Origin of the sequence: Paucibacter sp. PLA-PC-4, assembly GCF_026241155.1 — a bacterium.
Classification (GTDB): Bacteria; Pseudomonadota; Gammaproteobacteria; order Burkholderiales; family Burkholderiaceae_C; genus Roseateles_E.
This window is the reverse complement of the sequence record NZ_JAPFGP010000023.1, coordinates 1-54,429: the sequence shown is the minus strand read 5'-3', so window position 1 is coordinate 54,429 and position 54,429 is coordinate 1. Positions and strand designations below refer to the sequence as shown.

The window sequence follows — 54,429 nt, the reverse complement described above, 5'->3', positions numbered from 1 at the left end:
CCGAGACTCTGCTATCACTGACCCTGTGGACCGTCGTGGCTTCCATCGTTGCCCATGGGGTGACGGCCCAGCCGTTGATGCAAACCTATCTGGCCTGGCGTCAGTGCCGACGACGCAACCCAGCCCCGGTCTCGGCTCCCGATGACTGAGTCAAGCGCCGTCATGCGGCCTTACGGGCGAACGGTGATCTCGTTCTTGACCGCCTTGACGCCGTTGACCTTCCAGGCGAGTGCTTCGGCGGTGCTCTTCTCGGTGCTGCTCTTCGCAAAGCCCGACAGCATCACGGTGCCCTTCATCGTCTCGACGCTGATGGCCGAGGCCGCGACATTGGTGTTGTCGACGAAGCGGGCCTTGACGGCCGTGGTGATGGCCGCGTCGTCGACGTAGGCGCCGACTGATTCCTGCCCGCGCGTGACAGCGCAGCCGGTCGTGGCGAGCAAGGCCAGCGTGGTCAGGACGATGGCGAAGTTGTGGCGAATGGTCATGAGAATCTCCTTGGAGTGGTGAGGGCGGTGGACTGCGCAGCGCTGCGACAAGCCATGGCTGCACTGTAAAAACTTCGTCGATATCGGCCCATAGGCGCACAGCGCCAGACCATGTAGGACGCCGACTACGACAAGCCGAGGCCTCCTCCGCTAGGCCTCAGCCCAAGGTGATTTGCATACTGCGTTCACTCCATTAACCAAAGAGGACGCCCCGATGAACACCACCTTCAAGATCAAATCTGCACTGTTGATTTCCGCCCTTCTGGCACTGCCGGTGGCCCAGGCCGCCACCATCAGCAAGGACGAGTACAAGGCCGGCAAGACCCGCATCAGCGCTGAGTACAAGGCCGCGAAGGCCAGCTGTGATGCGATGTCGGGCAATGCCAAGGATGTCTGCGAAGAGCAGGCCAAGGGCAAGGAGAAAGTGGCCCTGGCCGAACTCGAGTACGCTCATAGCGGCAAGCCTGCCGACCAGACCAAGGTGTTGACCACCAAGGCTAAGGCCGAGTACGAAGTGGCCAAGGAAAAGTGCGACGACAAGTCCGGCAACGACAAGGATGTTTGCGTCAAGGAGGCCAAGGCCGCCGAGACCAAGGCCATGGCGGACGCCAAGCTGGGCAAGCAGGTCGGCGAGGCGCGCAAGGACGCTGCCGAGGACAAGCGCGATGCCGACTACAAGGTAGCCGTCGAAAAGTGCGACGCTTTGGCAGGTGATGCCAAGAGCGCCTGCATCACCGGCGCCAAGGCTCAGTTCGGCAAGAGCTGACCCTCCCATCCTTACCCTCGCCCTCGGGCGAGGCGGAGCCCGTGATCAGCCGATCACGGGTTTTTTTACTTCTGTCGCTGCTCCGGCCGCAGATCGAACTCGCGCAGCATCACCGGCTCCAGCGCGCCCTGGGCAACGCGGCGTTGCACGGCGAGCGCCAGCTCGGCCGAGAAGGCCTCGAAGGTCTCCAGCGGATCCTCGTCCTGCGAGCCGGGGCGAAAACAATGATGCAGGGTCGCACGGCTGACGCTGGCGCCCACCTGTCCGGTACCGACCGGAACATAGAAGCGGACGGTTTCCGAGGGCTGGTGAAAAAAAGCGGCGTGGGACATGGTGGGGCCTGCGGTTGACTGCGTGCGGCGCTTGGCCGAGCGTGGTGTTGCCCGTCTATGCCGGCTCTTTGCTTGCGAGGCTAACCCTTATTCGTCCGCAGCGTGGGATTGTTTTGCTCTGTTGCCGGCGCGGCCGCTCGTGGGTCTTGTTATTTATTCTGTATTTCTATTAAGATGGAAACATGGAAGAGCAGCAGATCATCAAATCACTGGCCGCATTGGCACAGGCCGCGCGGCTGCAAGTGTTTCGGGCCTTGGTCGTGGCCGGGCCGGCCGGCCTGACGCCCAGTGCATTGACCGAGCAGTTGGCGCTGCCCGCCTCGACGCTGTCTTTCCATCTCAAGGAGCTGCTGCATGCCGGCCTGGTCTCCCAAGAGCGCGATGGCCGCCATCTGATCTACCGCGCCGCCTATGAGCAGATGAACGCCTTGCTGGCCTATCTGGCCGCCAACTGCTGCCAGGGCGCGCCCTGCCTGGACGAGACGGATGCCAGCGGCTGTGCCAACTGCTGAATCCCGCCCGCTGTATCCCTTTCTTCCCCCCACGTACTTTCGCCGAGGTTTTACATGTCCGACGAGAAGATCTACCAGGTGCTGTTCCTGTGCACCGGCAACTCTGCCCGCTCCATCCTGGCCGAGGGCCTGATGAACCATCTGGGCCGAGGGCGATTCGTGGCCCATTCGGCCGGCAGCCATCCGGCCGGCGCGGTCAATCCACTTGCGCTGCAGACCTTGTCGCAGTTGCAGATTGCCACCGGCAACTTCCGTAGCAAGAGCTGGGACGAGTTCGCTCAGCCGGGCGCGTCCGAGCTCGACTTCGTCTTCACCGTCTGCGACAAGGCCGCCGGCGAGGTCTGCCCGTTGTGGCCGGGCCAGCCGATGACCGCGCACTGGGGGGTGGAAGACCCATCGGCCGTCGAAGGCTCGCAGGAGACCAGGCTTCGCGCCTTCATGGACACGGCCGTGATCCTGAAGCGGCGCATCGAGCTGATGTTGGCCCTGCCGCTGGCAACGCTGGACAAGCTCTCGCTGCAGCGCGAACTCGGCACAGTCGGCAAGGCCTGAACCCACAAAGTAGGAAAAGCAATGACCGTCCATGTCCTGATTCTCTGCACTCATAACTCAGCCCGCAGCGTACTGTCCGAGGGCATGCTGAACCACCTCGCGAAACGCCTAGGCCGGGATGTTCGCGCGCACAGCGCTGGCAGCGCGCCCAGCGGGCGTCTGAACCCTTTTGCCATCGAAGCGCTCAATAACGCCGGCATAGAGACTGCCGCCTACCGCAGCAAAAGCTGGGACGAATTCACCGGCCCCGAAGCGCCGCCGTTGTCCATCGTGATTACCGTTTGCGACAGTGCCGCAGCCGAGCAGTGCCCGGTGTTCTTCGCAGGCCAGGGCCAGCCGGTCAAGGTGCACTGGGGCTATGCCGACCCGTCGAACGCCGAAGGTGGCGATGAGGGCAAGCGCCGTGCCTTCGAGCTGACCCGGCAGGCCATCGGCTATCGCATGCTGCAGTTGCTGCTGTTGCCGCTGGAGTCGCTGAGCAAGCCGGAGCTGCTGGCAGCGCTGAACGCTATCGCAAAGAGCTGAGGCGCCGGCCATGGATTCAAGCACCTCCCAGAAGCTGCTGGCCGAGGGCCTGGGCACAGCGCTGCTGCTGGCCGTGGTCATCGGCTCGGGCCTGATGGCAGAGCGCCTGTCGGGCGGCAATGTGGCGATCGCGCTGCTGGCCAATACCTTGGCGACGGTGGGCGGCCTGTACATCCTGATCGAGGTCTTCGGCCCCGTCAGCGGCGCACATTTCAACCCGGCCGTCAGCGCGGTGATGGCCTGGCGCGGCGAGTTACCCCCAGCCGCCTTGCTGCCTTATGTCGGCGCCCAGTTGCTGGGCGCCATGCTGGGCGCTTGGCTAGCCCATGCGATGTTCGATCTGAGCATCCTGCAGTTCTCCAGCAAGCTCAGAAGCGGCAACGGGCAGTGGATCGCCGAGGGTGTCGCCACGTTCGGCCTGCTACTGGTGATACTGAGGGCCCCGGCTTCGCGGGTGGCGGCCATGGTCGCGGCCTATATCGGCGCGGCCTACTGGTTCACCGCCTCCACCTCCTTTGCTAACCCTGCCGCCGTGTTCGGCCGCATGTTCAGCGACAGCTTCGCCGGCATTGCGCCGGCCAGCGCACCGGGATTTGTGCTCGCCGAGCTGCTGGGCGCGGCGCTGGCGCTGGGCGTGCACCGGTTGCTGCGGCCGGCGACCGCCCGCCGGTCTTCCAATTCATCTGCCTCCGATCGCCATGACTGATCCCCTGTTCCCACAAGCCAGCTTGCCGGCTCTGCAACCGGCCTTGTTTGAGCCGCCGACCCAGGAGCGGCTGAACGTGGCCGCGCCGTCCCGACACCGGCCGAGATTTTTGCTGCTGTACGGCTCGCTGCGCGAGCGCTCCTACAGCAAGCTGGCCGTGCTGGAGGCCGGCCGGCTGCTGGAGGCCATGGGGGCTGAGGTGCGCGTCTTCGACCCGGCTGGCCTGCCGCTGGTGGATGGTGCGCCGGACACCCACCCCAAGGTGCAGGAGCTGCGTGCGCTGGCCCAGTGGTGTGAGGGCATGGTCTGGTGCTCACCCGAGCGCCATGGCGCGATGACCGGGTTGATGAAGACCCAGATCGACTGGATTCCGCTGAGCAGCGGCGCGGTGCGCCCGACCCAGGGCAAGACCTTGGCGGTCATGCAGGTCTCGGGCGGCAGCCAGTCCTTCAATGCGGTCAACCAGATGCGCATCCTCGGCCGCTGGATGCGCATGCTGACCATCCCGAACCAGAGCTCGGTGGCCAAGGCCTTCCAGGAGTTCGATGAGGCCGGCCGCATGAAGCCCTCCAGCTATTACGACCGTATCGTGGATGTGATGGAGGAGCTGATGAAGTTCACCCTGCTGACCCGTGATGTATCGCCCTATCTGGTGGACCGCTACAGCGAGCGCAAGGAAGACGCCCAAGCGCTGAGCCAGCGCGTCAACCAGGCCAAAATCTAGAGCGTCCGGTGAACAGCCCCGACGTGCTCATCATCGGCGGGGGTCAGGCCGCGCTGTCGCTGGGCTATTTCCTGCGCCGCAGCCAGCGCAGTTTCCTGATCCTTGATGCCGAAGACGGCCCCGGTGGCGCCTGGCGCCATGCCTGGCGATCGCTGCGCCTGTTCTCGCCGGCGCAGTGGAGTTCGCTGGCTGGCTGGCCGCTGCCGCCCGAGCCGGGCCAGACCTATCCCTCTCGCGAGCATCTGCTGGACTACCTGGCCCGTTACGAGCAGCGCTATGAACTGACCATCGAGCGGCCGGTGCATGTCGACACCGTCGAAGCCTCGCCCCAGGGTCTCGTCGCCCGGGCTGGCGCGCGCCAGTGGGTGGCCCGCAGCGTCGTCAGCGCGACCGGCAGTTGGCGTCATCCGGTCGTGCCGGCCTATCCGGGCCAGGCCGCTTACCGTGGGCGCCAGCTGCATTCGGCTCACTATCAAGACCCGACCCTGTTTGCCGGCCAGCGCGTGCTGGTCGTGGGCGGCGGCAACTCCGGTGCGCAGATCCTGGCCGAGCTGTCGGAACATGCGGCACAGACCGTCTGGGTCACCGAGCGACCGCCGCAGTTCCTGCCGGACGAGGTCGACGGCCGTGTGCTGTTCGAGCGCGCCACGGCGCGTTGGCTGGCCCAGCAGCGAGGCGAGCCGCTCGATGAGCTGGCTGGCGGTTTGGGTGACATCGTGATGGTGCCTGCGGTACGCGCTGCCCGCGAGCGCGGCGTGCTGTCGGCGCGTCCGCCTTTCGAGCGCTTCACACCCGAGGGCGTGGCCTGGTCCGATGGCCAGGCGCAGGCCTTCGACGCGGTGATCTGGTGCACCGGCTTCAAGCCCGCGCTGGACCATCTGGCCCCGCTGGGACTGCTGGATCCGGGCACCGAGCGCATCGCGGTGAACGGCACGCACAGCATCGCCGAGCCGCGGCTGTGGTTGCTGGGCTACGGCGACTGGGTTGGTGCGGCCTCGGCCACGCTGGTCGGCGTGATGCGCAGCGCGCGCAGCACGGCGCAGGAGATTGACGTCTACTTGAACCAGTTGGATTCGCTGGCCGGGCCGACGCCCTGAGGCGGCAGCCCATCGCCGCGCTGACCTGATTTTTGGCTAGATAGATGCTATTGACAACCAAATCAGCGAGGGCTACTGTGCCGGCAACTAGTTGCTATTCACAACCTTATGGGTACCTCCTCCACCTCTGCCGGCGAGTTGTTGCGCGAAGTGGCGCGGCTCTACACCCGGGCCCAGCGCGTCGTGGCCGACTGCTGCATGACCACGCCGACCCAGTGCCACATCCTGACCGAGCTGGCTCGGGCTGGTGCCGCGCTGCCCATGTCGGAGCTGGGCACGCGGCTGCTGCTGGAAAAGAGCTGGGTCAGCCGCGCCGTCGAGGGCCTGGCGGCCAAGGACCTGGTCCTCAAGACCGACAACCCCGCCGATGCGCGCAGCTGGCTGGTGGGTCTGAGCCCGGCTGGCGAGGCACGGGTTAGTGAGCTCAATCGCCTGCTGGACGGCCATGCGGAGCAATTGCTGGCCACGCTCCAAGCCACGCAGCGCGAAGCGGTGCACACCGCGCTGCTGCTGCTACTCAAGACCCTGCGGGCGGATCACAGCGCGATGTGCTGCCTGCCCGCCAGCGAACGGAACAAGGACGGATAAACCATGACGACGCTTCATGTCCGCCTGCGCCAGGCCGGCCCGGCCGACTGGCCCGCGATCAGCGCACTGCTTGGCGCCCATCGGCTGCCGCTGGACGGTGCTCGCGAGCATCTCGCGCACTTTGTGCTGGCCCAACAGGGCGGCGAACTGGTCGGCTGCGCTGGCATCGAGCGCTATGGCGATATCGGCCTGCTGCGCTCGGTGGCGGTCGCGCCCGGGCTGCAGCAGCAAGGCATCGGCGCCCGCTTGCTGGCCACGCTCCTGGGGGAGGCCCGGCGGCGCGGCCTGCGCCGGCTCTTCCTGTTGACGACGACGGCCGCCGGCTATTTCGAGCGTCTGGGCTTTGAGCGCGTCGAACGTGCTGCGCTACCCGTCGCATTGCAGGCCTCGGTCGAGTTGCGCGGCGCCTGCCCGGCCTCGGCCTCCGCGATGGCGCTGCTGCTGGTTGAGGACGGTGCCCCGACCCAGGCAGACTCCGCCGGCGATCTGCCGGTGGCCGTGCTGGGCGCCGGCCCGGTGGGGCTGGCTGCCGCCGCCCACTTGCTGGAGCGTGGCATCCCGCCGCTGATCCTGGAGGCAGGCACCTCCGTCGGCGCGCACCTGCTGGACTACGGCCACGTGCGCCTGTTTTCGCCCTGGCGCTACAACCTCGACGCCGCGATCGCTCGCCAGTTGCGCACCGGCGGCGTCTGGCAGGCGCCGCCCGAGGACGAGCTGCCGCTGGCGCGCGAAGTCGTCGAGCTGGTGCTCCAGCCTTATGCCGCGCTGCCGACGGTGGCGGCCGCGCTGCGGCTCGGCACCCGCGTGACGGCGCTCAGCCGCGAGGGCTTTGACAAGGTCAAGACTGCCGGCCGCGAGCAGGCGGCTTTCGTGATCCGGGCCACGCAAAGCGATGGCCGAACCATTGAGCTGCGCGCCCGCGCGGTGATCGACGCCACCGGCACCTGGGGCCAACCGAACCCGGCCGGCGCCAACGGGCTGCCGGCGCTGGGCGAGTCGGAGCTGGCGATGCGCATCGCCTACGGCATTCCCGATGTGCTGGGCGCGGCGCGCTCGCGCCATGCCGGCCGCCGCACCCTGGTGCTCGGTGCAGGTCACTCGGCCGCCAATGCGCTGCTGGCCCTGGCCGAGCTGGCGCAGCAGGTGCCCGGCACCCGCTTGGCCTGGGCCACTCGCACGGCTGCGCCAGCGCGTGCTTTCGGGGGCGGCGCGCTGGACGCGCTGCCGGCCCGCGGCCAGCTCGGCAGTGCGCTGCGGACGCTGCGCGATGAAGGCCGCTTGGAGTTCTTCGGTGGGCTGCGCATTGGCGCGCTGAGCAAGGCGGAAGACGGCAGTCTGACCGTGCAGGGGCAGAACCTGACCTTGACGGGCTTCGACGAACTGATCGTCGCCACCGGCCAGCGCCCTGATCTGAGCCTGGGCAGCGAGCTGCGCCTGAAACTCGACCCCTGGCTGGAATCGACCGAGGCCCTAGGCCCGCTGATCGATCCCAACCTTCACAGCTGCGGCACGGTGCGCCCGCATGGGCACCGTGAGCTTGCCCATCCGGAGCCTGGCTTCTACACCCTGGGCGTCAAGAGCTATGGCCGCGCGCCGACCTTCTTGATGGCCACCGGTTTCGAGCAAGCGCGCTCGGTTGCGGCGGCGCTGGCCGGCGATCTTGCGGCGGCCGATCGGGTTGAACTTGAGCTGCCTCAGACCGGCGTCTGCAGCAGCGGCCCGGCCGTGCGCCGTGGCTGCGGCAGCAAGGCCAGTGTGGCCAACACAGCCTGTTGCGGTTGAAGCGCATGGTGGCCTTGCAGCGCAGCGGCACGGTGGCGGCCTTGGGCACGGCCCAGACCCTGGCCTGGGCCTCGTCCTACTATCTGCCTGCGATGCTGGCCGGGCCGATGGCTGGCGATCTGGGGGTGAGCACGCCCACGGTGTTCGCGGCTTTCTCGATGTCCCTGATCGCCAGTGCGCTGCTGGGTCCCTATGCCGGCCGTGCCATCGACCGCTGGGGCGGCCGGCCGGTGTTGATGTGCAGCAGCCTGCTGTTTGCGTTGGGGCTGGCCGCGCTGGGTCTGGCGCGCGACGGGGTCGAGCTGTTCGGGGCCTGGCTGCTACTCGGTCTGGCGATGGGTGGCGGGCTGTATGAAGCGGCCTTCTCGACCCTGGTGCGGCTCTATGGACACGAGGCGCGCAACAGCATCACCGGCATCACTTTGATCGCCGGTTTTGCCAGCACCGTGGGCTGGCCCTTGTCGAGTCTGATGGAGTTGCAGTTCGGCTGGCGTGGTGCCTGCTTCGCCTGGGCCGGCTTGCATCTGCTGCTCGGCCTGCCGCTGAACTGGCGCTTGCCCGAGGTCGACAAGCCTGCAGCCGAGCCGACCCCTGCTGGCATGGCGGCCAGCCCGACACCGGCCGCCGTGCCAGCGGGGGCTGGATCGCGCCATGCGGCCGCGCTGCTGGCGATGGTGTTCGCCATCACGATGTTCATCAGCACCGCGATGGCCGCTCATCTGCCGGGCCTGCTGCAGGCTGGCGGCGCCAGCCTGGCGGCGGCCGTAGCGTTCGGGGCCCTGGTCGGACCGGCGCAGGTGGCCGGCCGGCTGCTGGAGTTTGGCTTGCTGCGGCGGCTGCATCCGCTGCTGTCGGCGCGGCTGGCGGCGCTGATGCACCCGATCGGCGCGGTCCTGCTGGCCGGCTTCGGCGCACCGCTGGCCGCGGTGTTTGCGCTGCTGCATGGCGGCGGCAATGGCGTGCTGACGATAGCCCGGGGGACCTTGCCGCTGGCGATGTTCGGGCCGCAAGGTTACGGCCACCGGCAGGGACTGCTGGCGGTGCCGGCGCGCTTTGCCCAGGCGCTAGCGCCCTGGCTGTTCGGTCTGCTGCTGGCGCGCTGGGGGGCGCAGGTCATGTGGTTCTCGGCCGGGCTGGGGCTGATGGCCTTTGCCGCGCTGGCCGCGCTGAGCGCGAACCCGCGGGACCAGAAGCCGTGACTTATGCCAGCTTTGCGCAGCCGGCGTACCTGGAAATTGCCGCGACTTGCTTCCATAGTCTGAACAAGGCGTCCGCGCAGTGTCGGCGGCGTCCGACACCGATCGGCGCTGCCAGCCGACGGCGCAGGATCGCCGCCATGCCTACGATGGGGGCGTCTTGGGCAAGGAGTGCGGACATGACGGGCTCAGCAGCTTCTCTCACGGTGGGCAACCGCCGCTGCTTGGCGGGCTGTTTTTGCGCGGCGGCTCTGGCGCTGCCGGTGCAGGCTCAGCCGCAGCCAATGGCGCAGCGCGTTGCGCTCGACGGCTTGGTGCCCAGGCTCAGCGTGAGTCAGAGCGAGCCCTTGGCGACCGGCGGCGCGCTGCCGGCGCTGGGCCCCGGGGCCGAGGTCTCGCCGAACGCCCTCCAGACCATGTTATGGATGCGGCCCCGCTCGGGAGTGCTGGGCCTGGGCCTGGGCCTGGGCGTGGAGCAGCGCGAGGCTTTGCGGCCCGGGAGCGCTGCCGCGCGCCAGGCCGGTCTGCTCTTGGGTGTCTCGCTCGCCACTGGCCAGCGCTCCGAGCTGGTCTTGCAGACCCCCTTGCTGAACGCCTCTCGAGTGCTGCCCGAGCCGGGCCTGACGTCGGCGGACGAGGCCCGACAGCTGCGCATGGGCCTGGTGTTCGACAGCCGCAAGCCCTACGAGGATCTGCGTCGCGGCGTGCGTGTCGAACTCAGCGGCCAGACCACTGTGTCCTTCAAGCCGCGCGGTGGCCGTATCGGCGTCACGGTGCAAAGCCGCTGGTGACGCGGCGGGCCGGAGTCGCAATGGTCGGCCTTGTCCTACAGCAGGAAGCGGCGAGCCGATATAGCCGGCCCGGCCGGGCTCGACCAAGATGAGTGCATGAGCCGTCGCGGTGGTGGCTCTGGCAGTCATCAAGGAGCAGTCCCATGATCAGCAAACGCATTGGCATCGTCTCGGCCCTGCTGGCCGGCATCGCACTGTGGCGCCGGCAGGCGCGCCGCCAGGAGCAGCACGCTGCGGCGGCCGCAAGCCCCGCCAAGCCGCAGGAGGTCAATACCTGGGAAGGCGAGGGTGGCGCCTTGCGCGGCAGCGGTAGCCAGCTCGGCCCCGCTCCCTCGCGATGAGCCCCGAACGTCCGCTTCACAGGGACGTGAACGCGCTGTTCGCCGAGCTGCGCGCCGCCAATGAAGAATGCTTCGATGCGCTGCGGCAAACGCCGTCCGAGAGGGTCGCCCAGGCTCAGCGTCAACTGCTGCTGGCGCTGGAACTGAGCTGGCGGCTGGAGGAGCTGGTGCTGCTGCCGGCGCTGCGCCGCAGCGGCCTCAATACCGCCGAGATCGAGCAGGAGATGGTGGTGCTGCGCGAGGCGGCCGACATGCTGGCCACCGATACGCTCGACGCCTCGGCCGCCCATGTCGTGCTCGGCGCGATTGAGGGCATCGCGATGCTGCGCGCCAAGCGCATCGGCACGGCGCTGGCGTCGGCGACCCAGGCCGGGCCGCTGGACAATGCTCGTCTCGCAGACGAATTCCACCAGATGCTGGAGCGCTGGCGGGGCGAGCTGCGAGGCGATCAGCAAGGCCCGCCGGCCTCGCGACCGCACTGAAACCCGGGACTTAGCTCGCGCCAGGCCCCCCCGGCCGCCGAGCCAGCAGTAGTGCCAGCCAGTGCGGCCGCCAGCTCAGCGTGAAGGCGATCAACAAGGCGGCGCCTGCCAGGGCCATCACCCAGACCAGCGCGGCCATCGAGACATGGTCGACCTGCAGGCACAGTACCAGAGAGCCCAGCAGACCGGCGGCGCCGAGCAGGCGCAGGCCGCCCATGGTGGTCGGCGTGAGCGGCCTGGCGCCGCACACCTGCTGCCAGTGCACCTCCATGGCCAAGGCCAACCAGCCCAGGCCGGCGACAGTGGCAGCCAGCGCCGCCAGCAACATCACAGGCTCATGCATGGGCGGCCTTCGCTACAGGGCTGTTGATCGCCAGGCGAGAGCGCCGGCCTAGCCGGCGCGCTGCCAGCACGGCCAGCACGGCGCTGGTCAGCAGTGCGACATCGACGCCGGCCACTGGCCAGTAGGCTCGGCCCAAGGTACTTAGCAAATGATCTCCGGTGCTGGCCCAGTTCATCAGCACGGCGGTGATCGCCAGGGCCGCAACTGCCCAGCATTGCTCACCCCAGGCCGGCGCGATGCGGCCCTCGGACACCGGCGCCGTGCGCCACAAGGCATGGAAAAACGCCAGTAGCCAGGCGCCCCAGAAGCCGTACTGCTCCCAGTCGCCGCGGGCCGGCAGATCGCCGGGCAGCAAGCGGTTGGCGATCAGCACGGCCATGGTGGCGATCAGCATGCCGGTCACCGTGGTGACGGCCAGCGCATCCACCCAGCGCGCGCCGCTGAGCCCTTGCTTGGCATGCTGGCGTTTGCGCTTCTCGACGAAAAAGATGAAGCCCGTGGCGATGCAGACGCAGCCCGACAGCCCGCCCAGCACATAGAGCCAGCGCAGCAGCCAATGGCGGAAGTGCTGCAGATGCAGGCCAGTCAGGAAGTTGTTGATGCCGGCCACGACGGTGACCGGCGGATCCTCGCGGATCAGCTCGCCGCTGCTGCCCTTGAAATGCATGCCCTCGCCGGTCAGCGTGACCCGGTCGGTGCCGGCGCGGTAGACGCTGACATAGGCATTGGCATCGCCGACATGCTGCACATTCAGAAAGCCGACCTCGCCGGCCATGCCCTTGGCGGCCCAGCGGCGCTGGGCCTCGGCGACCATCGCGTCGACCGAGGCCAGCGCAGCCGGCTGGCCGGCGCGCTGGGCCGGCAAACCGGTCTCCATCGCCTCATGCTGCTCATGCAGCTCGTGCAGGGGCTCCAGCTGGGTGTGGGTGACCGGGAAGTAGATGCCGCCAAATATCACCAGCCCCGACAGCGCGAAGATGAAGTGAAAGGGCAGCGCGACGACGCCGGTCAGGTTGTGCAGGTCCAGCGCGCTGCGCTGGGTGTGTTTCTTGGGCCGGAAGGTGAACAGCTCGCGGAAGATTTTGCGGTGCATCACGACGCCGCTGACCAGGGCTACCAGCATGATCAGCGCCGCGAAGCCGACGATCCAGGTGCCGAGGTTCTTCCAGTGCAGGTTCAGGCTGTAGTGCAGCGGGTAGAAGAACTGGCTGCCGATCTTCAGATGGTCTTGCGGCAGTGGGCGGCCGTCGCGCGGATCGATGGTCAAGCTGCCCCAGACCAGGTCGTCGGCCTGCTTGGCATTGGGCAGCACAAAGCTGGTGAAGACGCTGAGCACCGGATCGCGGTGCGTGGTGTACGCGCCCCAGCTGTTGACGACCGGGAAGCTGTCGGCCATCGGACCGTTGACCCGCTCGCGGGCGGCCTCGATATTGGCTGCGTCGGGTTTGGTCATGGCCTTGAACACCGGCTGCAGCACCCGGTCGAACGAAGGCATCGCTTGCGGCGCAAAGCGCGATTCAGGGATCGCCCAGCGGTCGATCTCGCGATCAAACACCGACAGCGAGCCGAAGAAGAACACCACCATCAGCACAAAGCCCAGCACCAGGCCGAACCAGGTGTGCAGCCAGGCCATGGTGAGCCGGAAATTCTGGAACACGGGTCTTACTCCTTGGGTCGTGGGCTCAGAGCAGGGTGCGCTGGATCAGCCAGGCGGCGGCGCTCATCAGGGCACCGCCACCGGCCAGCACACCCCAGACGCGGGCCAGACTGCGGGCCGCGAAGGCCCACAGAAACAGCCCGAGAAAAAGGAGGAAAGCCAGCATATAGCTGAGCGACTCGGCGTCGTGGAAAGGCATGCCGGCAGCGAACATCGACGCGATGAACAGCGCGACAAAGCCCCAGCACAAGGCATAGCCGCCCAGCATCGCCGCCGCGATGCGGGCGACGATGTGCAGGCGGGTTGGGGGGGGGAATGGTGTTGTGCTCATCGCGTGTTGCCGTCGTTTACCAGCGGTAGGCCAGCGAGCCGACCAGCTTTCGCTGGCTGCCGAACCAGCAGTCGCCGCGCTCCAGGCAGGAGGCGATATAGGTCTTGTCGGTGGCGTTGCTGATATTGAGCGCGGCATGCCAGGGGCCCTGGTCCCAGGACACCATCAGATCCAGCAGGTTGGTCGAGGGCACGCTGGTGATGTCGGCGCCGTCCGAGGTCTTGCCCACATGGCGCAGCCCGACGCCGGCCTTGAAACCGGCCAGGCCGTATGCGTCGAGCCGGTGCGTGGCCCAGACCGAGGCGCTGTGTTTGGGAATGCTGCTGAGCTGCTTGCCCAGGTAGACCCGGTCGCTGCCCTGGACCTTGGACTGATAGGCGTCCATATAGGTGTAGCTGGCCAGCAGATCCCACTGACGCAGGCTGGCGTTGAGCTCCAGTTCCAGGCCCTTGACCGTGACCTCGCCGCGCTGCACCGAGTAGCCGACATGGTCCGGGTCCGGATCGTTGGTCAGGCGGTTGGTTTCGCGCAGCTCATAGACGGCCGCGGCGGCCGTGATGTTGCGGTTCACCGGCGCCCACTTGAGCCCCAGCTCGATCTGCTTGCCCTGCTTGGGCCTGAAGGCCTTGCCCTCGAAGTCCTTGCCGGCCACCGGCTCGAAGGACTCGGCGTAGCTGGCATAGGGCGACCAGCCGCCATCCATCAGATGCACCAGGCCCAGGTTCTTCGAGGTGGCGGAGTCGCGGGCATCGCCGCTCTTCACCTTGTCGTGGCGAAGGCCGGCTACCAGCACCCACTGCGGGCCGAACTTGATCTGGTCCTGGGCGAGCAGCCCGGTCTGGCTGACACGGCTGATGTCGGCATTCACGACGGCCAGCGCCGGCAGCGGGAAGCTGCCATAGACAGGCTTGTAGACATTCAGCGCCGTGGCATCGCCATTCCAGGACTTGTGGCCGCTGCGCGAGCGCATCGCGTCGACGCCCAGCAGCAGCGTGTGCTGGGTGGCGCCGAACTGCAGCCGGCCTTCCAGCAGCAGGTCGGCGTTGGTGATGCGGTTGCTGTCGTCGTTGGCGGACCAAGTGCGCTTGAGGTACTGGCCGTTCGGGTTGGCTGTGCCATCGGCATCGACGTAGCCCTCCCACCAGTTCGCATACATCGTGCGCATCCGGCCGTCGATGCGGTCATGGCGCAGCTTGTGTGTCAGCTTCCATTGCTCATTCAGGCGCTGCTCCCACTCGTAGCCCAAGCGCTTGCGTTCACCGCCGTAGCGGTCCCAGTCGGGCTCGCCGATGAAGACCGAGGGCGACAGGTAGCCTTGTGGCCCCGGGCGCAGCGTGCCTGCGATCGGGAAGAAGGCATTGGTGTTGCCGGTCTTGTCCTTCTGGTACTCGCCGTAGACGCTCAACTTGGCGCCGGCGAACGGTGTCCAGCTCAACGAGGGCGCGAAATACTGACGCTCGTCGTAGGCATGGTCGACCTGGGTGCCGCTGTCCTTGACCAGGCCGACGACGCGGTAGAGGAGGCTGGCGTCGCTGTTCAGCGCGCCGCCCAGATCGGCCTGGATCTGCTTGTGGCCGTTGTCGCCAAACTGGATGCCGAGCTCGCGCAGGCTCTCGGCCTGCGGTCGCTTGGACACCAGATTGACGACGCCGCCGGGGCCGTTCTGGCCGGCGATCACCGAGGCCGGGCCGCGCAGCACCTCGATGCGCTCGAAGGCATAAGGCTCGTTGCGCACCACGCCCCACCAGCCGCTCAGCGGCAGGCGCAGGCCATCCAGCAGGGTCGAGCCCTCGCTGCCACCGCGCAGCGAGAACCAGTCGCCGCGGTTGTCCAGGCCGTACATCTCGGAGCGCACGCCGGCGCTGTAGCGCAGCACGTCCTGCATGGTCTGCGAGCTCTGGTCGCGGATCTGGTCGGCGCTGATCACCGAGATCGACTGCGGCACCTCGTTGAGCGGGGTGTCGGTCTTGGTTGCGGTGGCGCTGCGCTTGGCTACATAGCCGTTGACCGGCCCGCCGGCGCTTTCCTTGTCGGCCGTGGCTTTAACGCGCACGGTTGGCAAGGCGCTCTCGGACGGTTCAGTGCTCGGGCTGTTCTGCGCCCACAGCGCAGACGGCAGCACGAACAGCAGCGCGGTGGCGCGGGCGATGGCGTGGGGACGCCAGGACTTCTGGGGGCTCATCAGCGGACAACTCCAGCGGTGAAACGGGGCAGACAACGAAGGTGAGTGCGCTGCCGGGTAGGGGCAGGCGAATCCGCTGTCGGGGGATTTCCGTTGCTGGCGATGGCTGGCGCGTCGGGCGGGCGGTCGCGTGCAGCGAGACCGCAAGAGGCGCAATCTTAATTGAGAATGATTCCTGTTATTGGGCCAGTCAGCCCATCCGGTGGTGCTGATGCAACGGCCGTGCGCTCTGCAAACGCTTGCCAGCTCAGCTCAATACTGTATATTTACACAGTATTGAACAAAGGCCATCCCGCCAACAAACCCCAGCGAGTGAGAGCATCACCATGAATCTCAATCTGAACGACCCGGACAGCATCATCGCCTGGTGGCGCGAGTTTCCCGAGCGGCACTGGGACTATTTGGATGTGTTTGCCAAGCAGCCGCAGTTCATGGCCGCCGTGCGCCAGGCCCGCTTGCGCATCCGCAGCGACCCGCAGCTCGCGCCCATCCTCGACCGGGCGGTGAGCTCGGGCGCGGATCGCCGGCGCGCGATGGCGGCCTTGCTGACGCGCTCGCGCGAGCTCGACGAGGACGAGTTCGATCCCGGCGCCTACGGTTCCCACTGAGCGCAGCGTCTCACTTTTTTACCTTGCAGTTGCCGGGCGTTTGTTCTTCACGACCCGCGCGTTTGGCCCGACGGCCCTCTGAGGCCGTCGGGCCCTTTTTGCAGCATCGGAGGGGATCGCTACTGCGGGTTTTCGGCGAGAGCGCCTGCCGGGGAGACTGGGAGACACTTGCGTCCTCTAGGTCTTCAACAGCAAAGGATGCCCCATGGCCGACCACGCTCCCGAGTGGTTTGACACGCAGTACGACAACCGGGCCCGCGTGGCCGACAGCGCGCAGATTCTGGAGCGCTGGACGCGGGCGGCCCAGCTGTCGCGTGAGAAGTCGGTCTGCCGGCTGGACCTGGCTTATGGCCCGCATGCCAGCGAGCGTCTGGACCTGTTCCCCGCCCAGACCGAGCATTCGGCGCTGGCCCCGGTGTTGGTGTTCATCCACGGCGGCTACTGGCGGGCGCTGGACAAGGCCGACCACTCCTTCCTCGCCCCGGTCTTCACCGATGAAGGGGCGATGGTGGTGATCCCGAATTACGCGCTGTGCCCCGGCGTCAGCATGGAGCACATCCCGCTGCAACTGGTGCAGGCCCTGGCTTGGGTCTGGCGGCACGCAGCCGAGCATGGCGGTGATCCGAATCAGATCGTGCTCGTCGGCCACTCGGCCGGCGGCCATCTGGCGGCGATGCTGGCCTGCTGCGACTGGAAGGCGGTGGCACCGGATCTGCCACGCCATCTGGTCAAGGGCGTGCTGTCGATCTCGGGCCTGCATGATCTGGAGCCGCTGCGCCATGCACCGTCCTTGCAGCGCGATCTACGCCTGGATGCCGATGCGGTGCGGCGCCTGAGCCCGGTCAACTTTCCGGCGCCCGATGAGACACCTGTGTACTGCGTGGTCGGTGCCAAGGAGAGCGAGGAGTTCAAGCGTCAGAACGGCCTGCTGCGCCAAGCCTGGGGGGCGCGCAGCGTGCCGATCTGCGAGGATGTGCCTGGTCTTGACCACTTCAGCATCCTGCACGACTTGGCCAACCCGGAAGGCCGCAGCCATCAATTGGCGCGCAAGCTGCTCGAACTGCGCTGGTACAGCGGGCTGCTGTAGCCCTCAGGTCGCCATATAACGCCCGGGGCGATGATTGACCGCCAGGGCCGCATTGATGGCCGCCATGCCCAGCAGCGACAGGCCGATGCGGTCGGCCGCCACAAACGCGGTCGAAGCCAGCAAGATGACCGCGTCCAGCCCGGCCTGTACATAGCCGGCGCGCCAGCCGTAGCGCTCCTGCAGATAGAGCACCAGTACGTTGAGTCCGCCCAGGCTGGCGCGGTGGCGAAACAGGATCAGCATGCCCGCGCCGATCAGCAGGCCGCCGGCGACCGCCGCGAACCAGGGGTTCAGATCGGCAAAGCGCAGCCAGCGCGGCAGCAGCTCGGACAGCAGCGACATCAGGCTCACCGCCAGCACGGTCTTGACGGTGAAGGCCAGTCCCAGCCGGCGATAGGCCAGCCAGTAAAAGGGCAGGTTCAGCGCGAAGAACAGCGCGCCGAAAGGCAGGCCGCTGCCGTAATGGATCAAAAAGGCGATACCCACCGTGCCGCCGGTGAGCATGCCGGCCTGCTTGAACAGGGCCACGCCCAGCGCGACGAACAAGGTGCCGGTGATCAGCGCCTGCGCGTCCTCGAACAGGCTGTGACGGAAGCTGCGGCTGCTCAGCTTGGCATTTGTCATTCGACGATGCCGCTGAGGAAGAACTTGATCACGCCTTTGGCCGCGAAGCCCACCAGGCCAAAGCCCAGGCCCAGCAGCAGGATGAAGGTGCCCAGCTTTCCGGCCTTAGACTCGCGGGCCAGCTGCAGGATGATGAAGACCATATAGAGCATGAAGGCAGCCACGCCGAAGCTCAGGCCGAAGGTCGCGATCTGCTCCTCGCTATAGCCGAACATTGCCGTCAGTCCTTGCCGCTTACCAGATCGCGGTAGGCATGCCAGCTGGCATGGCCCAGCAGCGGCAAGATCACGATCAGGCCCAGCATCAGCGTGAGCATGCCGATGAGGGTCAGCCCCATGATCAGCAGGGCCCACAGCGCTACCGGCGCCGGGTGCTCGAGCACGACACGCCAACTGGTGAAGACCGCGGCCAGCACCGAGACGCGCCGGTCCAGCAGCATCGGGATCGCAACCACGCTGGACGCGAACACCGGCGCGGCCAGCAGCGCACCCAGCCCAAGCCATGCCTCGAACAGCAGTGACTGTTCGCTCAGCACCACCTGGCGCACAAAGTCCAGCGGCTTGGTGATGGCGCCGGGCGCGAACACCGTGATCAGCGAGGCCGAGGTCAGCACCCAGCCGCTGCCGGCCAGGGCCAGCAGCAGGCCGAACAGGATCAGCCGCCCGTCATGCGGCCGCCAGGCCCGCAACACGGTGCTCCAGCCGGGCCGCTCGCCACGCTCCAGCGCCCGGCTGATCGCATACAGCCCTGTGGCAAGGATGGGGGCGACCAGCAAGAAGCCGCTGAATGCACCGGCCAGCAACCAGAAACGTTCGCGCGCCAGCCAGAAGATCAAGCTCCCGCCGGCGGCCATCACGAGACCATGAGCCAGCGAGGGGCCGGGGCAGCGGCGCAGATCGGCAAGACCGCGCGCCAGCCAGCCCAGCGGGCGCAGCAAGGGGATGGGCTTGACGCCGAAGCGGCGCGATTCCTGCAGGGCTTGTTGGGTTCGCATCGAGGATCCGATAGTGCCAGTGCGAGTGTGCACCAGTCTTGATCTGGATCAGGTCAGCAGCTGTCGTGCCAGGTCTTGCAGTGCCGCCGGCTCGGCGCTGGCCAGCTCAAGCCGGCGTGCCTGGGCAAGCTGCGGAAAATGGCCTTGCAGCGAGCGCTCGTAGCCGGGGTCGTAATGCTCGCGCATCATCGCAGCGAACAAGGTGGCCCAGTCGCCGGCGCGTGCCTGGGTCTGCCAGCCGCGCACCGTGTCGCGGCCGCGCAGCGTGATCAGGCCGTCGATCAGCGCGCAGAACCCCTCGGGGTCGGCGCGCAGATGCGCATAGTCCTGCAGCAAGAGCTCGACGCGCGCGGCCTCGGGCATTTCCAGCCACAGGCAAGGGCTGGCGCGCATGCGCTCATGCAAGGCCTCGGGCACGCGCAGCTGGCCGATCTTGCGGCTCTCGCTCTCGATGTAGATGGGCCTGGATTTGTCGAGCGCGCGCAGGCGCAGCCACAACAGGCTGTCGAAGCGCTTCTGGCTGGGCTGGGGCTTGCCGGGCAGGCCCCCAAGCACCGAGCCGCGATGGGCGGCGTAGGCCTCCAGATCCAGTACTTGGGCGCCCTCGGCGTCCAGGGCCTGCAGCAAGCGCGTCTTGCCACTGCCGGTGCGGCCGCACAGCAGCCGCAACTCCAGGTCCGCCGGCCATTGCGCCAGGTCCTCGCGCACCTGGGCCCGGTAGGCCTTGTAGCCGCCCTGCAACTGGCGTGCCTTGAAGCCGATCTGCCCGAGGAACCAGGTCATCGCGCCGGACCGCTGGCCGCCTCGCCAGCAATAGACCAGCGGGCGCCAGCTCTTGGGCAGCGGCGCAGAGTGCGCATCCAGATGGGCGGCGATATTGCGCGCCACCATGGCCGCGCCGATCTTGCGGGCCTCGAAGGGCGAGCTCTTGTAGAGCGTGCCGACGACGATGCGCTCCTCGTTGCTAAGTACGGGCCAGTTCAGTGCGCCGGGAAGATGGTCCTCGGCGAACTCGGCCGGTGTGCGCACGTCGATGATGGCGTCGAAGCGGTCCAGCTCGGCCAGCGCCTCGGGTGCCGCAACGACGTGGGAGGGCAGGGTGCTCATGAGGGCAGCGACACGGCGTCCAGCAGCTCGGTTTCGATCTGCAGCTGGGCCTTGTTCTGCTGCAGCGCGGCGCCGTCGACCAAAAACGTGTCCTCGACGCGCTCGCCAAGGGTGGAGATCTTGGCCAACTGCAGATTGATGCCGTGGCGGGCCAGCACGCGGGCGATCGCATAGAGCAGGCCGGCGCGGTCGCTGGTGCTGATCGACAGCAGCCAGCGCTGCGCGCGCTCGTCAGGCCGCAGCGCGATACGCGGCGTGAAGGGGAAGGACTTGACTCGGCGCGACAAGCGGCCGCGCTTGGGTTCAGGCAGCGGCCCTTCGGCGTTCAGCGCCTCGCTGAGCTTGGCCTCGACCAGGGGCACCAGATCGCGGTGATGTGATTCCAGGTCAGAGCTGGTGACCTGGAAGGTGTCCAGCGCGTAGCCTTTGCGGGTGGTGTGGACCTTGGCGTCCAGGATGTTGAATCCCGCGCCGTCGAAATAGCCGCAGATGCGTGCGAACAGGTCCTGGCGATCCGGCGCATAGACCAGCACCTGCAGGCCTTCGCCGATCGGCGAAGGGCGGGCGCGCACGATCGGAATGGCGGCCTGCACATGGCGCCACAGCGAGCGCGCATGCCAAGCGAGGTCGCCGGCTTCGTGGCGGGCGAAGTAACTCAGCTCCAAGGTGGCCCACAGCGGTGCCTCGGTATCGGGAAGCATCGAATGCAGGGCCAACTTCTCGCGCGCCTCCTGCTTGCGCGCCTCGATATCAGCCGCTAGATTGGGCTTGGCGCCGCCCAGGGCGCGCAGCGCCAGCCGGTAAAGGTCCTCCAGCAGCTTGCCCTTCCAGGCGTTCCAGACCTTGGGGCTGGTGCCGCGGATATCGGCCACAGTCAGCAAATACAGCGCGGTCAGGCGACGCGCATTGCCCATCTTCTTGGCAAAGGCGGCGATCACCTCTGGATCGGACAGGTCCTCCTTCTGCGCCACCCGGGACAGGGTCAGGTGATGCTCGACCAGGAACACGACCAGCGCACTGTCCTCGCGCGACAGGCCATGGTCGCGACAGAAGCGCCGGGCCTCGACCGCGCCGAGGTCGGAGTGGTCGCCGCCGCGGCCCTTGGCCACATCGTGGAACAGAGCGGCGATATAGAGCAGATAGGGCTTGTCGAATTGTGCGGCCAGCTGCGAGCAGAAGGTGTACTCGTGCGCATGCTCGGGGATGAAGAAGCGCCGCACATTGCGTAGCACCATCAGGATGTGCTGGTCGACCGTGTAGACATGGAACAGGTCGTGCTGCATCTGGCCGACGATGCGCCGGAACACCCACAGATAGCGGCCCAGCACCGAGGTCTGGTTCATCAGCCGAAAGGCATGGGTCTGCCCTTCCGGCTGCTGCAGAATCTGCATGAACATCGCCCGGTTGGCCGGGTCGCGGCGGAAGGCGCCGTTCATCTGCTCGCGGGCGTTGTAGAGCGCGCGCAAGGTGCGGGCCGACAGGCCCTTGATGCCGGGCGTCTGCTGATAGACCAGAAATGTCTCGAGAATCGCGTGGGGCTCGCGCTCGTAGAGATCGTCGCTGACGACTTCCAGCATACCGGCCCGCTCCATGAAGTGCGCGTTGATCGTGCGGCGCAGGTCTTGCTGCGAGCCGTTGATCTGCTCCTCCAGGTTCAGCATCAGCACCTGATTGAGCTGGCTGACGGCCTTGGCGGCCCAGTAGTAGCGCCGCATCAGCACCTCGGAGGCGCGCTGGCCCGGGCTGTTCTCGTAACCAAAGCTCAGCGCGACGGCGGTCTGCAGATCGAACACCAGCCGGTCCTCGCGGCGGCCGGCCACCGCGTGCAGGCGGCAGCGGATCAGGTTCAGTAAGCCCTCATTGCGCTGCAGCTGGCGGCTCTCGAAGGGCGTGATCAGGCCGCGTGCGCTGAGCGCACGCCAGGTCTTGCCCAGGCCGGCGGCGCGGGCGATCCAGATCAGCAACTGCAGGTCGCGCAGTCCGCCGGGGCTTTCCTTGCAGTTGGGCTCCAGCGAGTAAGGCGTGTCGTCGTATTTGGTGTGGCGCTGGCGCATCTCCAGCGTCTTGGCGCGCAAGAATGCACGCGCATCCATGGCCTGGCCGAGCGCCTTCTCAAAGCGCTTGAACAGCGGCCGGGCGCCAGCCAGGGGGCGAGCCTCCAGCATCGCGGTCTGCACTGTGACGTCGCCGGCCGCTTCCTGCAGGCATTCGCCCAGCGTGCGCACCGAGGAGCCGATCTCCAGCCCGGTGTCCCAGCAGGCGGTGATGAAGGCCTCAATGCTGCTCTTGACGGCGCCGGGCTGGTGGGCCTCGCAGCCGTCGGGCAGCAGCAGCAGCACGTCGACATCGGAGTAGGGGAAGAGCTCGCCGCGGCCATAGCCGCCAACGGCGGCCAGACAGGCGCCGGCCGGCATGCCGGCCTGGGCCCACAGCGCCTGCAACAGCCCGTCGACCTGGCGCGCCAGCTGGCGCATCAGCGTGTGGGCTGCTGTGACGCTGGCCTTGTGTTGCAGGAAGTCGGCGATCAACGCCTGCTTGCCCTGCTTGAGCTGGCGGCGCAGCTCGGCGATGTCCAGGGTCGTGCCGCCGCCGGGCGTAGCGAGCATGGGCTCAGCCGGCGGTGATGAAGGCGGGGGGCGGCGGGCTGCCTTCGGAGAGCGTGAAGATCTCGTAGCCGGTCTCGGTCACGAGCACCGTGTGTTCCCATTGGGCCGAGAGCGAGCGGTCCTTGGTGACGATGGTCCAGCCGTCGCCGGTTTCGCGGATCTCGCGGCGGCCGGCATTGATCATCGGCTCGATCGTGAACACCATGCCGGGCACCAGCTCGTCGAGCGTACCGGGGCGGCCGTAGTGCAGCACTTGAGGTTCTTCATGGAAGACCTGGCCGATACCGTGGCCGCAGAACTCGCGCACCACCGAGAAGCCGGCGTTTTCGGCAAAGGTCTGGATCGCGTGGCCGATATCGCCCAGTCGCGCGCCCGGCTTGACCTTGGCGATGCCCTTCCACATGGCCTCGTAGGTGAAGGCGCACAGACGTTTGGCCGCGATCGAGCCTTCGCCGACGACGAACATGCGGCTGGTGTCGCCATGCCAGCCGTCCTTGATCACGGTAACGTCGATATTGACGATGTCGCCGTTCTTCAGCGGCCGGTCGTTCGGGATGCCGTGGCAGACCTGATGGTTGATCGAGGTGCAAACCGACTTGGGGTAGGGCGTGTAGCCCGGCGGGCAGTAGTTCAGCGGCGCGGGGATGGCCTTCTGGACATGGACGATATGGTCGTGGGCCAGTTTGTCGAGCTGCTCGGTCGTGACTCCGGGCTTGACATGCGGGGTCAGCATGTCAAGCACCTCGGAGGCCAGGCGTCCGGCAATGCGCATGGCTTCGATATCGGCGCCGGATTTGATCGTGATCGTCATGTTCGGATTATCTCAGACGGCTTTTAACTCTCACGCCGTCCAGGCAATCAGGCCGCTCCAGGCCGTGGCGAGGATCACGATGCCGAACACGATGCGGTACCAGGCAAACACCTCGAAGCTGTGGCTGGCGATATAGCGCAGCAGCCAGCGCACGCAGACCCAGGCACTGATGAATGAGAACAGCAGGCCCACGCCGAACATCGGTGCATCGCTGAGCGCCAGCAGCGCACGGTCCTTGTAGAGGCTGTAGGCGCCGGCGCCAATCAGGGTCGGAATGGCCAGGAAGAAGGAATAGTCGGTCGCGGCCTTGCGCGACAGGCCGAACAGCATGCCGCCGATGATGGTGGCGCCGGAGCGGCTGGTGCCCGGAATCATCGCCACGCACTGGGCCAAGCCTACTTTGAGGGCGTCCATCGGCGTCATATCGTCAACATGCTCGATGCGCACGACGGCTTGCTTGCGCCGCTCGGCCCACAGGATCACGAAGCCGCCGACGATCAGCGCAACGGCCACCACGGTTGGGGTGAACAAATGGGCCTTGATCGCCTTGCCCAGCAGCAGGCCCAGGATCACGGCCGGCGCGAAGCCGACCGCCACATTGATCAAGAAGCGCCGCGAACGCTCCTCGCTACCGAGCCCGGCGACCACCTCGCGCAGGCGCTGCCAGTAGACCAGGATGACCGCGAAGATCGCGCCGGTCTGGATCGCGATATCGAAGACCTTGCTCTTGGCGTCGTCAAAACCGAGCAGCGCGCCGGCCAGTATCAGGTGGCCGGTCGAAGAAATCGGCAAAAACTCGGTGAGGCCTTCCACCACACCCATGATGGCGGCCTTGATCAACAGCACTGCGTCCAACACTCACTCCCTGCTTGATTGGGCCCGCATGATAACGGCGCCCCATGACAGCACAGCGCGCAAGAAAGGGGCCCGGTCAAGCCGCGATTGACCGGCGCTTAGGTGCTGCGTACATTACTGACCAGTCAGTCAGTACAAGTTGCATGCCGCCGTCCCCCACCCCGACCCCCTCCGCCAGCCCCCGCCAGCGCCGCAAGGAAGCGCGGCCGCAGGAGCTGCTGGAGGCCGCGCTGGCTCTTTTCATCGAGAAGGGCTTTGCCGCCACCCGCTCCGAAGAGGTGGCCGCGCGCGCTGGCGTGTCCAAGGGCACGCTGTATCTGTACTACCCCAGCAAGGAAGAGCTGTTCAAGGCGGTGGTGCGGGCCAATCTGGCCAGCCATATCGCCGAAGGCATGCAGATCGCCGCTCAGCACCAGGGCAGCATGGCCGAGCTGCTGGCTCTGGTGCTGCGCGAATGGTGGCAGCGGGTCGGCCTGGGGCCGGCAGGCGGCATCAGCAAGATCATGATGGCCGAGGCGCGCAACTTCCCGGAGCTGGCGCAGTTCTACCTGGACGAGGTCATCGTACCGACCCATGAGCTGCTGGGCGGCCTGGTGGCGCGCGGCATCGCCAGCGGCGAGTTCCGACCGGTGCCGGTGATCGAGACCGTGCAGGTGCTGATCGCGCCGATGTTGCAAATGGTCTTGTTCGAGCACTCCTTCGGGGCCTGCCAGATGCTGAGCCCACCGATACAGCCCGAGGCCGTGTTGGCCGTGCAGCTGGACCTGATGCTGCGCGGGCTGCTGAGCCAGCCGCTTGACAGCCAAGCCAAGGAAGGCGACTGATGACAGTGAGCCGCAAGTTCAAGATTCTGCTGCTCGGTCTTGCGCTCGCGGCGCTGGCCGTGGCCCTACTGTCGCGGCGCGACAAGCCCGGGGCGCCGCCGGTAGCGGCCAAGAGCGGCGCGGTGCTGGAACTGGGCGCGCTCGATGTGGCCAGCGCCACACGCCAGCGCTTTGCGCGCAGCCTGGAACTGTCGGGCGGGCTGAAGGCGCTGGATGTGGCCCTGGTCAAGGCCAAGGTGGCGGCCGAGCTGAAGCGCTTGACGGTGCGCGAGGGCGACACCGTGCGCGCCGGCCAGCTGCTCGGCGAGCTGGAGGCCACCGAGCTGGACTGGCGGCTGCGCCAGGCCGAGCAGGTCGCGGCGGCCGCCAAGGCCCAGCAGGAAATTGCCCGCCGCACACTGGACAACAACCGGGCCCTGGTCGGCCAGGGCTTCATCTCGGCCACTGCACTTGAGTCTTCGGCCTCCGGCGAGGCGGCAGCCCAGGCCAACTGGCTGTCAGCCCTGGCCGCGGTCGAGCTGGCGCGCAAGACCCGAGCCGATGCGCGGCTGATAGCGCCGATCAGCGGCCAGGTCTCGCAGCGGCTCGCCCAGCCCGGTGAGCGGGTGGCGCTGGACGGCCGCATCCTGGAGATTGTCGACCTGAGCCGGCTGGAGCTGGAGGCGGCGGTGCCGGCCGAGCAGATCGCCGGCCTGCAGATCGGCTCGCTGGCTCAGCTGCAGGTCGAGGGTCAGGACTTGCCGGTGCAGGCTACGCTTTCGCGCATCAATCCGGCCGCGCAGATCGGCTCGCGCGCCGTGCTGCTGTATCTGCGGGTCGACTCCAAGCCGGGGCTGCGCCACGGCCAGTTCGCGCGCGGCAGCCTGGTGCTGGACTCCCGCGAAGGGCTGGTGCTGCCGGCTGATGCGCTGCGCATCGACAAGGCGCGGCCCTATGTGCTGCTGGTGCGCGAGGGCCGGGTGCTTGCGCAGACGGTGGAGCCGGGCCGCAGCGGTGAGGTCGCCGGGCAGCCGGTGATTGAGATCCTCGGCGGCCTGGGCGAGGGCGCCCAGGTGCTGCGCGGCGCGACCGGCCAGGTGGCCGAGGGAACGGCGGTCAAGCTGATGCCGGCCCCCGCGCGCTGACCACCCATGTGGTTCACCCGCGTCTCGATCAATAACCCGGTGATGGCCGTGATGGTCATGCTGGCTTTTGTCGTGCTGGGGCTTTTCAGCTACCAGCGCCTGTCGGTCGACCAGTTTCCGAACATCGACTTCCCGACCGTGGTCGTGCAGATGGACTATCCGGGCGCCTCGCCCGAGATCGTCGAGAGTGAGGTGACCAAGAAGGTTGAGCAGGCGGTTAACACGGTGGCTGGCATCAGCACGCTGACCTCGCGCAGCTACGAGGGCAGCTCGGTGGTGATCATCGAGTTCAATCTCGATGTCGATGGACGCAAGGCGGCCGAGGATGTGCGCGAGAAGGTTGCGCTGATGCGACCCACGCTGCGCGACGAGGTCAAGGAGCCTCGCATCTCGCGCTTTGATCCGCAAAGCGTCCCGATCTTCAATGTCGCTGTGTTGTCCACAGATGGCAAGCAAAGCACCCAGGAGCTGACTACCTGGGCCACCCAGGTGCTGCAGAAGCGGCTGGAGAATGTGCGCGGCGTCGGCTCGGTCAGCGTGGTCGGCGGGCTGCAGCGTCAGATCCAGATCCAGCTGCGGCCGGCGGCGATGGAGGCGCTGGGCATCACGATGGAGCAGGTGCTGGCCGCCGTGCGCAGCGAGAACCAGGAGCTGCCGCTGGGCAATATCCGCTCGGCCGTGCAGGAGCGGGTTGTGCAGATCAACGCGCGGCTCAAGCGGCCTGAGGATTTTCGCGACATCGTCGTGGCGCGCAAGAACGCTGCCTCGATCAAGCTGTGGCAGATCGCCGATGTGGTCGATGGGCCGCAGGAGATCGAGAGCCTGGCGCTCTACAACGGCCAGCGCACCGTGCTCTTGAGCGTTCAGAAAAGTCAGGGCGAGAACACCATCGCAGTGGTCGACGGGCTGCAGCGCGCGCTCGGCGAGGCACAAAGTCTGCTGCCGGCGGGCCTCAAGACCGAGGTCAACCGCGACAACTCGCGGGCCATCCGCGTCTCGGTGGCCAATGTGCGCCAGACCCTGATCGAGGGTGCCGCGCTGACGGTGCTGATCGTGTTCCTGTTCCTGAACAGCTGGCGTTCGACCGTGATCACCGGCCTGACGCTACCGATCGCGCTGATCGGTACCTTTTTGTTCATGTATATCTTCGGTTTCACGATCAATAACATCACGATGATGGCGCTAAGCCTGTGCGTGGGCTTGCTGATCGATGACGCCATCGTCGTGCGCGAGAACATCGTGCGCCATGTGCAGATGGGCGCCAGCCCGAAGCAGGCGGCGCTGGACGGTACGCAGGAGATCGGCCTGGCGGTGCTGGCGACCACGCTGTCCATCGTCGCAGTGTTCCTGCCCATCGGTTTCATGGGCGGCATCGTCGGCAAGTTCTTCCACGAGTTCGGCATCACCATTGTCGCGGCGGTGCTGATCTCGATGTTCGTCAGCTTCACGCTGGACCCGATGCTCTCCAGCATCTGGCACGACCCGCAGGCGCATGGCCGCCATCGCGGCCCGCCGGTGAGCTGGTATGACAAGACCATAGGCCGGGTGACCGGTGCCTTCGAGCGCTTCACCGACTGGCTGTCTCAGGGCTATCAGAAGGTGCTGGCGTGGTCGCTGGCCCACAAGGGCCTGACCTTGCTGGTCGCGCTGGCAACCTTGCTGCTGAGCTTTGCGCTGCTAGGCGGCATCGGCAAGGAGTTCGTGCCCAAGGCCGATCTGTCCGAGACTCAGGTCAATTTCTACACCCCGGTCGGCTCCTCGCTGGAGGTGACAGAGGCGCGCGCCAAGCAGATCGACGCGCTGCTGCGCGAGTTGCCCGAAGTCCGCTACACGGTGACGACGATCAACAGCGGCTTTGCGGCCGGCAAGATCTATGGCGCGATTTATGTGCGCCTGACGGATCGCAAGGACCGACAGCGCAGCGTCAACGATCTGGTGACGCCGCTGCGCGACAAGCTCGCGACGATACCGGGCATCACGGTGACCAATATTGGCCAGACCGATCTCGGCGGCGGCAAGAGCCTGCAGTTCTCCATCCAGGGCGCCGACCTGAAGGAGCTGGAGCGCCTGTCCAAGAGCGTGATCGCGCGGCTGCAACAGATCCCCGGCCTGGTCGACCTGGACAGCACGCTCAAGCCCGACAAGCCGACCGTGGCCATCGAGGTCAAGCGCGAGGCCGCCGCCGACGCGGGGCTCAACGTCAACGCGCTGGCCGGCTCTTTGCGCACCTGGCTGGCTGGCACGACGGTGGGCAACTGGCGTGCGCCCGATGGCGAGAACTATGACGTGCTGGTGCGACTGGCGCTTCAGGGGCGCGACAGTCTGGCCGATCTGGCGCAGCTGCCGATCAATGTGGCGCCGACCGCCGACGGCGCGGCGCGCGTCGTGCGCTTGTCCCAGGTGGCCGAGATCCGGCCCTCGACCGGCCCGAACCAGATCAACCGCCGCGACCTTAACCGCGAGATCACGATAGACGCCAACGCGCTGGGCCGCAGCTCGGGCGAGGTCTCGGCCGATATCAAGCGGGTGCTGGACGACACCGCCTTCCCACCCGGCTACCGCTATAGCTTTGGCGGCTCGACCAAGAACATGAACGAGTCCTTCCAGTACGCGGTCGGCGCGCTGGCCCTGGCCATCGTCTTTATCTACATGATTCTAGCCAGCCAGTTCAAGAGCTTTCTACAGCCGCTGGCGCTGATGAGCTCGCTGCCGCTGACGCTGATCGGCGTGGTGCTGGCGCTCTTGGCATTCCGCTCGACCTTGAATATGTTCTCCATCATCGGCATCGTGATGCTGATGGGTCTGGTGACCAAAAACGCCATCCTGCTGATCGATTTTGCGATCCGCGCCCGCGAGGGCGAGCATGGCCACGGGGTCGATGCGGCGCCGATGGGCCGCGAGGCGGCGCTGCTGCGCGCCGCACAGGTACGGCTGCGGCCCATCCTGATGACGACGCTGGCGATGATCTTCGGCATGGTGCCGCTGGCCTTTGCGCTCAGCGAGGGATCGGAGCAGCGCGCACCGATGGGGCAAGCGGTGATCGGCGGCGTGATTACCTCCTCGCTGCTGACCTTGGTGGTGGTGCCGGTGATCTATTGCTATCTGGATGATCTGTCGCAGTGGGCGCGGCGGCGCTGGCAGAGCCAAAGCGTGGCGCCGCCGAAATAGAATCCGCGCTGCAGTCAGAAAGACCGTCTTCGAGGAACCTTATGAACGTCGAACAAGCCCGCTTCAATATGATCGAACAGCAGATCCGCCCCTGGGATGTGCTGGACCAGGGCGTGTTGTCGCTGCTGGCCCTGGTCAAGCGCGAGGACTTCGTGCCGCCGGCCCACCGGGCGCTGGCCTTTATGGACACCGAGATCCCGCTGCCGCACGGCGGAGCCATGCTGGCGCCGCGGGTCGAAGCCCGGCTGCTGCAGGAGCTGAAGGTGGCGCGCCACGAGAAGGTGCTGGAGATCGGCACCGGCGCCGGCTATCTGACGGCCCTGCTGGCCCACAAGGCACAAAGCGTGATCAGTCTGGAGGCCGATGCACAGCAGGCCAAGCTGGCGGCCGAGACGCTCAAGCGCAACGGTGTCGGCAATGCCAAGGTGCGCGAGGGCCATGGCGCCCAGGGCCTGGCCGCCGAGGCGCCGTTCGATGTGATCTTGCTGGCGGGCTCGGTGGCTGAGGTGCCGCAGGCTCTGCTGGACCAACTCAAGCCCGGCGGCCGCCTGGTGGCCATCGTCGGCGAGCTGCCGGTGATGCGCGCGACGCTCTACACGCGTTCGGGCGCGGGCTTCAGCAGCACGGTGCTGTTCGACACCGTCGCGCCGCGCCTTCCCGGCTTTGCCGAGCACACCGCCTTCTCGTTCTGAGCCGCATGCCTGAGCAGCTGACCATTGAAGCCGCGCGGGCTCTGTGCGCTGGCGGGGTGAGCGGCCAAAAGCCGCTGCTGCTGGACGTGCGCGAGCCCTGGGAGGCCGCGCTGGCCAGCATCCGGCTGGACGGGGTGGCCAGCAAGCTGATCCCGATGGGGCAGGTGAGCGGGCGTCTGGCCGAGCTGGATCCGGCGCAGCCTGTCGTCGTTTATTGCCACCATGGCATGCGAAGTCTGCAGGTCGTCGCATTCCTGGAGCGTCAGGGCTTCGAGTCGGTCTATAACCTCGCCGGCGGCATTGACGCTTGGTCCTGCGAGGCCGACCCGTCCGTGCCCAGATATTGACCGTAGCACCCGAAGCGCCGGCCCAGGCCTTCACAAACACTCATCGCAAGCCAAGGAAGCCTCATGTTCGCTGATCAGAAAATGAAAAATAAGACAAGCCCGCGTTCGCGCATGAGTTCTTCATTGACCCGACTGTCACTGTGCGTGGCCCTGGCTTTCGGCGCCGCGGCCAGCGCCCAGGCGCAAAGCCTGCTGGAACTCTACGAAGCCGCGCGCGTTTATGACGCCGGCTATCTGGCCGCCCGGGCCCAGGCCGACTCGGCCATCTACAAGGCCGAGCAGGCCAATGCGCTGGACCGGCCCACGCTGGGTCTGGGCGTCAGCGGTACGCATCTGCAAAGCGATCCCCCGACGGTCTATGGCGCCGGTGGCGCCAAGGTGGCCGGCGACCGGGTCGGCTCGAGCACGGTGCAGGCCGGCCTGCGGGCGAACTATGCGCTGTACAACCGCAGCAATAAGATCACGATCGAGCAGGCCAAGCGCGGACTCAATGTCGCCCAGGCCGATCTCGAGATCGCCGAGCAGGACCTGATCGTGCGCGTCTCGCAAGCCTATTTCGATGTGCTGGCGGCCGGCGATGTGCTGTCGACGACACGGGCCAGCAAGGCCGCCATCGCCGAGCAGCTGGCTTCGGCTAAGCGCAACTTTGAGGTCGGTACTGCCACCATCACTGATACCCGCGAGGCCCAGGCCCGCTTCGATGTGGAAAGCGCCCGCGAGCTCGCGGCCGACAACGACCTGCGCATCAAGCGCATCACGCTGGACCAGATCGTCGGCCGTAGCGGCGTCGAGCCTAAGGCCCTGGCCGTGCCGGTGGCGCTGCCGGCCGTGACGCCCTTGACGGTGGACCCCTGGGTCAACCAGGCCGACGAGTTGCACCCCCAGGTGCGCAAGGCGCGGCTGGGCCTGGATGTGGCGGGTCTAGAAGCAGACAAGGCCCGAGCGGCGGACGGCGTGACGGTGGACCTCAGCGGCAATCTGGGCGTCAGCAATGCCCGCGGCCGCGGCGCGCAGCTGCCGGGCACCGGCGGGCAGGGTTCGGTCGCGGTCGAGATGAATCTGCCGCTGTACACCGGCGGCTACAACAGCAACCGCATCAAGGAAACGCTGGCGCTGCAGGAGCGATCGCGCAATGACCTGGAGTTTGCCCGCCGCACGGTAGCGGAGGGCACGCGCCGTGCCTTCTTCGGCGTGCAATCGCTGGCCGCCCAGGTCAAGGCCTTGGAGGCCGCCGAGTCGTCCAGCAAGCTGGCGCTGGAAGCCACCCAGCTGGGTTACAAGGTCGGCGTGCGCGTCAACCTCGATGTGCTGAACGCCCAAAGCCAGCTCTACGCGACGCAGCGCGACCTGGCCAAGGCCCGTTATGACGTGGTGCTGACCGGCCTGCGTTTGCGCCAGGCTGCCGGCCAACTGCGACCCGAGGATGTGGCGGCGGTCAATCAGCTGCTCGCCAAGTAAGGCCAGGCCCTTCAGGCCAGGGGATTGCGCCGGCGCCGCTTCGCGGTGGCCGGCGTTTTCTTGTCCTGTGCTGCTGCGCTGCCGGTCGGCGCCAGCAGCGGGGCAGGGCGCAGCGGTGCGTTCTCGCGCACGCTCTTCAAGATGATGGCGGTGGAGGTCTCGGCCAGCGCGCAGTAGCGCTGCAGCACCAGCTCCAAATGCGCGACATCGCGCACGGCGATCTCCAGGATCCAGCTGTCTTCGCCGGTCACATTGAAGGCGGTCAGCACTTCGGGGCTGGCCTCGACTGCCTTGCGCACCCGCGCCTCGTCGGCCCGTCCCACTCGTATCACCGCACGGATCGCATAGCCGAGGCGGGCACTGTCGACCACGGCGCGGTAGCCGCTGATCACGCCGACCTCTTCGAGCCTGCGCACCCGCTCGGTGACGGCCGGCTGGCTCAGGTGCACGCGCCGGCCCAGCTCGGCCATGCTCAGCCGGGCATCGGCTTGCAACTCGGCCAGGATGCGGCTGTCATGGTGGTCCAGCATGTAGTCCATGGATTTACAGGTTAAGTGCTTGAATGTCCTGCAAGTTTAAGGTCTTGGCCTCTTTGAAGCATCAGTTTCATCTTCAAGCCGGTGTGCCAGTTCCCTAGCATTGCCAGCCATGGACAACAGCAACACACTGAGCCGCAGCGGCGGTCTGAGCCCCCGAGTGATCGCCTGCCTGGCCGCCACCTGGCTGGTCTGGGGCTCGACCTATCTGGCCATCAAATACGCCTTGCTGAGCTTCCCGCCCTTCTTCCAGATGGGCACGCGCTTCCTGACCGCCGGTGTCTTGCTGGCCGCCTGGATGCGCTGGCGCGGTGCGCCATGGCCAGGCCCGCGCCAATGGCTCAATGCGCTGCTGGTGGGCAGCCTGATGCTGGGCGGCGGCATGGGCGGCACGGCGACGGCCGAGCAGACCGTCGGCTCGGGTCTGGTAGTGGCCTTCATCGCGGTGATGCCATTGATGATTGCGGCGCTGAACTTGCTGTGGCGGGTGCTGCCCAGCCGGCTGGAGCTCGCTGGTATTGTTGTGGGCCTGTTCGGCGTGCTGATGCTGACCCAGGGCCAGGGTTTCGGTGCCTCGCCGCAAGGCCTGGTCGCGATCACGACGGCCTGCGCCTGCTGGGCGCTCGGAAGCGTCCTGTCGCAGCGCGGCTTTGCGTTGGCGGCCGGGCCCATGGGTTTTGCCAGCGAGATGCTGGCCGGCGGCGCGGTGCTGATGCTGTTGAGCCTGCTCAGCGGCGAGACCCTGAGCTTGCCGCTGCGCAGCGAGGCGGTCTGGGCCTGGTTGTATCTGGTGGTGTTTGGCTCGCTGATTGCCTTCAACGCCTATATGGTGCTGCTGGCCGAGGCGCCGGCCAGCCTGGCGTCGAGCTATTCTTTCGTCAATCCGGTGATCGCGATGTTGCTTGGGGTGGTGATCGCCGGCGAGGCGGTCAGCGGCTATGAGTGGCTGGCGGCTCTTGTGGTGCTGGTCGGCGTCGTGCTGCTGCTGCGCGGGCGCAAGGCCTGACCCCCGTCCGCGCCACCGGCGCCGAAGCGGGCAAAATGGCGCCATGCTTTATCTGCTTTCGCCCGCCAAATCGCTGGACTACGACACCCCGGTACCTGAGCCCTTGCTCAAGCTCGCCACCGAGCCGCAGTTCCTGCCCCAGTCCAAGGCCTTGATCAAGGTCTTGAAGACCAAGACGGCGGCCGATATCGCCGCACTGATGGATCTGAGCCCGGCACTCTCCGAGCTCAATGTGAACCGTTACCACGCCTGGCAGCCACGCTTTACCGAGGCCAATAGCAAGCCGGCGGTGCTGGCCTTCAACGGCGATGTCTATGACGGCCTGGACGCCAAGAGCCTGGGTGTCGAGGACCTGCAATGGGCGCAGCAGCATCTGGCCATCCTGTCCGGGCTGTACGGCGTGCTGCGACCGCTGGACCGCATGCAGCCCTACCGCCTGGAGATGGGCACGCGGCTGGCCACCGAGCGCGGCGGCCATCTCTACGGCTTCTGGGGTGACACGCTGGCCGAGCACCTGAATGCGTGCGCAGCCCAGCAGCAGGTGCCGGTGATCGTCAATCTCGCGTCGCAGGAGTATTTCAAGGCGGCCGATCGCAAGGCCTTGCAGCCGCGCGTGATCGAGTGTCAGTTCGAGGACTGGAAGAACGGCCAATACAAGATCATCAGCTTCTTCGCCAAGCGGGCGCGCGGCCTGATGGCGCGCTATGCGATCACGCAGCGCATAGACACACCGGCGGGCCTGAAGGGTTTCAATCTCGACGGCTATGCCTATGAGGCCGAGCTGTCGACGCCCGAGCGCCTGCTGTTTCGCCGCCGGCTGGGCTGAGCGGGTCGGAGTCCACCATGAGTGCCCAGACCATCACCCCTGAGCTGCAGCGCTGGATCGTCGATCAGGCCAAGGCTGGGCTGACTGCCGAGCAGGTGCTTCAGGCCATGCTCAAGAGCGGCTGGGACGAGGCGGTCGCGGCCCAAGCGCTGGCGCAAAGCGTTGCCGGTTTCGTGCCGGGCCAAGGTCTGGTGCTGCCGGTGCCTAGCGCGGTGCCCGAGCCCGATCTGAGCGGCGCGCCACCGCTCTTGAATGCGGGCGACCGCGCGGTCGGGGTGCTGGTCAGCCTGCAACTGCCGCGCCTGCTGGTGTTCGGCGGGCTGCTGTCCGACGAGGAATGCGATCTGATGCGCGCGGCGGCGGCCAGCCGCCTGGCCCGCTCCGAGACGGTGGCGGCCTCGGCCGATGGCAGCGAGGTCAATGCGGCGCGCACCAGCGAGGGCATGTTCTTCGAGCGCGGCGAGAACGAGATCTGCCAGCGGGTCGAGGCCCGCATCGCCCGACTGCTGAACTGGCCGGTCGAGAACGGCGAGGGTCTGCAAGTGCTGCGCTACCGGCCCGGCGCCGAATACCTGCCGCACTACGACTACTTCGACCCGCGCCACACCAGCACCCCACCGATACTGCAGCGCGGCGGCCAACGGGTCGCCACGCTGGTGATGTATCTGAACACGCCCGAGCAGGGCGGCGCGACGATCTTTCCCGACATCGGCCTGGAGGTCGCGCCGATCAAGGGCAATGCGGTGTTCTTCAGCTATGACCGGCCGCACCCGATCACGCAAAGCCTGCACGGCGGCGCGCCGGTGCTGGCCGGCGAAAAGTGGGTGGCGACCAAATGGCTGCGCGAACGGCGCTTCGAGTGACTGCTAGCGATTGAGCGGCAGCTGGCTCTGCTTGAGCTGGCGCAGCACAAAGCTGCTCTTGCTGTGGCGGATGCCGGGAATCTTGTAGAGCCGCTCGCGCAGCAGGCGCTCGTAGTCGCGGGTGTCGGCCACCGCGATGCGCACGTAGTAGTCGTAGTCGCCTGAGACCAGAAAGGCCTCCAGCACCTCAGGGATCTGCTCCAGCGCGCGGCCGAACTCGAACAGCGCGGCGTCCGAGTGATCGTTCAGGGTCACCTGCACGATCACGGTGTCGGCCAGGCCGATCTTGGCGGCATTGACCCGCACCGAGTAGCCCTCGATGACGCCGGCTTCTTCCATGCGCTTGATGCGGGTCCAGCACGGCGAGCTGGTCAGGCCGACCTTGCCGGACAGCTCCTGCAGGCTGATGCGGGCGTCGCGTTGTAGCTCGGTCAGAATGCCTAGGTCGAATTTATCGAGTTTCATGCTGCCGGATTCTATTCATCAAGGAAATTTTCCTGAATTGAAGTCCAATGCAGGAAATTTCAGCAGCAATTTCTGGGCGAGCTTGGGCACAGTGAGGGCATGAATGCTGTTCTCCAAGACCTGCCCCACGCCCGCCCGCAAACTCTTCCATGTAATGGCGCCGAAGCCCTGATTGCGACCCTGCTGAGCCTGGGCGTCGATACCGTGTTCGGCTACCCCGGTGGCGCGGTGCTTCCCTTGTACGACGCGCTGTACGCCGAGCCAAGGCTGCGCCATGTGCTGGTGCGCCACGAGCAGGCCGCCGTCCATGCCGCCCAGGGCTATGCGCGCACGACCGGGCGGGTCGGCGTGGTCTTTGTGACCTCGGGTCCAGGCATGAGCAACACCACCACCGGCCTGCTCGACGCCTTGTGCGACTCGATCCCTGTGCTGTGCATCAGCGGTCAGGTTGCGACCACGGCCATCGGCACCGATGCCTTCCAGGAGTGCGATGCGTTAGGGATCTCGCGGCCGGTGACCAAGTGGAATGTGCAGGTGCGTGAGGCGGCTGCGCTCAGCGAGACCGTGGCGCTGGCGCATGCCAAGGCGGCCGGCGGGCGGCCGGGGCCGGTGCTGGTCGATGTGCCCAAGGATGTGCAGCTGGCGCCGGTGGCGGCGTGGCGGGCGCCGGTGTTGCCCAGGGCTGCGCCTGTCCTGCCGGCGGCCTCTGAAGTCCAGGCCGCGTTGGCATTGCTGGCGCAGGCGCGCCGGCCGGTCTTCTATGGCGGCGGCGGGCTGATCAATGCCGGCCCAGCGGCCTGCGCGGCCTTCACGCGCTTGGTGCGCGCCAGCGGCGCGCCCTGCACGCTGACCTTGATGGGGCTGGGCGCCTTCCCGGCCGACGACTTGCAGTGGCTGGGCATGCTGGGCATGCACGGTAGCCTGGAGGCCAATCTGGCGATGCACCATGCCGATCTGGTGGTCTGTGTCGGCGCGCGCTTTGACGACCGTGTGACCGGGCGACTCGATGCTTTCTGTCCGCATGCCAAGGTCATCCATCTGGACGTCGACCCGCGCTCGATCGGCAAGGTAGTCCAGGCTGATGTGGCCCTGCTGGGCGATTGCGGCGCGAGCTTGCGGGTGCTGGAGCAGGGCTGGCAGGGGAGCTGTGATCTGGGCGACTGGTGGGCGCGGATCGAGGGCTGGCGTGCCGAGCGCTCGCTGGCGTTCGAGGATCGCAGTGATTGCATCTTGCCGCAGACCCTGATGAGCCGGCTCGATGCGCAGCTGGCCGACCGCGATGCCATCGTTGCCACCGATGTGGGCCAGCACCAGATGTGGGCCGCGCAATACCTGCGCCAGCAGCGCCCCGGCCGCTGGCTCAGCTCAGGCGGCGCCGGCACCATGGGCTACGGCTTGCCGGCAGCGATCGGCGCGCAGATCGCGCATCCCGAGGCCCTGGTGGTCTGCGTCAGCGGCGATGCATCGATTCTGATGAACATCCAGGAGCTGTCGACCGCGACCCAGCACCGCACGCCGGTCAAGGTAGTGCTCAGCAACAATGGTCGCATGGGCATGGTGCGGCAGTGGCAGGAGCTGATCCACGGCAACCGGTTAAGCCACAGTTATACCGAGGCGCTGCCGGATTTTGTCCCGCTGGCCAAGGCCTTCGGCTGGCAAGCCCGACGGGTCGAGCAGCGCGAGTCCCTGGACGCGGCGCTTGCCGAGTGTCTGTCCAGCGAAGGGCCGTTTTTCCTGGATGTGGTGGTGGCGGCCGAGGAGAACTGCTTCCCGATGATTCCCGCCGGCGCGGGGCATCACGAGGTTTTGCTCGGCAAGAGTCGCCAGTACGGCGCCTGAAACAGCGCCTGAAATGCACAAGGGCACCCGAGGGTGCCCTTGTGATGGATTGGCTAGTCTGTTTGGCGGTTTAGACGCGCTTGCGGTACTCGTGCGTGCGAGTATCGATTTCGATCTTGTCGCCCTGGGCCACAAAGATCGGCACCGGGATTTCGAAGCCGGTGGAGATCTTGGCGGGCTTGAGCACCTTGCCCGAGGTGTCGCCCTTGACGGCCGGCTCGGTCCAGGTCACTTCGCGCACCAGGCTGGTCGGCAGTTCGACCGAGATGGCCTTGCCTTCGTAGAACACCACTTCCACAGGCATCGCGTCTTCCAGATAGGACAGCGCGTCACCCATGTTCTCGGCTTCCACCTCAAACTGGTTGTACTCGGCGTCCATGAAGGCGTACATCGGGTCGGCGAAGTAGGAGTAGGTGCACTCCTTCTTTTCCAGAATGATCTGGTCCATCTTGTCGTCGGCCTTGAACACGACTTCGGTGCCGGAGTTGTTCAGCAGGCTCTTGAGCTTCATGCGCACGGTGGCGGCATTGCGGCCACCGCGGCTGTATTCGGTCTTCAGCACGACCATCGGGTCCTTGCCGTGCATGATCACGTTGCCGGCGCGGATTTCTTGAGCGATCTTCATGAGTGTTCGGGTCCGTAGAGGGAGTCGTGGTTGGGGGCTGGCTTGCTCTCGGACAGGTGAAAGCAGGTGCCCAGCGCGCGCCCGAAAACTCCCATGGCGCGGCAAAGCCCGATATTTTAGCCTGAAACGCCGATGAAGCGAAGCAGCTGAGCGCTCAGATCGGCTTGTGCTGCCAAATGCGAACGCCAGCGCTGCGCATGGCGCTGCGCGGCCTCGGCCGGTGGCAGGCAGGCCGGCCAGACAGTCAAGGCGTTCCAGGCGCGCCACAGGCTTCGACTGGCGGCGGCCAGCTCCGCTGTCGCATCGGCCAGCCACAAGTCCATGAAGGCTTCGAGCTTCTGACCGTGGGCGCCGTCTTGCTGAGGATAGATCTGCCAGACAAACGGTTTGGCCGCCCACTGAGCGCGCACAAAGGAGTCCTCGCCGCGCACAAAGTTCAGATCGCAGGCCCAGAGCAGGTGATCGAACTCGGGTTGGCTCAAGTACGGCAATGCCCGCCAGCGCAGCGTCGGCGGCAGCGCCAGCCCGGCGATCTGGGTCTGGGCCGCACCCGGGCATACCAGCAGCAGGGTCGGTGTGTCGGCGAGCGACTGCAGTAGCGCCGGCAACGCCGGGTTGGGATAGGCGAACAGGCTGACCAGGCGCTCGCCCGGCTGCGGTGCGATGCCTTGGGCGGCCAGCCAGGAGGGGGCGTCGAAGCGCTGCTGGCGCTGCAGCAGCTCGGGCTCGCGCAGCAGGCCGCCGGTGCGTGGCGTGAAGCCGGGATAGAAAAAACGCTTGGCCAGGCCAGCGCCGGGGCCACTGAATTGCGGCGAGGCCAGGCCGTGGCTGCGCTCGACATAGGGCTCGGCGCTGAGGTACTCAAGATTGATCCATTGCGGCGCCATTGGCCGGGCCGCCATGCGCGCCACAAAGGCCGGCGGCAGCTCGCAGCCAAAGGTCTCGATGACGATATCGCCGACCGCCGCCGCATGGTCGGCATCGTCCCAGGCCAACACCTCGATACCTTGCGGCGCGCCGTCGGGCGCCATCCAGGCCAGCGCGCAGGCATCATCGAGCCACAGTCGCACGGTCTGGCCGCGCGCCGCAAGATCGCGGGCCAGCCGCCAGCTCACGCCGATATCGCCATAGTTGTCGACCACGCGACAGAACAGATCCCATTGCAATCTCATCGCCGGATTATCTGGCGGCACAATCGCGCCCCATGCAAGGCAGCAGCAACCCCTCCGATACCGATACCGCAGCGACACCCGAGCCGGCCGACGCCGAGCAAGCCTCGCGCGAGCTGCGCGCCCAGGTGCTGGCCGCAGTATTGGCCGAAGTCGCGGCCTTGCCGAGCCTGCCTGGCGTCTACCGCTATTTCGACGCTCAGGACCAGGTCCTGTATGTCGGCAAGGCCAAGAACCTGAAGAAGCGGGTCTCGAGTTACTTCCAGAAAGACCATGGCGGCACCCGCATCGGCATGATGGTCGCGCGCATCGCGCGGCTGCAGACGACGGTGGTGCGCACCGAGGCCGAGGCTTTGCTGCTGGAAAACAATCTGATCAAGACGTTGAACCCGAAGTTCAACATCCTGTTTCGCGACGACAAGAGCTATCCCTATCTGAAACTCAGCGGCCATGACTACCCGCGGGTCAGCTATTACCGCGGTGCAGTCGACAGGCGGCACCGCTATTTCGGGCCATTCCCGAGCGCCTGGGCGGTCAAAGAGTCGATACAGCTGATTCAGAAGGTGTTCCGGCTGCGCACCTGCGAGGACACGGTTTTCAACAACCGCAGCCGGCCCTGCCTGCTCTTCCAGATCCGACGCTGCTCGGGGCCTTGTGTGCCCGAGGGGCAGGGGGCGGAATATGGCCGGGATGTGCGCAACGCCGAGCGCTTTTTGCTGGGCGAGACGCAGGAGGTGATGGACGGGTTGCAGGCTCAGATGATGGCTTATGCCGACGCGCTGCAGTTCGAGCTGGCGGCCGAAGTGCGCAACCAGATCAGCGCGCTGTCCAAGGTCTTGCAGCAGCAGGCGATGGACGAGAACAGCGCCACCGGGCGTGACCGCGATGTCGACATCCTGGCCGTCAAGGTGCAGGGCGGGCGGGCCTGCGTCAACCTGGCGATGGTGCGGGGAGGGCGGCATCTGGGCGACCGAGCCTATTTCCCCAAGCATGTCGAGGACGCCACCGCGGTGGCGCTGGCCGATGATGACGAAGAGGGTCAGCCACCGCGCCGCTCCGCCGAGCAGCAGGTGCTGGAGGCCTTCATGGCCCAGCACTATCTGGACGCGCAAGTGCCCTCGCTGATCGTCGTCAGCGAGGACGTCGATGCTGCGCTGGCCGAAGCCCTGACCCTGCAGGCAGGCTACAAGGTGACGACCCAGGCTCAGCCGCGCGGCCAGCGCCGCATCTGGCAGGAGATGTGCGCCAAGGGCGCTGAGCTGGCGCTGGCACGTTTGCTGTCGCAGGAGGGCTCGCAGCAGGCGCGAACCCAGGCCCTGATCGAGGCGCTGGACCTGAGCGTGCAGGAGCTCGACAAGTTCCGTATCGAGTGCTTCGACATCAGTCACACCGCGGGCGAGGCAACGATGGCCTCCTGCGTCGTGTTCGAGGGCCACCAGATGCAGAGCGGCCAGTACCGGCGCTACAACATCGAAGGCATCACCGGCGGCGACGACTATGCGGCGATGCGGCAGGTGCTGACGCGGCGCTACAGCAAAATGGCCGAGGCCGCCCAGCTGGGCACAGGCCGGCTGCCGGACCTGGTACTGGTCGACGGTGGCAAGGGCCAGGTCTCCATGGCGCGCGAGGTGTTTGAGGAGTTGGGTCTGGATCTGGCGCTGATCGTCGGCGTCGAGAAGGGCGAAGGCCGCAAGGTCGGGCTGGAAGAACTGGTGTTCGCCGACGGTCGCGACAAGGTCTATCTGGGCCGCGACTCCGCGGCGCTGATGTTGGTGGCCCAGATTCGCGACGAGGCGCATCGCTTTGCTATCACCGGCATGCGCGCCAAGCGGGCGGCTGTGCGTACTGGCGGCTCGAAGCTGGAGGATGTCGCGGGAGTCGGGCCTAAAAAGCGCGCACAGCTGCTGCAGCGCTTCGGCGGCGTGCGCGGCGTGGCCGGCGCCAGCGTCGACGAGCTCTGTACGGTCAAGGGCGTCTCAAGAGAATTGGCTGAGGAAATCTATCGTGTTTTGCACTGAACAAGACGGTCGCTGGCAACGCGCCGCACGCGGGCTCGGCCTGGGAGCGCTGCTGGCGCTGGTCGGCTGCTCGGGCCCGCGCGCGCCGGCGCCACCGGCGGCATCAACGGCACAACCCAGCGGTTCGGCGCCGTCGACCCCTAGCCCCGAGCTGCCGAGCAAAGCGCCGGGCCAGCCCGTGCCCCTGGTGCTGGAGCCGCCCAAGCCCGTGCGTACCGCAGTGGAGTTGCGTTTGCAGGCGGCCTACCGGCTGATCGTCGCGAACCCGGACCGCGTCTATATGGGCGAGGTGCCCGAGCCCTTGTTGGCGATTCCCGTGCTGGAGGTCGAGCTGTTTTCCGATGGCCGCGTCAAGCACATCCATGTGCTGCGCAAGCCTGGTCAGGCGCTGGATACGGTGCAGCTAGCGATCGACGCGGTGCATCGTGCGGCACCGTTCGGCGATGTCTCGCGCATGCCCAAGCCCTGGAAGTTCAGCGAGACCTTTCTGTTCAACAACCAGCGCAAGTTCAAACCGCGCACGCTCGATCAATGAGCCAGGCTCGGCATTAATGAGACAAAGTCGGTGCCCGCCTCGGGTGCTGCACGGTAATTGGGCACAATGCCCGCATGTTCTTCACGCTGCCAACCCTATTCACCTGGGCCCGGATCCTCGCGATCCCGCTGATCGTCGGCGTTTACTACCTCGACTTGGCGCCGGCGCACCAGAATCTGTTTGCCACCGTGCTCTTCGTGGTGGTCGCCTTGACCGACTGGCTGGATGGCTATCTGGCCCGCAAGCTCAATCAGACCTCGGCCTTCGGCGCCTTCCTGGACCCGGTGGCCGACAAGATCCTGGTCTGTGCGGCCCTGCTGGTGCTGCTGGAACTGCAGCGAGTCAATGCCATGGTCGCTCTGGTCATCATCGGCCGCGAGATCACCATCTCGGCGCTGCGCGAGTGGATGGCACAGATCGGTGCTTCGCGCAGTGTGGCCGTGCACATGGTGGGCAAGCTCAAAACCACGGTGCAGATGGTGGCCATCCCTTTCCTTCTCTATGACGGTCGCCTGTTTGACTTGATCCCGACCCGGCTTTGGGGTACCTGGCTGATCTACGCCGCCGTCGTGCTGACCATCTGGTCCATGGTCTATTACTTGCAAAAAGCCCTGCCCGAGATCCGCGCCAAGGCCAAGTGAGCACGGCCTGGGCGGGCGCATAGGCGACCGCCCAGGCGCTCATTTGTATCGGGGCTTTTCCTGGCTCAGCAGCCCCGATGATTGCGTCTAGAATCCGCTTCCCCGCAGGTTCGCCGGCGCTGGCGTGCCAGGATGGACGCGGCAGGTTTCGGTGCCCTGGCGGCCCAGACAGGACGTCGCCTTCGTTGCCGCGTTTTTGCAAAACCTTTTGAGGGGATTCTTTGTGAACAAGTCCGAACTGATCGAGCACATCGCCAAGCAGGCAGACATCTCCAAGGCGGCGGCGGGGCGAGCGCTGGAGGCGTTGATTGGCGGTGTGAAGACGACGCTGAAGAAAAACGGCAGCGTTTCTCTGGTAGGCTTCGGTACTTTCAGTGTGACCAAGCGCGCTGCGCGCACGGGTCGCAATCCGCGCACCGGCGACACGATCAAGATCAAGTCGGCCAAGGTCCCGAAGTTCCGCCCCGGCAAGGCGCTCAAGGACGCGGTGAACTGAAGAATCCCGGATAAACCGGGTGCTTAGCTCAGTTGGTAGAGCGGCTCCCTTACACGGAGTAGGTCAGCGGTTCGAGCCCGTTAGCACCCACCAAGTCTTGCCCGCCCGAGGTGGCGCGCGCCGAGGCTAGAATCACATCTGATGCAAAGGCGAACCCAGGTTCGCCTTTGTCGTGTTTGAGCAGCGCCCGGTCGTGGCCATGCCGGCGCGCACCGCAATGCCTGTCTGAGGTCCTTGATGTTTGAATTCGTCCGTAAGCACAATCGCCTGTTCCAGTTCATCTTGCTGATCTTGATCGTGCCCGCCTTCGTGCTGGTCGGCCTAGAGGGTTACAGCAGCTTTATGGACGGCAGCAACGCCGGCGTGGCCAGTGTCAATGGTCGCAAGATCACGCAGGCCGAGTGGGACGCCACGCACCGCGAGCAGATGGAGCGAATGCGCGCCCAGATGCCCAATCTGGACGTCAAGCTGTTCGACTCGCCCGAGGCGCGCCAGCAGTCGCTGGACTCGCTGGTGCGTGAGCGCGTGATGCAGGCAGCCGCTCAGGGTCAGCATCTGGTGGTCAGCGACGAGCGCCTGCAGCAGCTGTTCCGCAGCGACCCGCAGTTCGCCTTCCTGCGCAACCCTGACGGCACCGTCAATAAGAACCTGCTGATCGCCCAGGGCATGAGTTCGGAGATGTTCGCCCAGCGCCTGCGTCAAGACCTGACCCTGCGCCAGGTGATGATGGGTGTGGGTGGCTCGGCGCTGGCCGGCAAGGCCAATGCGGCGGTGGCTTTCGATGCCCTGCTGCAGCAGCGCGAGCTGCAGCTACAGCGCATTGAGGCCAAGGACTTCCTGGCCCAGGTCAATCCCAGCGATGCCGAGATCGAGGCCTTCTACAAGGAGCCGGCCAACAACGCGCGCTTCCAACTGCCAGAGACCGCCAGCATCGAGTACCTGCTGCTGGATCTGCAGGCGCTGAAGTCCGATGTCACCGTCAGTGACGAGGATCTGCGCAAGTACTACGCCGAGAACCAGTCGCGCTACACCGTGGCTGAGGAGCGCCGCGCCAGCCATATTCTGATCAAGGCCGACAAAGATGCGCCAGCTGCCGAGCGAAGCAAGGCCAAGGCGCGCGCCGAGGAGCTGTTGGCCGAGGCACGCAAGAACCCGACCGGCTTCGCCGATCTGGCTCGCAAGAACTCGCAGGACGAAGGCTCGGCGCCCAATGGCGGCGATCTGGACTTCTTCGCTCGCGGTGCCATGGTCAAGCCCTTCGAAGATGCGGCCTATGCGCTCAAGCAGGGCGAGATCAGCAATGTGGTCGAGTCCGATTTCGGCTACCACGTGATCCAGCTGACCGGCTTGCGCGGCGGCGACAAGAAGAGCTTCGAGGCGGTGCGCGCTGAGATTGAAGACGAGGTGCGCCGCCAGCAGGCACAGAAGCAGTACACCGAAGTCGCCGAGCAGTTCAGCAATACCGTGTATGAGCAGTCCGACAGCCTGAAGCCGGCCGCCGACAAACTCAAGTTGAGCATCCAGACCGCCATCGTGCAGCGCACACCGGCGCCCGGCGCCAGCGGCCCGCTGGCCTCGGCCAAGCTGCTGGAGGCCGTATTCGGTAACGATGCGCTGCGCAACAAACGCAATACAGAAGCCGTAGAGACGGCACCCAACCAGCTGACGGCGGCCCGGGTGGTGCAGCACAACCCGGCCCGCCTGCCAGACTTGGCGGATGTGAAGCCGCAGGTGCGTGCCCAGCTGATGCAAAAGCGCGCCACCGAGCTGGCCATCAAGCAGGGCCAGGAGCGTCTGGCGGCGCTGCAGAAGTCTAGCGACGCCTCCGGTCTTGATGCGCCTGTGGTCGTTTCCCGTGCCAAGCCGGCCAACCTGTCGCAGAAGGTACTGAACGAGGTGTTGCGCGCTGATGCTAGCAAGCTGCCGGCGTATGTCGGTGTCGACAGCGGCGAGGGCGCCTATGTGCTGGTGCGCATCAACAAGCTGCTGCCGCGCGACCCGGCCGTGATCGACGAGCAGCGCGCCAGCCAGCAGTACGCGCAGGCCTGGACGGCGGCCGAGTCCGAGGCCTACTACAAGGCGCTGAAGACCCATTACAAGACCAAGGTGACGGCACCTGCCGCTACTGCCGCATCGGCGCCCGCTCCTTGATTGAATAAATTTTGGCGGTTTGGGAGGAAAACTCTTCTCAGTCCGCTGAAGTCTGCCTATAATCATAGGCTCAGCGGTGGTTGTAGCTCAGTTGGTAGAGTCCAGGATTGTGATTCCTGTTGTCGTGGGTTCGAGTCCCATCAGCCACCCCAAGAAATGCTAGTAAAAACAAGGACCTTCGGGTCCTTGTTTCGTTTCAGGGGCACGCCAGGGGCGATTCTGATCCTCCCCAGCGTCGGCCGGCAGTCCGGGCGTGCAGCTACCGTCCAGCTTTCTGAGCCTTGTTTCGCTCTTGGTACCAGACCTTCTTCGGACCGTCTTCGTCCCTGTAACGTAGATCGAAGCGGCGCGATTCATGGATCACCTGACGCCAGGTGCGGCAGCCATACTTCTCCGGCGTCTGATCTGGGTGCTGGGCGCTGATCCAATCCGCAGCGGCATCGACTGAAGCCCAGCCATCGACGGCAAGCGCAAGAGCTGCTTCGCGCAGGGCGCTGACGCAGCCTGCCGCCCCCCCAGTCCACGATCCCGTCCGGCGCATTTCCGTTAACCACCAGGTCGTGATAGGCGGACCATTGCATGAACGATGCTGCAAGCTGGCGTGCCTGTTCCATGTGCTCGGCCCAAGACCTGAGTTGCTCGTAGTGCTCGTCGATCCGGGCGTAGCAGGTCAGCAGATATTCACGCGCAGCTGCGCAACCGTCGGCCCGCCAGAGGTCGTACTGCTCTATGAAATGGTGGACCAGCCATTGCGCAGGTCCACCAGCTCCTTGAGGCTGTCACGTGTTCGGGCGTGGTCGTCTACCGTCATCTGGATGTTCAACCGGAATCCGAAAGAGATGACGTCAGTCGTTGTGTCGTCACCCAGGATCTCGCGCTGAGAGCCTTCCGTCACGACATTGTCATCCAAGAACCTTCCGATCAATGTCCCCAGCGTTTTGGTTGCAGCATCCTGAATGCAGGCATCCCGAAGCCCTTCCAGAGAGTGCATCGGGCCTGCAAGCTCGTGATTCGCCACGAGCGCTTTCAGGAGGCGCTCGTACTGTTGCAGACGCAGTAAACAACGCCCCAACAGGCGATGAACCTCGCGCTGCAGATCTGGCATCTCGTCTGGATGCGGTGGGATATCTGGTGATGAATTGTTTGGCATCGATGCTGCCAAGCGTATAGGAGAGCTGCTTGACAAAAGTGCCCTGGCACAGGTTGACTCTGGCTGCTAAAATGCATGAAACGTCAATGAAATTCCAGTCATGTCCGCCTTGGTCTTACCTTCTGCCCCCTCGTTGCGAGGCGCTGCCGCGCATCTCGCCGATGAGTTGCAGGCCGGGCGTGTCTACCGGCGCGAAGATCTCGCACGTCTGTCCACAGCTGTGGATCGGCATCTGCGTGAACTGGTCGCCACCGGAAAGCTCAAGAAGCTCGCTCAGGGCCTGTACTACGCACCCAAACAGTCGAGCTTTGGCCCGCTGCCGCCTGCCGACGAGCAGGTCGTGGGCGGGTTTTTGCGAGACAAGGACTTCCTGGTCTTCTCTCCCTCTGCCTATAACGCCGTGGGCCTGGGCACAACCCAGCTCTACAACCGCACCGTGGTCTACAACCACAAGCGCCATGGCGTTTTCAAGCTTGGCAACCGGCAGTTCGATTTTCGGGTGAAGCCGCGCTTCCCCAAGAAGCTGACCCTCGAGTTCCTCTACGTGGACCTGCTGAACAACCTGGATGAGTTGGCAGAGGATCGCGATGCGGTGTTGCGCCAGGCGCGCAGCAAGCTGCCTTCGTTCGCGCCAGCCCAGTTGCAACGTGCCGCTGATCGTTTTGGCAACCTGGCCACGCGGAAGCGCCTGAGAGAGTGGTCGGGTGGCTGATTTTCTGCACGATCGGCGGGACTTCGATCGACTGCTCGCAGTCATCGCGGACGAGCGGGGGCTCGATCCCATGCTGGTCGAAAAGGACTACTGGATCATGCATTGCCTTTGGGGCTTGCAGGCCCAGGGCTTTCAGTTCGAGCTGAAGGGCGGCACATCGCTGTCGAAAGGGTTCGGGGTCATTCATCGTTTTTCCGAGGATATCGATATCCGTATCGAACCTCCCCATGGCATGGATGTGAAGGTCGGCCGCAACCAAGACAAGCCGGCTCATGTTCAGTCACGGCGCGCCTACTACGACGAGCTGGCCGTGCGTATCTCTATTCCGGGCATCGACCGCGTGGAGCGCGACACGCAGTTTGATGACGACAAGATGCGAAGTGCAGGCATTCGACTGATCTACACGCCTCGCGCCCCCGCGCTTAGCGGAGTCAAGGACGGGATCTTGCTGGAACTGGGGTTTGATGACACAGCGCCGAATCGTTCGGTCACGATCTCATCTTGGGCGTTGGATACGGCGATGGTTCGAGGCGTGAAGGTCATCGACAACCGGGCGACGGCCGTACCGTGCTACGCGCCAACACACACCTTCGTGGAAAAACTCCAGACCATCTCCACCAAGTACCGTCGGCTGGCGGATGCTCAGTCCTTCCCTGCCAACTTCTTGCGCCACTACTACGACGTGTACTGCCTGTTGGCGCTGAAAGAGGTGCAGGATTTCATGCGCGAGCCTGCCTACCAGGAGCGCAAAGCGCAGCGGTTTCGCACCGGAGATGAGCGGGTCATTGCACAGAATCCGGCGTTCATCCTCGCGGACCCCGCTGAGCGCCAGCGGTTCGCTCAGGAGTACCGCAAGACCGCTGCTCTGTACTATCAGGGACAGCCGGACTTCGATGACTTGCTGACCCGGATTGGTCAGTACATCGATGTGATGTGACCTGAGTGCAGCAGCGCCGGGCCGGTTCCTGCCTGCCAGCTGCACCGCGGATGCGTGTCGTGGTGGTTATTGATCATTGGCGGTGGCGGTCTCTTGCTTGAGGCGTTGTTGTTCAATGAGAGCATTCACCGCATCATGCAGTTTGTCGGCCGAACCACCGTAGCCGACAAACTCTTCCAGTAGCACACCAAACTCATCGCGGGCGTCAGCTTGAGCTGCACGCGACAGTTTAAAGGCACCTTGAGCAGGCGCCATGTGAGCCGTGCTGACGTGATGTTGGCGGCGGTGTAAGTCTGACTCTATTCGGCGGCGAGGGGTCGTTTTCGGCGGGCGTGGCCAGGTTAGATGTTTGGAAGTTGCCGGCTGTGGGCGACGGCTTCTGGCCGCTGTGGATAGCTATCCCTAACGGCCAGTGGAAGACTCGTATCAAGCGGCCAACCGATGCTCGTAGAACGGCCGCTCCCGGTCATCCAGCACCGCCTGCAGCTCATCGAGCTTGCTCGGATCCGGGTTCAGCCACAGGTCCAGATGCTCTGGCTTGATCGGAATGATGCAGCGGTCATGCCCTGCTGCTGCCACCTCGGGCGGCGGTTCATCGGTCACCAGCGCAAAGCTGTCGAGCTCTTCCTTGCCATCGGTCCAGTGCGCCCACAGCACCGCCGCCAGCATCTCCTGATGGGTGTCGGGCACGAACTTCAGGATCAGCTTGTCGGTGCTGCCGTCCGGCTTCACCTGCTCGACGTGCTCATAGAAGGCACTGACCACGATCACGCCGTGGCTGTAGCCGAAGGTCTTCTTCCAGTAGCCGCCCAGGCTGTCTCTGCGCGCGTTGTAGGTGCCCGGATATTTCTGATCGAAGAAGGCCGGCACACCGGCTGGGCGGCACTGATAGCGCATCGGCTTGAGCACGCGCACCCCGTTCTCGACCACCATCACCGGCGCATAGTCGCCGGGGAAGATCCGCCCGTCCCGCTCCTCTGAATCGACCCGCCTGAGGTCGCTGAGCTGACCCAGCAGCCAGGGAATCTTGCTGCTCGCAATCCGCTGGTCCTCCCGCGCCCCATTGGTCGCTTTGACGGCCAGCTTGCGTTCGGCATCGGCCAAGCGCTTCTTCTGCTTGAACAGCTCCAGCTCCAGGCGTGCCGCCTCGACCTCATGCCACTGCTCAATCAGCGCATGGATCTCCCGCTCCTCGGGCGTCTGCGGATCGGCGAACTGCACCTCCATGGCCTTGGGGATCTTGATGTTGCGCGTGCCCTGATTGCGGTCCCAGAACAGCCGCACATAGTCCTTGAGGCTGATCTCCACGCCGAACTGCCGGATGTAGCGCCGGTGTTCTTGTCTGACCTGAGCGGAGTAGCACATGCAGGATCCTTGGCAAACAAGCGTCCATCCTAGAGCTCGCCGTCATTTGGGCAAAGCATCACACAAGACCGCTGGGCCTTTGCGATCTACGCTGGACTTCGCGTCCGGGCTCATATACTGTATGTCCATACAGTTAATTTCTGCCAAATCCCATGTCATCCCATTCGCTCTGGGAGGACGCGCCGCCCATGTCGTGCGCGCCGCCCAGTCTGCCACCGCCGATCCAGAACACCGCGCCGTTGCCGGCGCGCTGCCTGCCTGCGGACGTGGCCGAGTCGGTGTGGCGGGGCCATGAGCTGGGGCAGGGCGTCAGCAAGGTGCTCAGCACCGGCTTTGCCGCGCTGGATGCCGAGCTGCCGGGCGGTGGCTGGCCCTGTGGCGGCCTGACCGAGGTCCTGCAGGCCCAGCCCTCGCTGCTGGAGTGGCGGCTGATTGGTCCCTGTCTGAGGTCCGTGGTGGCCGGCGGTGCCGCCGTGGTCGTGATCGGCCCGCCCAAGCGCCCGCACCTGCCGGGCTTGCGGCATCTGGGCATCGAGGAGTCCGACCTCGTCTGGATCCAGGCGCAGGCACCGTCTGAGCGCCTGTGGTGCACAGAGCAGCTGATCAAGGGCAATGCCGCTGGCGCCATCCTGACCTGGCTGCCCCAGGCCCGGCCGGAGCAACTGCGGCGGCTGCAGGTGCTGGCCCAGTCCTGCGATGGCCCGGTCTTCGTGTGCCGGCCCATCGTGGCCCAGCATGACCCATCGCCCGCGCCACTTCGCCTGCAGGCCTCCCCGGACCTCGACTGGCGCTTGAAGGTCCGCATCATCAAGCGCAAAGGCCCGGCCCATGACGGAACACTGATGCTCCCCTCCATCCCCGGTGGGCTGGTCCATGTCCTCACCCCACGGGTGATGCAGCCCAGTCAACTCATCCCCTCCAAGGAGGCGCCTCAACATGCTGTGGGTAGCCCTGATCCTCGACCCTACCTCTCTGACAACGTCCCCGCCAGCCTCGCAGCCAGCCCTCTTGCCCACGGCGACGTCAGCATCCCGGACCACGCCGAACGCGCCGTCTGAGGCGCTTGGCGGCGCTGCGGTGCCTGCTCGCAACGATGCGCTCGCCGGTCTTGCGGTCTGGTGCCTGCAGTTCACACCTCGCGTGGCGGTGATGGAAGACTGCGCCATCGTCATGGAGGTCGAAGCCAGCTTGCGCCTGTTCAAAGGCATGAAGGCCCTGAAGGAGCGGATCGGCGACGAGGCCCCGGACCTGGGCGTGATCTCGATCTCCTGGGCACCGACGGCTATGGCGGCGCTGGCGATGGCACGCGCCGGTGTGCCCGGTCTGGGCGAACGACTGCTGCAGCCGGTGCTGGACAGCTTGCCCCTGGTCTGCCTGACGGCCGCCGCCGTGCATCACGAGACCTTGTCCCGGGCCGGCATCAATACCCTGGGCCAGCTGCGTGCCTTGCCGCGTGGCGGCATCAGCCGGCGCTTTGATGCGGCGCTGCTGGCCGCGCTGGACCAGGCCTATGGCCTGCGTCCTGACGCGCACCGCTGGTGCGTGCTGCCTGAGCAGTTCAGCGCGCGAATGGAGCTGGCCTGCCGCGAGGACCATGCGCCGGCCTTGCTGATGAGTGCCCGGCCCTTGCTGATGCAGATGTGCGGCTGGCTCTCGGCTCGGCATGCGGGAGCGACCGGCTTCACACTGCATTGGGTGCACGACTCGATGCGGGCCAAAGATGCCGGCGAGGGTGGCTCGCTGACCATCCGTACGGCCGAGCCGATCCGCGACCTGGAGCACTTCGTGCGCCTGCTGGCCGAACACCTGGCCAAGACCCAGCTGCTGGCGCCGGTCGGCGAGCTGCGCCTGGAGGTGCTGGATGTGCAGGCCCTACAGGAAGAGACCGCGTCGCTGCTGCCCGAGACGGTGCGCGGGGGTGAGTCGCTGTATCTGGTGCTGGAACGCATTGCGGCACGCATCGGCCCGGACAAGGTGCTACAGCCCACGCTGGGTGACGACCACCGGCCCGAGTGGATGACGCGCTGGCAGGCGGCCAGCAAACGGCGCCTGCGCAAGCCGCAGGCTCTGGCCGAGCTGCCCGAACCGACATTTCTCCTGGAGGAGCCGCTCAAGCTCGCCGTGCGCGACCACCGGCCTCATTACCAGGGTCCGCTGATCATGCTGGTCGGCCCCGACAGCGTCGAAGGCGGCTGGTGGGACCGGGTGCCCGATGAGGCCGTCACCCGCAATGTGGTGCGCGACTACTGGGTCTGTGCCAACGAGACTGCTGGCGTGCTCAGCGTGTTTCAGCAGCGGCTCGATGATGGCGAGGTTGCCTGGTATCTGCACGGAGTGTTCGCGTGACGCGGGCGCACCATGGCCAGCCTTCCCCAATACGCCGAGCTGCGTTGCGTCAGCAACTTCAGCTTCCTCAAGGGCGCCAGCTGGCCCCATGAGCTGATCGAGCGCGCCAAGCAGCTCGGTTACTCGGCTATTGCCGTCACCGACGAATGCAGCCTGGCCGGCATGGTGCGCGCCCATGTGGCCGCCAAGGAACATGGCATCAAGCTGCTGGTGGGCAGTCAGTTCGAGGTGCAGTGCGAGTTCCCGTTCACGCTGGTCGTGCTGGCGGGCAACTTCAAGGGCTATGGCAACCTGAGCCACCTGATCTCGCGCCTGCGTCGCCGCTCGCCCAAGGGCAGCTACCACTTCGCGCTGGACGATCTGGGGCCCGAGGATCTGGACGACTGTGTCGTGATGGCCTGCCCGCAGCGCCATGCCACGCCCGAGCAGTTGCTGGCCATGGCGCGCTGGCTGCTGCGCTACTTCATCGGGCGTTGCTGGATCGGCGTGGATCAGTTGCGGCGCAGCGATGACGAGATCCGGCTGCTGCGGCTGCGAGAGGTCAGCGCGCTGACCGCCATCCCGCTGGTGGCCTCCGGCGATGTCTATATGCATGTGCGCAGCCGCAAGCCGCTGCAGGATGTGTTGACCGCCACCCGGCTGGGCCAACCGTTGACGGCTTGCGGGCGCGCGCTAGAGCGCAATGCCGAGCGGCATCTGAGAACCCGGGGGCGGCTGGCGCGGACGTTTCCAGCGGACCTGCTGGCCGAGACCTTGAAGGTCGCCGAGCGCTGCGAGATGAGCCTGGATGAGCTGCGCTACCAGTACCCCTCCGAAGTGGTGCCGGTCGGAGAGACGCCAGCCTCCTATCTGCGGCGGCTGACCTACGAGGGGGCAGGCCGGCGCTGGCCTGCAGGCATCCCGGCCTCGGTATCCGATCAGATCGAGCATGAGCTGGCCCTGATCGGTGAGCTGCAGTACGAGCACTACTTTCTGACGGTGGCCGACATCGTGCAGTTCGCGCGCTCGCGCCACATCCTCTGCCAGGGCCGCGGCAGCGCGGCCAACTCGGTGGTCTGCTACTGCACCGGCGTGACCGAGGTCGACCCGGCCCGCATGAGCGTGCTGTTCGAGCGCTTCATCAGCCGCGAGCGCAACGAGCCGCCGGACATCGACATCGACTTCGAGCACGAACGACGCGAGGAGGTGATCCAGTACCTCTACAGCAAGTACGGCCGCGACCGCGCCGCGCTGACGGCCGTCGTCATCTCCTACCGCTCCAAGAGCGCGCTGCGCGATGTGGGCAAGGCGCTGGGCTTCGAGCTGGAGGCGCTCGATGCGCTGTGCGGCAGTCTGCAGTGGTGGGATGGCTCGGACATCGAGGTGGAGCGGCTACGTGAATCCGGCCTGGATCCCGCCGACCTGGCGGTGCGGCAGTTGGTGGATCTGAGTCAGCAGCTGATGGGTTTTCCGCGTCACTTGTCGCAGCACCCGGGCGGCTTTGTGCTGACGAACGGGCCGCTCACGCGCATGGTGCCGGTCACCAATGCGCGCATGGACAACCGCACGGTGATCGAGTGGGACAAGGACGATATCGATGCGCTGGGCCTGCTCAAGGTCGACGTGCTGGGCCTGGGCATGCTCACCGCGATCCGCAAGACATTGAACTTCGTGAGCCAGCAGTGCGGCTATGACTTCGGCCTGGCGGACATCCCGGCCGAGGACCCCAGGACCTACGAGATGATTTCTCGCTCGGACACGGTGGGGGTGTTCCAGATCGAGAGCCGGGCGCAGCGCTCGATGCTGCCGCGCATGAAGCCCCGGTGCTTTTACGACCTCGTCATCGAGGTCGCCATCGTGCGGCCCGGGCCCATCCAGGGCGATATGGTCCACCCCTATCTGCGGCGCCGCCAGGGGCTCGAGCCTGTGGTCTATCCAAGCCAGGAGCTGCGTGAGGCGCTGGGGCGCACCTTGGGTGTGCCGCTGTTTCAGGAGCAGGTGATGCAGGTGGCGATGGTGGCGGCCGGCTACAGCGGCGGCGAGGCGGATCGGCTGCGGCGCGACATGGCGGCTTGGAAGCGCAAGGGCGGGCTGCAGAAGCACTACAGCAAGATCGTCGACGGCATGACCTCGCGGGGCTATGAGAAGACCTTCGCTGAAGCGATCTTCAACCAGATCAAGGGCTTCTCGGAGTATGGGTTTCCGGAATCGCATGCGGCGAGCTTTGCGCTGCTGGTCTATGCGAGCTGCTGGATCAAGTGCCACCGCCCCACCGAGTTCCTGGCCGGCATGCTCAATGCGCAGCCGCTGGGGTTCTACTCGCCGAGCCAGCTGGTGCAGGATGCCAAGCGCCATGGCGTGACGGTGCTGCCGCCGGACGTGATGGCCAGCGACTCGGATTGCACGCTGGAGGACCACGAGGGCAAGACGGTCGTGCGGCTGGGGCTGCGCCTGGTCAAGGGCCTGCCGGCCGAGGCTGCCAACGCCATCATGCGCGCCAGAGCCGAGCAGGTGTTCGACAACGCCGAGGATCTGGCGCGCCGGGCCGGATTGAACCAGCAGCAGATGACGCAGTTGGCTTCGGGCGATGCGCTGGCCAGCCTGAGCGGGCATCGCCGGCAGCAGGTCTGGGATGCGGCCGCGCAGCGCTCGACGCCACCGCTGCTGCGCAATGCGCCGGTGCAGGAGGACTACCTGGAGCTGCCGCCGGCGCCCGAGGGCGAGGAGATCATTTTTGACTACGCCTCGCTGGGGCTGACCTTGCGCCGGCATCCACTGGCGCTACTCAGAGACAAGCTCAAGGCGCTGGGCTGGATGTCGTCGTCAGAGCTGCACGACCTGCCCAACGGCAGACCCGTGAAGGGCTGCGGCATCGTCACGGTCAAGCAGCGGCCCGAGACGGCCAAGGGGACGATGTTCATCTCGCTGGAAGACGAGGACGGGGACATCCAGGTCATCGTGCGCCGGGAGATCTGGGAGCGCCAGCGTGTCGTGGCGCTCAATGCCAAGCTGCTCGCGGTGAAGGGGACCTGGCAGCGTGAGGGGGAGGTGCGCAATATCGTGGCGGGCTACC

General features: G+C 66.1%; 57 protein-coding genes and 2 tRNA genes (1 of these 59 only partly in view). 38 read left to right on the top strand and 21 right to left on the bottom strand.

Annotation, left to right across the window (positions count from 1 at the left end):
• Positions 1-149, top strand: partial view of a cation:proton antiporter gene (locus OOZ63_RS25660; protein ID WP_266008507.1) — the end only. 1,186 nt of this gene lie to the left of the window's left edge; only the last 149 of its 1,335 coding nucleotides appear in the window; its start codon lies off the left edge, out of view; its stop codon occupies positions 147-149.
• 21 nt (positions 150-170) lie between these two features.
• Here OOZ63_RS25660 and OOZ63_RS25655 read toward each other — a convergent pair whose 3' ends face one another.
• Entirely contained in the window at positions 171-485 is a 315-nt protein-coding gene (locus OOZ63_RS25655) for a BON domain-containing protein (protein ID WP_266008506.1), read from the bottom strand.
• A gap of 214 nt (positions 486-699) precedes the next feature.
• Here OOZ63_RS25655 and OOZ63_RS25650 point away from each other — a divergent pair, with 214 nt between their 5' ends.
• Entirely contained in the window at positions 700-1,251 is a 552-nt protein-coding gene (locus tag OOZ63_RS25650; RefSeq protein WP_266008505.1) for a hypothetical protein, read from the top strand.
• Between the two features lie 65 nt (positions 1,252-1,316).
• Here OOZ63_RS25650 and OOZ63_RS25645 read toward each other — a convergent pair whose 3' ends face one another.
• Positions 1,317-1,583, bottom strand: coding sequence for a hypothetical protein (locus OOZ63_RS25645; RefSeq protein WP_266008504.1), 267 nt, complete (start codon positions 1,581-1,583; stop codon positions 1,317-1,319).
• Positions 1,584-1,765: 182 nt separating this feature from the next.
• On the opposite strand from OOZ63_RS25645, the gene OOZ63_RS25640 reads away from it, so the two are divergent.
• The 12 genes from OOZ63_RS25640 to OOZ63_RS25585 all read left to right on the top strand — a co-directional run bounded on the left by OOZ63_RS25640 (position 1,766) and on the right by OOZ63_RS25585 (position 10,879).
• Positions 1,766-2,095: an ArsR/SmtB family transcription factor gene (locus tag OOZ63_RS25640; RefSeq protein WP_266008503.1), complete on the top strand. Its 330-nt coding sequence runs from the start codon at positions 1,766-1,768 to the stop codon at positions 2,093-2,095.
• A gap of 54 nt (positions 2,096-2,149) precedes the next feature.
• Positions 2,150-2,647, top strand: coding sequence for an arsenate reductase ArsC (locus tag OOZ63_RS25635; RefSeq protein WP_266008502.1), 498 nt, complete (start codon positions 2,150-2,152; stop codon positions 2,645-2,647).
• A gap of 21 nt (positions 2,648-2,668) precedes the next feature.
• Positions 2,669-3,172: an arsenate reductase ArsC gene (locus OOZ63_RS25630; protein WP_266008501.1), complete on the top strand. Its 504-nt coding sequence runs from the start codon at positions 2,669-2,671 to the stop codon at positions 3,170-3,172.
• Positions 3,173-3,182: 10 nt separating this feature from the next.
• Positions 3,183-3,878, top strand: coding sequence for an aquaporin (locus OOZ63_RS25625; protein WP_266008500.1), 696 nt, complete (start codon positions 3,183-3,185; stop codon positions 3,876-3,878).
• The gene (gene arsH / locus OOZ63_RS25620; RefSeq protein ID WP_266008499.1) at positions 3,871-4,602 is read left to right on the top strand and encodes an arsenical resistance protein ArsH; all 732 of its coding nucleotides are present in this window, start codon (positions 3,871-3,873) and stop codon (positions 4,600-4,602) included. The genes OOZ63_RS25625 and arsH overlap by 8 nt, the downstream gene beginning before the upstream one ends.
• 8 nt (positions 4,603-4,610) lie before the next feature.
• Positions 4,611-5,699, top strand: coding sequence for an ArsO family NAD(P)H-dependent flavin-containing monooxygenase (locus tag OOZ63_RS25615; RefSeq protein ID WP_266008498.1), 1,089 nt, complete (start codon positions 4,611-4,613; stop codon positions 5,697-5,699).
• 108 nt (positions 5,700-5,807) lie between these two features.
• Entirely contained in the window at positions 5,808-6,287 is a 480-nt protein-coding gene (locus tag OOZ63_RS25610) for a MarR family winged helix-turn-helix transcriptional regulator (RefSeq protein WP_266008497.1), read from the top strand.
• A 3-nt stretch (positions 6,288-6,290) separates the two neighbouring features.
• Complete coding sequence (gene arsN2 / locus OOZ63_RS25605) at positions 6,291-8,069, top strand: arsenic resistance N-acetyltransferase ArsN2 (protein ID WP_266008496.1); 1,779 nt, start codon at positions 6,291-6,293, stop codon at positions 8,067-8,069.
• Between the two features lie 5 nt (positions 8,070-8,074).
• Positions 8,075-9,268, top strand: coding sequence for an MFS transporter (locus OOZ63_RS25600; RefSeq protein ID WP_266008526.1), 1,194 nt, complete (start codon positions 8,075-8,077; stop codon positions 9,266-9,268).
• 176 nt (positions 9,269-9,444) lie between these two features.
• Positions 9,445-10,056, top strand: a complete 612-nt coding sequence (locus OOZ63_RS25595; protein WP_266008495.1) for a hypothetical protein — start codon at positions 9,445-9,447, stop codon at positions 10,054-10,056.
• A gap of 143 nt (positions 10,057-10,199) precedes the next feature.
• The gene (locus OOZ63_RS25590; protein ID WP_266008494.1) at positions 10,200-10,397 is read left to right on the top strand and encodes a hypothetical protein; all 198 of its coding nucleotides are present in this window, start codon (positions 10,200-10,202) and stop codon (positions 10,395-10,397) included.
• Positions 10,394-10,879 carry a hypothetical protein gene (locus OOZ63_RS25585; protein WP_266008493.1) on the top strand — a complete coding sequence of 162 codons (486 nt, stop codon included), beginning with the start codon at positions 10,394-10,396 and terminating at the stop codon, positions 10,877-10,879. The genes OOZ63_RS25590 and OOZ63_RS25585 overlap by 4 nt, the downstream gene beginning before the upstream one ends.
• A 10-nt stretch (positions 10,880-10,889) precedes the next feature.
• On the opposite strand, the gene OOZ63_RS25580 is transcribed toward OOZ63_RS25585, so the two are convergent.
• From OOZ63_RS25580 to OOZ63_RS25565, 4 genes are read right to left on the bottom strand one after another with little or no spacing between them, the layout of a single operon-like run.
• On the bottom strand, positions 10,890-11,222 hold the full coding sequence (locus tag OOZ63_RS25580; protein ID WP_266008492.1) for a DUF3325 family protein: 333 nt from the start codon (positions 11,220-11,222) through the stop codon (positions 10,890-10,892).
• Positions 11,215-12,879, bottom strand: a complete 1,665-nt coding sequence (locus OOZ63_RS25575) for a PepSY-associated TM helix domain-containing protein (RefSeq protein ID WP_266008491.1) — start codon at positions 12,877-12,879, stop codon at positions 11,215-11,217. Before OOZ63_RS25575 ends, OOZ63_RS25580 begins: the two co-directional genes overlap by 8 nt.
• Before the next feature lie 25 nt (positions 12,880-12,904).
• Positions 12,905-13,210 carry an iron uptake protein gene (locus tag OOZ63_RS25570; protein ID WP_266008490.1) on the bottom strand — a complete coding sequence of 102 codons (306 nt, stop codon included), beginning with the start codon at positions 13,208-13,210 and terminating at the stop codon, positions 12,905-12,907.
• Between the two features lie 16 nt (positions 13,211-13,226).
• Complete coding sequence (locus OOZ63_RS25565) at positions 13,227-15,392, bottom strand: TonB-dependent siderophore receptor (RefSeq protein WP_266008489.1); 2,166 nt, start codon at positions 15,390-15,392, stop codon at positions 13,227-13,229.
• A 326-nt stretch (positions 15,393-15,718) separates the two neighbouring features.
• Here OOZ63_RS25565 and OOZ63_RS25560 point away from each other — a divergent pair, with 326 nt between their 5' ends.
• Positions 15,719-16,000 carry a hypothetical protein gene (locus OOZ63_RS25560; protein WP_266008488.1) on the top strand — a complete coding sequence of 94 codons (282 nt, stop codon included), beginning with the start codon at positions 15,719-15,721 and terminating at the stop codon, positions 15,998-16,000.
• A 205-nt stretch (positions 16,001-16,205) separates the two neighbouring features.
• The gene (locus OOZ63_RS25555; RefSeq protein WP_266008487.1) at positions 16,206-17,087 is read left to right on the top strand and encodes an alpha/beta hydrolase; all 882 of its coding nucleotides are present in this window, start codon (positions 16,206-16,208) and stop codon (positions 17,085-17,087) included.
• A 3-nt stretch (positions 17,088-17,090) separates the two neighbouring features.
• Here the strand turns inward: OOZ63_RS25555 and OOZ63_RS25550 are convergent, their stop codons facing one another.
• The 7 genes from OOZ63_RS25550 to OOZ63_RS25520 are packed head-to-tail and all read right to left on the bottom strand — an operon-like array spanning position 17,091 to position 24,084.
• On the bottom strand, positions 17,091-17,711 hold the full coding sequence (locus OOZ63_RS25550) for a YitT family protein (RefSeq protein ID WP_266008486.1): 621 nt from the start codon (positions 17,709-17,711) through the stop codon (positions 17,091-17,093).
• Complete coding sequence (locus tag OOZ63_RS25545) at positions 17,708-17,926, bottom strand: DUF2788 domain-containing protein (RefSeq protein ID WP_137942419.1); 219 nt, start codon at positions 17,924-17,926, stop codon at positions 17,708-17,710. The genes OOZ63_RS25550 and OOZ63_RS25545 overlap by 4 nt, the downstream gene beginning before the upstream one ends.
• A gap of 5 nt (positions 17,927-17,931) precedes the next feature.
• On the bottom strand, positions 17,932-18,705 hold the full coding sequence (locus OOZ63_RS25540; RefSeq protein ID WP_266008485.1) for a DUF2189 domain-containing protein: 774 nt from the start codon (positions 18,703-18,705) through the stop codon (positions 17,932-17,934).
• Positions 18,706-18,753: 48 nt separating this feature from the next.
• Complete coding sequence (gene mnmH, locus OOZ63_RS25535; RefSeq protein WP_266008484.1) at positions 18,754-19,812, bottom strand: tRNA 2-selenouridine(34) synthase MnmH; 1,059 nt, start codon at positions 19,810-19,812, stop codon at positions 18,754-18,756.
• Positions 19,809-22,418, bottom strand: coding sequence for a [protein-PII] uridylyltransferase (locus tag OOZ63_RS25530; protein WP_266008483.1), 2,610 nt, complete (start codon positions 22,416-22,418; stop codon positions 19,809-19,811). Before OOZ63_RS25530 ends, mnmH begins: the two co-directional genes overlap by 4 nt.
• A 4-nt stretch (positions 22,419-22,422) precedes the next feature.
• Complete coding sequence (map, locus tag OOZ63_RS25525) at positions 22,423-23,229, bottom strand: type I methionyl aminopeptidase (RefSeq protein ID WP_137942423.1); 807 nt, start codon at positions 23,227-23,229, stop codon at positions 22,423-22,425.
• A gap of 30 nt (positions 23,230-23,259) precedes the next feature.
• Positions 23,260-24,084, bottom strand: a complete 825-nt coding sequence (locus OOZ63_RS25520) for an undecaprenyl-diphosphate phosphatase (RefSeq protein ID WP_266008482.1) — start codon at positions 24,082-24,084, stop codon at positions 23,260-23,262.
• A 143-nt stretch (positions 24,085-24,227) separates the two neighbouring features.
• Here OOZ63_RS25520 and OOZ63_RS25515 point away from each other — a divergent pair, with 143 nt between their 5' ends.
• The 6 genes from OOZ63_RS25515 to OOZ63_RS25490 all read left to right on the top strand — a co-directional run bounded on the left by OOZ63_RS25515 (position 24,228) and on the right by OOZ63_RS25490 (position 31,697).
• Complete coding sequence (locus tag OOZ63_RS25515) at positions 24,228-24,908, top strand: TetR/AcrR family transcriptional regulator (protein ID WP_266008481.1); 681 nt, start codon at positions 24,228-24,230, stop codon at positions 24,906-24,908.
• Positions 24,908-26,032 (top strand): efflux RND transporter periplasmic adaptor subunit, encoded by a 1,125-nt coding sequence (locus tag OOZ63_RS25510; protein WP_266008480.1) that lies wholly within the window; start codon positions 24,908-24,910, stop codon positions 26,030-26,032. The genes OOZ63_RS25515 and OOZ63_RS25510 overlap by 1 nt, the downstream gene beginning before the upstream one ends.
• Positions 26,033-26,038: 6 nt before the next feature.
• Positions 26,039-29,200, top strand: coding sequence for an efflux RND transporter permease subunit (locus tag OOZ63_RS25505; protein WP_266008479.1), 3,162 nt, complete (start codon positions 26,039-26,041; stop codon positions 29,198-29,200).
• A 41-nt stretch (positions 29,201-29,241) separates the two neighbouring features.
• Positions 29,242-29,892 carry a protein-L-isoaspartate O-methyltransferase family protein gene (locus OOZ63_RS25500; protein WP_266008478.1) on the top strand — a complete coding sequence of 217 codons (651 nt, stop codon included), beginning with the start codon at positions 29,242-29,244 and terminating at the stop codon, positions 29,890-29,892.
• A gap of 5 nt (positions 29,893-29,897) precedes the next feature.
• Complete coding sequence (locus OOZ63_RS25495; RefSeq protein ID WP_266008476.1) at positions 29,898-30,239, top strand: rhodanese-like domain-containing protein; 342 nt, start codon at positions 29,898-29,900, stop codon at positions 30,237-30,239.
• Positions 30,240-30,350: 111 nt separating this feature from the next.
• Positions 30,351-31,697, top strand: a complete 1,347-nt coding sequence (locus OOZ63_RS25490) for a TolC family outer membrane protein (RefSeq protein ID WP_266008474.1) — start codon at positions 30,351-30,353, stop codon at positions 31,695-31,697.
• Between the two features lie 11 nt (positions 31,698-31,708).
• On the opposite strand, the gene OOZ63_RS25485 is transcribed toward OOZ63_RS25490, so the two are convergent.
• The gene (locus OOZ63_RS25485) at positions 31,709-32,236 is read right to left on the bottom strand and encodes an Lrp/AsnC family transcriptional regulator (RefSeq protein WP_266008472.1); all 528 of its coding nucleotides are present in this window, start codon (positions 32,234-32,236) and stop codon (positions 31,709-31,711) included.
• 109 nt (positions 32,237-32,345) lie between these two features.
• On the opposite strand from OOZ63_RS25485, the gene OOZ63_RS25480 reads away from it, so the two are divergent.
• The 3 genes from OOZ63_RS25480 to OOZ63_RS25470 are packed head-to-tail and all read left to right on the top strand — an operon-like array spanning position 32,346 to position 34,928.
• On the top strand, positions 32,346-33,239 hold the full coding sequence (locus tag OOZ63_RS25480; RefSeq protein WP_266008471.1) for an EamA family transporter: 894 nt from the start codon (positions 32,346-32,348) through the stop codon (positions 33,237-33,239).
• Between the two features lie 43 nt (positions 33,240-33,282).
• Complete coding sequence (yaaA, locus tag OOZ63_RS25475) at positions 33,283-34,065, top strand: peroxide stress protein YaaA (protein WP_266008470.1); 783 nt, start codon at positions 33,283-33,285, stop codon at positions 34,063-34,065.
• A 17-nt stretch (positions 34,066-34,082) separates the two neighbouring features.
• Positions 34,083-34,928: a 2OG-Fe(II) oxygenase gene (locus OOZ63_RS25470; protein WP_266008469.1), complete on the top strand. Its 846-nt coding sequence runs from the start codon at positions 34,083-34,085 to the stop codon at positions 34,926-34,928.
• Positions 34,929-34,931: 3 nt separating this feature from the next.
• On the opposite strand, the gene OOZ63_RS25465 is transcribed toward OOZ63_RS25470, so the two are convergent.
• Complete coding sequence (locus OOZ63_RS25465; protein WP_266008467.1) at positions 34,932-35,393, bottom strand: Lrp/AsnC family transcriptional regulator; 462 nt, start codon at positions 35,391-35,393, stop codon at positions 34,932-34,934.
• A gap of 99 nt (positions 35,394-35,492) precedes the next feature.
• Between OOZ63_RS25465 and ilvB the strand changes: the two genes are divergently transcribed.
• A complete protein-coding gene (gene ilvB / locus OOZ63_RS25460) occupies positions 35,493-37,232 on the top strand; it encodes a biosynthetic-type acetolactate synthase large subunit (protein WP_266008466.1) in 1,740 nt (579 codons plus the stop codon).
• Positions 37,233-37,302: 70 nt separating this feature from the next.
• On the opposite strand, the gene efp is transcribed toward ilvB, so the two are convergent.
• Complete coding sequence (efp, locus tag OOZ63_RS25455; RefSeq protein WP_137942436.1) at positions 37,303-37,857, bottom strand: elongation factor P; 555 nt, start codon at positions 37,855-37,857, stop codon at positions 37,303-37,305.
• Between the two features lie 116 nt (positions 37,858-37,973).
• Positions 37,974-39,029 carry an elongation factor P maturation arginine rhamnosyltransferase EarP gene (gene earP / locus OOZ63_RS25450; RefSeq protein ID WP_266008465.1) on the bottom strand — a complete coding sequence of 352 codons (1,056 nt, stop codon included), beginning with the start codon at positions 39,027-39,029 and terminating at the stop codon, positions 37,974-37,976.
• 32 nt (positions 39,030-39,061) lie between these two features.
• Here earP and uvrC point away from each other — a divergent pair, with 32 nt between their 5' ends.
• The 7 genes from uvrC to OOZ63_RS25415 all read left to right on the top strand — a co-directional run bounded on the left by uvrC (position 39,062) and on the right by OOZ63_RS25415 (position 45,019).
• Positions 39,062-41,044 (top strand): excinuclease ABC subunit UvrC, encoded by a 1,983-nt coding sequence (gene uvrC / locus OOZ63_RS25445; protein ID WP_266008464.1) that lies wholly within the window; start codon positions 39,062-39,064, stop codon positions 41,042-41,044.
• The gene (locus tag OOZ63_RS25440) at positions 41,031-41,579 is read left to right on the top strand and encodes a hypothetical protein (RefSeq protein WP_266008463.1); all 549 of its coding nucleotides are present in this window, start codon (positions 41,031-41,033) and stop codon (positions 41,577-41,579) included. The genes uvrC and OOZ63_RS25440 overlap by 14 nt, the downstream gene beginning before the upstream one ends.
• A gap of 74 nt (positions 41,580-41,653) precedes the next feature.
• Positions 41,654-42,220 (top strand): CDP-diacylglycerol--glycerol-3-phosphate 3-phosphatidyltransferase, encoded by a 567-nt coding sequence (gene pgsA, locus OOZ63_RS25435; RefSeq protein WP_266008461.1) that lies wholly within the window; start codon positions 41,654-41,656, stop codon positions 42,218-42,220.
• Positions 42,221-42,443: 223 nt separating this feature from the next.
• Positions 42,444-42,716, top strand: a complete 273-nt coding sequence (locus OOZ63_RS25430) for an HU family DNA-binding protein (protein WP_137942461.1) — start codon at positions 42,444-42,446, stop codon at positions 42,714-42,716.
• A gap of 17 nt (positions 42,717-42,733) precedes the next feature.
• Positions 42,734-42,809, top strand: a tRNA-Val gene (locus OOZ63_RS25425).
• A gap of 144 nt (positions 42,810-42,953) precedes the next feature.
• The gene (locus OOZ63_RS25420) at positions 42,954-44,867 is read left to right on the top strand and encodes a SurA N-terminal domain-containing protein (protein WP_266008460.1); all 1,914 of its coding nucleotides are present in this window, start codon (positions 42,954-42,956) and stop codon (positions 44,865-44,867) included.
• A 76-nt stretch (positions 44,868-44,943) separates the two neighbouring features.
• A tRNA-His gene (locus OOZ63_RS25415) sits at positions 44,944-45,019 on the top strand.
• Positions 45,020-45,126: 107 nt separating this feature from the next.
• Here OOZ63_RS25415 and OOZ63_RS25410 read toward each other — a convergent pair.
• On the bottom strand, positions 45,127-45,408 hold the full coding sequence (locus OOZ63_RS25410) for an OST-HTH/LOTUS domain-containing protein (protein WP_266008525.1): 282 nt from the start codon (positions 45,406-45,408) through the stop codon (positions 45,127-45,129).
• A gap of 186 nt (positions 45,409-45,594) precedes the next feature.
• Positions 45,595-45,972 (bottom strand): hypothetical protein, encoded by a 378-nt coding sequence (locus OOZ63_RS25405; RefSeq protein ID WP_266008459.1) that lies wholly within the window; start codon positions 45,970-45,972, stop codon positions 45,595-45,597.
• 145 nt (positions 45,973-46,117) lie between these two features.
• On the opposite strand from OOZ63_RS25405, the gene OOZ63_RS25400 reads away from it, so the two are divergent.
• Positions 46,118-46,729 (top strand): DUF6088 family protein, encoded by a 612-nt coding sequence (locus tag OOZ63_RS25400; protein WP_266008458.1) that lies wholly within the window; start codon positions 46,118-46,120, stop codon positions 46,727-46,729.
• The gene (locus tag OOZ63_RS25395; protein ID WP_266008457.1) at positions 46,722-47,666 is read left to right on the top strand and encodes a nucleotidyl transferase AbiEii/AbiGii toxin family protein; all 945 of its coding nucleotides are present in this window, start codon (positions 46,722-46,724) and stop codon (positions 47,664-47,666) included. Before OOZ63_RS25400 ends, OOZ63_RS25395 begins: the two co-directional genes overlap by 8 nt.
• 66 nt (positions 47,667-47,732) lie before the next feature.
• Here OOZ63_RS25395 and OOZ63_RS25390 read toward each other — a convergent pair whose 3' ends face one another.
• Together OOZ63_RS25390 and OOZ63_RS25385 are read right to left on the bottom strand one after the other, a co-directional pair.
• Positions 47,733-47,921, bottom strand: a complete 189-nt coding sequence (locus OOZ63_RS25390; protein ID WP_266008456.1) for a hypothetical protein — start codon at positions 47,919-47,921, stop codon at positions 47,733-47,735.
• Positions 47,922-48,092: 171 nt separating this feature from the next.
• The gene (locus OOZ63_RS25385; RefSeq protein ID WP_266008455.1) at positions 48,093-49,031 is read right to left on the bottom strand and encodes an SOS response-associated peptidase family protein; all 939 of its coding nucleotides are present in this window, start codon (positions 49,029-49,031) and stop codon (positions 48,093-48,095) included.
• Positions 49,032-49,183: 152 nt separating this feature from the next.
• Here OOZ63_RS25385 and imuA point away from each other — a divergent pair, with 152 nt between their 5' ends.
• From imuA to OOZ63_RS25370, 3 genes are all read left to right on the top strand, one after another.
• The gene (imuA, locus tag OOZ63_RS25380; protein ID WP_266008454.1) at positions 49,184-50,089 is read left to right on the top strand and encodes a translesion DNA synthesis-associated protein ImuA; all 906 of its coding nucleotides are present in this window, start codon (positions 49,184-49,186) and stop codon (positions 50,087-50,089) included.
• Between the two features lie 19 nt (positions 50,090-50,108).
• On the top strand, positions 50,109-51,377 hold the full coding sequence (locus tag OOZ63_RS25375) for a Y-family DNA polymerase (protein WP_266008453.1): 1,269 nt from the start codon (positions 50,109-50,111) through the stop codon (positions 51,375-51,377).
• Between the two features lie 12 nt (positions 51,378-51,389).
• Positions 51,390-54,429, top strand: a 3,040-nt coding sequence (locus OOZ63_RS25370; protein ID WP_266008452.1) for an error-prone DNA polymerase, incomplete at its 3' end; no start/stop codon positions are given.

Coding starts and splice junctions, on each gene's coding strand:
- OOZ63_RS25655 (WP_266008506.1), bottom strand. CDS start 485: ATGACCATTCGCCACAACTTCGCCATCGTCCTGACCACGCTGGCCTTG.
- OOZ63_RS25650 (WP_266008505.1), top strand. CDS start 700: ATGAACACCACCTTCAAGATCAAATCTGCACTGTTGATTTCCGCCCTT.
- OOZ63_RS25645 (WP_266008504.1), bottom strand. CDS start 1,583: ATGTCCCACGCCGCTTTTTTTCACCAGCCCTCGGAAACCGTCCGCTTC.
- OOZ63_RS25640 (WP_266008503.1), top strand. CDS start 1,766: ATGGAAGAGCAGCAGATCATCAAATCACTGGCCGCATTGGCACAGGCC.
- OOZ63_RS25635 (WP_266008502.1), top strand. CDS start 2,150: ATGTCCGACGAGAAGATCTACCAGGTGCTGTTCCTGTGCACCGGCAAC.
- OOZ63_RS25630 (WP_266008501.1), top strand. CDS start 2,669: ATGACCGTCCATGTCCTGATTCTCTGCACTCATAACTCAGCCCGCAGC.
- OOZ63_RS25625 (WP_266008500.1), top strand. CDS start 3,183: ATGGATTCAAGCACCTCCCAGAAGCTGCTGGCCGAGGGCCTGGGCACA.
- arsH (WP_266008499.1), top strand. CDS start 3,871: ATGACTGATCCCCTGTTCCCACAAGCCAGCTTGCCGGCTCTGCAACCG.
- OOZ63_RS25610 (WP_266008497.1), top strand. CDS start 5,808: ATGGGTACCTCCTCCACCTCTGCCGGCGAGTTGTTGCGCGAAGTGGCG.
- arsN2 (WP_266008496.1), top strand. CDS start 6,291: ATGACGACGCTTCATGTCCGCCTGCGCCAGGCCGGCCCGGCCGACTGG.
- OOZ63_RS25600 (WP_266008526.1), top strand. CDS start 8,075: ATGGTGGCCTTGCAGCGCAGCGGCACGGTGGCGGCCTTGGGCACGGCC.
- OOZ63_RS25595 (WP_266008495.1), top strand. CDS start 9,445: ATGACGGGCTCAGCAGCTTCTCTCACGGTGGGCAACCGCCGCTGCTTG.
- OOZ63_RS25590 (WP_266008494.1), top strand. CDS start 10,200: ATGATCAGCAAACGCATTGGCATCGTCTCGGCCCTGCTGGCCGGCATC.
- OOZ63_RS25585 (WP_266008493.1), top strand. CDS start 10,394: ATGAGCCCCGAACGTCCGCTTCACAGGGACGTGAACGCGCTGTTCGCC.
- OOZ63_RS25580 (WP_266008492.1), bottom strand. CDS start 11,222: ATGCATGAGCCTGTGATGTTGCTGGCGGCGCTGGCTGCCACTGTCGCC.
- OOZ63_RS25570 (WP_266008490.1), bottom strand. CDS start 13,210: ATGAGCACAACACCATTCCCCCCCCCAACCCGCCTGCACATCGTCGCC.
- OOZ63_RS25565 (WP_266008489.1), bottom strand. CDS start 15,392: ATGAGCCCCCAGAAGTCCTGGCGTCCCCACGCCATCGCCCGCGCCACC.
- OOZ63_RS25560 (WP_266008488.1), top strand. CDS start 15,719: ATGAATCTCAATCTGAACGACCCGGACAGCATCATCGCCTGGTGGCGC.
- OOZ63_RS25555 (WP_266008487.1), top strand. CDS start 16,206: ATGGCCGACCACGCTCCCGAGTGGTTTGACACGCAGTACGACAACCGG.
- OOZ63_RS25550 (WP_266008486.1), bottom strand. CDS start 17,711: ATGACAAATGCCAAGCTGAGCAGCCGCAGCTTCCGTCACAGCCTGTTC.
- OOZ63_RS25545 (WP_137942419.1), bottom strand. CDS start 17,926: ATGTTCGGCTATAGCGAGGAGCAGATCGCGACCTTCGGCCTGAGCTTC.
- OOZ63_RS25540 (WP_266008485.1), bottom strand. CDS start 18,705: ATGCGAACCCAACAAGCCCTGCAGGAATCGCGCCGCTTCGGCGTCAAG.
- mnmH (WP_266008484.1), bottom strand. CDS start 19,812: ATGAGCACCCTGCCCTCCCACGTCGTTGCGGCACCCGAGGCGCTGGCC.
- OOZ63_RS25530 (WP_266008483.1), bottom strand. CDS start 22,418: ATGCTCGCTACGCCCGGCGGCGGCACGACCCTGGACATCGCCGAGCTG.
- map (WP_137942423.1), bottom strand. CDS start 23,229: ATGACGATCACGATCAAATCCGGCGCCGATATCGAAGCCATGCGCATT.
- OOZ63_RS25515 (WP_266008481.1), top strand. CDS start 24,228: ATGCCGCCGTCCCCCACCCCGACCCCCTCCGCCAGCCCCCGCCAGCGC.
- OOZ63_RS25510 (WP_266008480.1), top strand. CDS start 24,908: ATGACAGTGAGCCGCAAGTTCAAGATTCTGCTGCTCGGTCTTGCGCTC.
- OOZ63_RS25505 (WP_266008479.1), top strand. CDS start 26,039: ATGTGGTTCACCCGCGTCTCGATCAATAACCCGGTGATGGCCGTGATG.
- OOZ63_RS25500 (WP_266008478.1), top strand. CDS start 29,242: ATGAACGTCGAACAAGCCCGCTTCAATATGATCGAACAGCAGATCCGC.
- OOZ63_RS25495 (WP_266008476.1), top strand. CDS start 29,898: ATGCCTGAGCAGCTGACCATTGAAGCCGCGCGGGCTCTGTGCGCTGGC.
- OOZ63_RS25490 (WP_266008474.1), top strand. CDS start 30,351: ATGAGTTCTTCATTGACCCGACTGTCACTGTGCGTGGCCCTGGCTTTC.
- OOZ63_RS25485 (WP_266008472.1), bottom strand. CDS start 32,236: ATGGACTACATGCTGGACCACCATGACAGCCGCATCCTGGCCGAGTTG.
- OOZ63_RS25480 (WP_266008471.1), top strand. CDS start 32,346: ATGGACAACAGCAACACACTGAGCCGCAGCGGCGGTCTGAGCCCCCGA.
- yaaA (WP_266008470.1), top strand. CDS start 33,283: ATGCTTTATCTGCTTTCGCCCGCCAAATCGCTGGACTACGACACCCCG.
- OOZ63_RS25470 (WP_266008469.1), top strand. CDS start 34,083: ATGAGTGCCCAGACCATCACCCCTGAGCTGCAGCGCTGGATCGTCGAT.
- OOZ63_RS25465 (WP_266008467.1), bottom strand. CDS start 35,393: ATGAAACTCGATAAATTCGACCTAGGCATTCTGACCGAGCTACAACGC.
- ilvB (WP_266008466.1), top strand. CDS start 35,493: ATGAATGCTGTTCTCCAAGACCTGCCCCACGCCCGCCCGCAAACTCTT.
- efp (WP_137942436.1), bottom strand. CDS start 37,857: ATGAAGATCGCTCAAGAAATCCGCGCCGGCAACGTGATCATGCACGGC.
- earP (WP_266008465.1), bottom strand. CDS start 39,029: ATGAGATTGCAATGGGATCTGTTCTGTCGCGTGGTCGACAACTATGGC.
- uvrC (WP_266008464.1), top strand. CDS start 39,062: ATGCAAGGCAGCAGCAACCCCTCCGATACCGATACCGCAGCGACACCC.
- pgsA (WP_266008461.1), top strand. CDS start 41,654: ATGTTCTTCACGCTGCCAACCCTATTCACCTGGGCCCGGATCCTCGCG.
- OOZ63_RS25420 (WP_266008460.1), top strand. CDS start 42,954: ATGTTTGAATTCGTCCGTAAGCACAATCGCCTGTTCCAGTTCATCTTG.
- OOZ63_RS25410 (WP_266008525.1), bottom strand. CDS start 45,408: ATGCGCCGGACGGGATCGTGGACTGGGGGGGCGGCAGGCTGCGTCAGC.
- OOZ63_RS25405 (WP_266008459.1), bottom strand. CDS start 45,972: ATGCCAGATCTGCAGCGCGAGGTTCATCGCCTGTTGGGGCGTTGTTTA.
- OOZ63_RS25400 (WP_266008458.1), top strand. CDS start 46,118: ATGTCCGCCTTGGTCTTACCTTCTGCCCCCTCGTTGCGAGGCGCTGCC.
- OOZ63_RS25390 (WP_266008456.1), bottom strand. CDS start 47,921: ATGGCGCCTGCTCAAGGTGCCTTTAAACTGTCGCGTGCAGCTCAAGCT.
- OOZ63_RS25385 (WP_266008455.1), bottom strand. CDS start 49,031: ATGTGCTACTCCGCTCAGGTCAGACAAGAACACCGGCGCTACATCCGG.
- imuA (WP_266008454.1), top strand. CDS start 49,184: ATGTCATCCCATTCGCTCTGGGAGGACGCGCCGCCCATGTCGTGCGCG.